The 57671-nt window shown below is 35.2% G+C and carries 51 protein-coding genes, 1 pseudogene and 2 other annotated features (1 of these 54 running past the window's edge); of the genes and pseudogenes, 18 read left to right on the top strand and 34 right to left on the bottom strand.

The genetic code is table 11. From position 1 onward, the window contains the following. The 14 genes from ACUXEY_RS19920 to ACUXEY_RS19855 form a co-directional block, all read right to left on the bottom strand. Nucleotides 1–959, bottom strand: the 5' portion of a protein-coding gene (locus ACUXEY_RS19920) for a M36 family metallopeptidase (RefSeq protein WP_429601497.1). Its footprint begins 553 nt before the window's first position; only the first 959 of its 1512 coding nucleotides appear in the window; the start codon lies at nt 957–959; its stop codon lies off the left edge, out of view. A gap of 332 nt (nt 960–1291) precedes the next feature. Beyond that, complete coding sequence (ileS, locus tag ACUXEY_RS19915) at nt 1292–4393, bottom strand: isoleucine--tRNA ligase (RefSeq protein ID WP_461301418.1); 3102 nt, start codon at nt 4391–4393, stop codon at nt 1292–1294. Nucleotides 4394–4446: 53 nt separating this feature from the next. Further along, nucleotides 4447–4686, bottom strand: a binding site (T-box leader). A 92-nt stretch (nt 4687–4778) separates the two neighbouring features. Further along, nucleotides 4779–8981: a tetratricopeptide repeat protein gene (locus ACUXEY_RS19910; RefSeq protein ID WP_461301417.1), complete on the bottom strand. Its 4203-nt coding sequence runs from the start codon at nt 8979–8981 to the stop codon at nt 4779–4781. A 318-nt stretch (nt 8982–9299) separates the two neighbouring features. Next, nucleotides 9300–10178, bottom strand: coding sequence for a class I SAM-dependent methyltransferase (locus ACUXEY_RS19905; protein WP_461301416.1), 879 nt, complete (start codon nt 10176–10178; stop codon nt 9300–9302). Between the two features lie 173 nt (nt 10179–10351). Continuing rightward, nucleotides 10352–12040 carry an arginine--tRNA ligase gene (gene argS, locus ACUXEY_RS19900; protein ID WP_461301415.1) on the bottom strand — a complete coding sequence of 563 codons (1689 nt, stop codon included), beginning with the start codon at nt 12038–12040 and terminating at the stop codon, nt 10352–10354. A 46-nt stretch (nt 12041–12086) separates the two neighbouring features. Further along, nucleotides 12087–12301, bottom strand: a binding site (T-box leader). A gap of 40 nt (nt 12302–12341) precedes the next feature. Then, nucleotides 12342–13118: a class I SAM-dependent methyltransferase gene (locus ACUXEY_RS19895; RefSeq protein ID WP_461301414.1), complete on the bottom strand. Its 777-nt coding sequence runs from the start codon at nt 13116–13118 to the stop codon at nt 12342–12344. Nucleotides 13119–13167: 49 nt separating this feature from the next. Next, on the bottom strand, nt 13168–13602 hold the full coding sequence (locus tag ACUXEY_RS19890) for a BrxA/BrxB family bacilliredoxin (RefSeq protein WP_000063705.1): 435 nt from the start codon (nt 13600–13602) through the stop codon (nt 13168–13170). Nucleotides 13603–13685: 83 nt separating this feature from the next. Beyond that, a complete protein-coding gene (locus ACUXEY_RS19885) occupies nt 13686–14069 on the bottom strand; it encodes a thiol-disulfide oxidoreductase DCC family protein (RefSeq protein ID WP_461301413.1) in 384 nt (127 codons plus the stop codon). A 3-nt stretch (nt 14070–14072) separates the two neighbouring features. Beyond that, nucleotides 14073–15200: a conserved virulence factor C family protein gene (locus ACUXEY_RS19880; protein WP_000692555.1), complete on the bottom strand. Its 1128-nt coding sequence runs from the start codon at nt 15198–15200 to the stop codon at nt 14073–14075. 132 nt (nt 15201–15332) lie between these two features. Further along, a complete protein-coding gene (locus ACUXEY_RS19875; RefSeq protein WP_243500428.1) occupies nt 15333–15668 on the bottom strand; it encodes a single-stranded DNA-binding protein in 336 nt (111 codons plus the stop codon). A gap of 158 nt (nt 15669–15826) precedes the next feature. After that, nucleotides 15827–16081, bottom strand: coding sequence for a DUF4318 domain-containing protein (locus ACUXEY_RS19870; protein ID WP_078419984.1), 255 nt, complete (start codon nt 16079–16081; stop codon nt 15827–15829). Between the two features lie 104 nt (nt 16082–16185). Beyond that, the gene (locus tag ACUXEY_RS19865; RefSeq protein ID WP_001260655.1) at nt 16186–16917 is read right to left on the bottom strand and encodes a Bax inhibitor-1/YccA family protein; all 732 of its coding nucleotides are present in this window, start codon (nt 16915–16917) and stop codon (nt 16186–16188) included. A gap of 75 nt (nt 16918–16992) precedes the next feature. Next, nucleotides 16993–18888: an ABC-F family ATP-binding cassette domain-containing protein gene (locus tag ACUXEY_RS19860; RefSeq protein WP_461301412.1), complete on the bottom strand. Its 1896-nt coding sequence runs from the start codon at nt 18886–18888 to the stop codon at nt 16993–16995. Continuing rightward, a complete protein-coding gene (locus ACUXEY_RS19855; RefSeq protein WP_166704968.1) occupies nt 18885–19532 on the bottom strand; it encodes an HD domain-containing protein in 648 nt (215 codons plus the stop codon). The genes ACUXEY_RS19860 and ACUXEY_RS19855 overlap by 4 nt, the downstream gene beginning before the upstream one ends. A gap of 109 nt (nt 19533–19641) precedes the next feature. Between ACUXEY_RS19855 and ACUXEY_RS19850 the strand changes: the two genes are divergently transcribed. The 3 genes from ACUXEY_RS19850 to ACUXEY_RS19840 all read left to right on the top strand — a co-directional run bounded on the left by ACUXEY_RS19850 (nt 19642) and on the right by ACUXEY_RS19840 (nt 21574). Continuing rightward, complete coding sequence (locus ACUXEY_RS19850; RefSeq protein WP_461301411.1) at nt 19642–20403, top strand: hypothetical protein; 762 nt, start codon at nt 19642–19644, stop codon at nt 20401–20403. 255 nt (nt 20404–20658) lie between these two features. Beyond that, entirely contained in the window at nt 20659–20916 is a 258-nt protein-coding gene (locus ACUXEY_RS19845; RefSeq protein ID WP_063222818.1) for a hypothetical protein, read from the top strand. A 157-nt stretch (nt 20917–21073) separates the two neighbouring features. Beyond that, nucleotides 21074–21574: a YxiF family protein gene (locus ACUXEY_RS19840; RefSeq protein ID WP_461301410.1), complete on the top strand. Its 501-nt coding sequence runs from the start codon at nt 21074–21076 to the stop codon at nt 21572–21574. A 96-nt stretch (nt 21575–21670) separates the two neighbouring features. On the opposite strand, the gene spoVS is transcribed toward ACUXEY_RS19840, so the two are convergent. Then, nucleotides 21671–21946: a stage V sporulation protein SpoVS gene (spoVS, locus tag ACUXEY_RS19835; RefSeq protein ID WP_016088106.1), complete on the bottom strand. Its 276-nt coding sequence runs from the start codon at nt 21944–21946 to the stop codon at nt 21671–21673. A gap of 481 nt (nt 21947–22427) precedes the next feature. On the opposite strand from spoVS, the gene ACUXEY_RS19830 reads away from it, so the two are divergent. Then, the gene (locus ACUXEY_RS19830) at nt 22428–23012 is read left to right on the top strand and encodes a preprotein translocase (RefSeq protein ID WP_166689468.1); all 585 of its coding nucleotides are present in this window, start codon (nt 22428–22430) and stop codon (nt 23010–23012) included. A gap of 162 nt (nt 23013–23174) precedes the next feature. Here the strand turns inward: ACUXEY_RS19830 and ACUXEY_RS19825 are convergent, their stop codons facing one another. Then, entirely contained in the window at nt 23175–24776 is a 1602-nt protein-coding gene (locus tag ACUXEY_RS19825; RefSeq protein WP_461301409.1) for an esterase/lipase family protein, read from the bottom strand. Nucleotides 24777–25325: 549 nt separating this feature from the next. On the opposite strand from ACUXEY_RS19825, the gene ACUXEY_RS19820 reads away from it, so the two are divergent. Beyond that, a complete protein-coding gene (locus ACUXEY_RS19820; protein ID WP_247998908.1) occupies nt 25326–26165 on the top strand; it encodes an arylamine N-acetyltransferase family protein in 840 nt (279 codons plus the stop codon). A gap of 95 nt (nt 26166–26260) precedes the next feature. Here the strand turns inward: ACUXEY_RS19820 and ACUXEY_RS19815 are convergent, their stop codons facing one another. Together ACUXEY_RS19815 and exsG are read right to left on the bottom strand one after the other, a co-directional pair. Beyond that, complete coding sequence (locus ACUXEY_RS19815) at nt 26261–26470, bottom strand: hypothetical protein (protein ID WP_000830253.1); 210 nt, start codon at nt 26468–26470, stop codon at nt 26261–26263. A gap of 182 nt (nt 26471–26652) precedes the next feature. Beyond that, nucleotides 26653–26805 (bottom strand): exosporium protein ExsG, encoded by a 153-nt coding sequence (exsG, locus tag ACUXEY_RS19810; protein ID WP_000395678.1) that lies wholly within the window; start codon nt 26803–26805, stop codon nt 26653–26655. 206 nt (nt 26806–27011) lie between these two features. Here exsG and ACUXEY_RS19805 point away from each other — a divergent pair, with 206 nt between their 5' ends. Continuing rightward, complete coding sequence (locus ACUXEY_RS19805; protein ID WP_461301408.1) at nt 27012–27872, top strand: excalibur calcium-binding domain-containing protein; 861 nt, start codon at nt 27012–27014, stop codon at nt 27870–27872. A 126-nt stretch (nt 27873–27998) separates the two neighbouring features. On the opposite strand, the gene ACUXEY_RS19800 is transcribed toward ACUXEY_RS19805, so the two are convergent. After that, nucleotides 27999–28568: a group-specific protein gene (locus ACUXEY_RS19800; RefSeq protein WP_461301407.1), complete on the bottom strand. Its 570-nt coding sequence runs from the start codon at nt 28566–28568 to the stop codon at nt 27999–28001. Between the two features lie 277 nt (nt 28569–28845). Between ACUXEY_RS19800 and ric the strand changes: the two genes are divergently transcribed. The 6 genes from ric (at nt 28846) to ACUXEY_RS19770 (ending at nt 35157) form a co-directional block, all read left to right on the top strand. After that, entirely contained in the window at nt 28846–29553 is a 708-nt protein-coding gene (gene ric, locus ACUXEY_RS19795) for an iron-sulfur cluster repair di-iron protein (protein ID WP_461301406.1), read from the top strand. Nucleotides 29554–29761: 208 nt separating this feature from the next. Then, nucleotides 29762–32167: a nitrite reductase large subunit NirB gene (gene nirB, locus ACUXEY_RS19790; RefSeq protein WP_247998904.1), complete on the top strand. Its 2406-nt coding sequence runs from the start codon at nt 29762–29764 to the stop codon at nt 32165–32167. A 15-nt stretch (nt 32168–32182) separates the two neighbouring features. Further along, the gene (nirD, locus tag ACUXEY_RS19785) at nt 32183–32500 is read left to right on the top strand and encodes a nitrite reductase small subunit NirD (RefSeq protein WP_166704456.1); all 318 of its coding nucleotides are present in this window, start codon (nt 32183–32185) and stop codon (nt 32498–32500) included. A gap of 59 nt (nt 32501–32559) precedes the next feature. Continuing rightward, nucleotides 32560–33984: a uroporphyrin-III C-methyltransferase gene (locus ACUXEY_RS19780; RefSeq protein WP_461301405.1), complete on the top strand. Its 1425-nt coding sequence runs from the start codon at nt 32560–32562 to the stop codon at nt 33982–33984. Next, the gene (locus ACUXEY_RS19775) at nt 33981–34691 is read left to right on the top strand and encodes a sirohydrochlorin chelatase (RefSeq protein WP_461301404.1); all 711 of its coding nucleotides are present in this window, start codon (nt 33981–33983) and stop codon (nt 34689–34691) included. Before ACUXEY_RS19780 ends, ACUXEY_RS19775 begins: the two co-directional genes overlap by 4 nt. Then, nucleotides 34684–35157 carry a precorrin-2 dehydrogenase gene (locus ACUXEY_RS19770; protein WP_461301403.1) on the top strand — a complete coding sequence of 158 codons (474 nt, stop codon included), beginning with the start codon at nt 34684–34686 and terminating at the stop codon, nt 35155–35157. The genes ACUXEY_RS19775 and ACUXEY_RS19770 overlap by 8 nt, the downstream gene beginning before the upstream one ends. Nucleotides 35158–35348: 191 nt before the next feature. Here the strand turns inward: ACUXEY_RS19770 and ACUXEY_RS19765 are convergent, their stop codons facing one another. The 10 genes and pseudogenes from ACUXEY_RS19765 to moaA form a co-directional block, all read right to left on the bottom strand. Further along, nucleotides 35349–35771 carry an STAS/SEC14 domain-containing protein gene (locus tag ACUXEY_RS19765; RefSeq protein ID WP_461301448.1) on the bottom strand — a complete coding sequence of 141 codons (423 nt, stop codon included), beginning with the start codon at nt 35769–35771 and terminating at the stop codon, nt 35349–35351. Nucleotides 35772–36074: 303 nt separating this feature from the next. Beyond that, on the bottom strand, nt 36075–36992 hold the full coding sequence (locus tag ACUXEY_RS19760; protein WP_063222698.1) for an AEC family transporter: 918 nt from the start codon (nt 36990–36992) through the stop codon (nt 36075–36077). Between the two features lie 90 nt (nt 36993–37082). Next, a pseudogene (locus ACUXEY_RS19755) lies at nt 37083–37292 on the bottom strand (amidohydrolase family protein); the annotation flags it as partial. 502 nt (nt 37293–37794) lie between these two features. Then, nucleotides 37795–37992 carry a PspC domain-containing protein gene (locus ACUXEY_RS19750; protein WP_097949668.1) on the bottom strand — a complete coding sequence of 66 codons (198 nt, stop codon included), beginning with the start codon at nt 37990–37992 and terminating at the stop codon, nt 37795–37797. Between the two features lie 271 nt (nt 37993–38263). After that, entirely contained in the window at nt 38264–39433 is a 1170-nt protein-coding gene (gene narK, locus ACUXEY_RS19745) for a nitrate transporter NarK (RefSeq protein ID WP_461301402.1), read from the bottom strand. Between the two features lie 80 nt (nt 39434–39513). Beyond that, nucleotides 39514–39747: a molybdopterin converting factor subunit 1 gene (gene moaD, locus ACUXEY_RS19740; protein ID WP_087982652.1), complete on the bottom strand. Its 234-nt coding sequence runs from the start codon at nt 39745–39747 to the stop codon at nt 39514–39516. Then, nucleotides 39744–40214: a molybdenum cofactor biosynthesis protein MoaE gene (locus ACUXEY_RS19735; protein WP_461301401.1), complete on the bottom strand. Its 471-nt coding sequence runs from the start codon at nt 40212–40214 to the stop codon at nt 39744–39746. Before ACUXEY_RS19735 ends, moaD begins: the two co-directional genes overlap by 4 nt. 44 nt (nt 40215–40258) lie before the next feature. Continuing rightward, the gene (locus tag ACUXEY_RS19730; protein WP_461301400.1) at nt 40259–41548 is read right to left on the bottom strand and encodes a molybdopterin molybdotransferase MoeA; all 1290 of its coding nucleotides are present in this window, start codon (nt 41546–41548) and stop codon (nt 40259–40261) included. 42 nt (nt 41549–41590) lie between these two features. After that, nucleotides 41591–42604 carry a molybdopterin-synthase adenylyltransferase MoeB gene (locus ACUXEY_RS19725; RefSeq protein WP_461301399.1) on the bottom strand — a complete coding sequence of 338 codons (1014 nt, stop codon included), beginning with the start codon at nt 42602–42604 and terminating at the stop codon, nt 41591–41593. A 17-nt stretch (nt 42605–42621) separates the two neighbouring features. Beyond that, complete coding sequence (gene moaA / locus ACUXEY_RS19720; RefSeq protein WP_461301398.1) at nt 42622–43635, bottom strand: GTP 3',8-cyclase MoaA; 1014 nt, start codon at nt 43633–43635, stop codon at nt 42622–42624. Nucleotides 43636–43913: 278 nt separating this feature from the next. On the opposite strand from moaA, the gene ACUXEY_RS19715 reads away from it, so the two are divergent. After that, nucleotides 43914–44606, top strand: coding sequence for a Crp/Fnr family transcriptional regulator (locus ACUXEY_RS19715; RefSeq protein WP_097841415.1), 693 nt, complete (start codon nt 43914–43916; stop codon nt 44604–44606). Between the two features lie 78 nt (nt 44607–44684). Here ACUXEY_RS19715 and narI read toward each other — a convergent pair whose 3' ends face one another. Genes narI through ACUXEY_RS19695 form a run of 4 tightly spaced genes read right to left on the bottom strand, consistent with a single transcriptional unit; the run spans nt 44685 to nt 51090 of the window. Beyond that, complete coding sequence (narI, locus tag ACUXEY_RS19710; protein ID WP_461301397.1) at nt 44685–45374, bottom strand: respiratory nitrate reductase subunit gamma; 690 nt, start codon at nt 45372–45374, stop codon at nt 44685–44687. Between the two features lie 17 nt (nt 45375–45391). Beyond that, on the bottom strand, nt 45392–45922 hold the full coding sequence (gene narJ / locus ACUXEY_RS19705) for a nitrate reductase molybdenum cofactor assembly chaperone (protein WP_429601529.1): 531 nt from the start codon (nt 45920–45922) through the stop codon (nt 45392–45394). A 19-nt stretch (nt 45923–45941) separates the two neighbouring features. Then, a complete protein-coding gene (gene narH, locus ACUXEY_RS19700) occupies nt 45942–47417 on the bottom strand; it encodes a nitrate reductase subunit beta (RefSeq protein ID WP_258125935.1) in 1476 nt (491 codons plus the stop codon). Beyond that, nucleotides 47407–51090 (bottom strand): nitrate reductase subunit alpha, encoded by a 3684-nt coding sequence (locus ACUXEY_RS19695; RefSeq protein ID WP_461301396.1) that lies wholly within the window; start codon nt 51088–51090, stop codon nt 47407–47409. Before ACUXEY_RS19695 ends, narH begins: the two co-directional genes overlap by 11 nt. A 477-nt stretch (nt 51091–51567) precedes the next feature. Here ACUXEY_RS19695 and ACUXEY_RS19690 point away from each other — a divergent pair, with 477 nt between their 5' ends. The 5 genes from ACUXEY_RS19690 to ACUXEY_RS19670 all read left to right on the top strand — a co-directional run bounded on the left by ACUXEY_RS19690 (nt 51568) and on the right by ACUXEY_RS19670 (nt 57331). Next, nucleotides 51568–52068, top strand: a complete 501-nt coding sequence (locus tag ACUXEY_RS19690; protein WP_044797210.1) for a hypothetical protein — start codon at nt 51568–51570, stop codon at nt 52066–52068. 116 nt (nt 52069–52184) lie between these two features. Further along, nucleotides 52185–52526 (top strand): hypothetical protein, encoded by a 342-nt coding sequence (locus ACUXEY_RS19685; protein ID WP_000877041.1) that lies wholly within the window; start codon nt 52185–52187, stop codon nt 52524–52526. Nucleotides 52527–52929: 403 nt separating this feature from the next. Continuing rightward, the gene (locus ACUXEY_RS19680) at nt 52930–53892 is read left to right on the top strand and encodes an AAA family ATPase (RefSeq protein WP_461301395.1); all 963 of its coding nucleotides are present in this window, start codon (nt 52930–52932) and stop codon (nt 53890–53892) included. Beyond that, a complete protein-coding gene (locus ACUXEY_RS19675) occupies nt 53892–55106 on the top strand; it encodes a DUF58 domain-containing protein (protein WP_262787096.1) in 1215 nt (404 codons plus the stop codon). Before ACUXEY_RS19680 ends, ACUXEY_RS19675 begins: the two co-directional genes overlap by 1 nt. Next, nucleotides 55103–57331 (top strand): transglutaminase TgpA family protein, encoded by a 2229-nt coding sequence (locus tag ACUXEY_RS19670; protein ID WP_461301394.1) that lies wholly within the window; start codon nt 55103–55105, stop codon nt 57329–57331. Before ACUXEY_RS19675 ends, ACUXEY_RS19670 begins: the two co-directional genes overlap by 4 nt. A gap of 68 nt (nt 57332–57399) precedes the next feature. Here ACUXEY_RS19670 and ACUXEY_RS19665 read toward each other — a convergent pair. After that, the coding region (locus ACUXEY_RS19665; protein ID WP_461301393.1) for an IS3 family transposase at nt 57400–57671 on the bottom strand (272 nt) is incomplete at its 5' end.

Genomic DNA, 57671 nt, shown 5'->3' with positions numbered 1-57671 from the left:
AATGAGTTATCAGCCGTCGTTCCATTCACATTCACTTTAATAGAGCGATTATTAATATTTTTAAAACCTAACCCTTGAATGTAACGCTGTAATGTATCGATATGATAATAGGACATAACATCTTCAAAGCTATCATTTGCGCGTGTATAGTTAAATTGTAAATTTGCAGATTTCGTTTTTGCTTTTGAAGAAATCGTTACATACTCTCCAATTAAAAATCCTGTCCCATCTAAACCTTTTAGCGTTACAGTCTTCAATTGGTTCGTTAGCGCAGTTGAATCTGCATCGTTATTATCTTTTAATCCTGCTAAACTCCCGCTTGATACGACAGGGTTAGGTAAAAATACTTTTCCTGTTCCTTCTACTTTTCGGTTTATATCAACCTTTTTAATTAACTTTCCATTTTCTGCATCAATAAATGTTTCCCATGCACCAAATGGATTATTAGAATGGACTACAACTTTATATACGGGACGAGCAATTCCCTCTTCCACAATATATCCAAATTCTTTCTCTGTAGGAGCCCATAAGTTTTGCTCACTTGCCTCTCCAACATACGCCATTGATTTTTGTATCGCATCTTTTTCACTAATTTTTGTCGTTACTTCCTTCACACCTTTAACGGATTGATAATCAGAAACAGCAAGTACTCCCTTTCCCTCTCCGTTAAGAGTAACTGTAATTTGTTTTGAAAATACAGGTGCACCATTCACAACTTGCTGGAACCTAACATATGAAGCTACTGACGTTTCTGTTGTAGAAATATATTGTAAGTCTGAAAGGTCTGTTTTTAATCCATACTGCGCAGCATTTTCTTTTAAATATTCAGTTGCTTTTTTCTGCGGCGAATAAGCTTCTAGCTTTACTTGCTGCTGTTTTTCCAATGCCGAAACCGTAGAAATCGTCCCCATTACTAACGGCACAGTCATCGCCATTGCCACCATTTTTTTATTAAACATAGAACCACTCCCCCTAATAAAGTAGCTCAACCTTATCCCATTACCACTAGGCAATCATTCCCCACAAAATGGGGGGATAAAAATTGAATCTACGAGTAATTCTCTATAAACAATTCTATTACCTTTCGATTTAGGGTGAGTGAAATTTTCTCAATATTTATGTATACAATGAGAAAAATACTGTAGAAATATATTTCTACAGTATTTTATTTAGTTTACTATAAAGAAAGACATTTACTAGAGGACCTATCGAACAGATTATGAGGAAATTAGCCGGATAAATTTCCATCATACAAAAAGGAAGTTGGAATGACTCCAGCTTCCTTTTTTCTTTAATGAGCCGCGCTTAATTTAATTCGAACTTTCGCCTCACCTAAAGATAGTTCATCGTCTTCATTCGTTAAATGACCAAATTCAAATCTCTTAACGAGTAAATTTTCTTCCAATAAATCTTTATGGTTCGTTAATGTTCGCTTTAGTTCTTCCTCTGTATCAAGAATAATATCGACTCGTAAATTAACTGGTAAATTTAGTTGTTTACGATATTCTTGAACCGCTCGAATAAATTCACGTGCCACTCCTTCTTGTAACAATTCTTCCGTTACATTTGTATCTAACATAACTGTATATTGTCCGTTAGTCGTATTAGAAAATCCTGATTTTGCAACTTTCTCTACTACTACATCTTCAGCTGTTACCACTACTTCTTCTCCCGATGTAGCTTCGTAAACTGCTCTTTCTGTAGATACAAAGTGTTGTACTTCTTCTTTTGATAATTGTTTTAGCCAGCCATTTACTGCATTCACATTTTTACCAAACTTTGGCCCAGCCGTTTTGAAATTCAGCTTTAATTGATAGGACGTATATTTCGTTTCATCAAGTTCAACATGGAACGCCTTCACATTTAACTCATCCATGACGATATCACGATAAGATTCCCAATCCATATCATTTTCATTATGTGCTAGTAATACAAGTTCTGCTAACGGCTGTTTTACTTTTAAAGAATGCTGATTACGGTTACTTCTTCCAAGTTCAACAACTTGTAAAACAGCATCCATTTCTGCTTCTAATTTCGGCTGAAGTAGTGATTCATTTACAACTGGATAATCCTCTAAATGAACGCTACTTCCAGTTAAATTCAAATGAATATCTTCAGCGACAAACGGTGTAAACGGTGCAATTAATTTACTAATTGTCACAAGCACTTCATAAAGTGTCTCATACGCAGCTGCTTTTTCAGCATTCATACCAGACTCCCAGAAACGATTACGTGATCGTCTTACGTACCAGTTACTTACTTCATCTACAAGCGACGCGATTTCACGAGCTGCATTCGTAAATTGATAATCATCAAGTGCTGTTCTCACTTTTTTCGTTGTGCTATGCAATCTTGATAATACCCATTCATCCAATTTCGTCCGCTTTGCATCATACGTTTCTTTCGGATTGTACTCATCTAAATTTGCATATAAAACGTAGAAGCTATACACATTGACTAACGTATCTACAAATTTAGATTTTGCTTCCAGTACTGTTCTTTCAGAAAAACGCTTCGCATTCCACGGAGCACTATCAACGAGTAGCGCCCATCTTAAAGCATCTGCACCAAACTGATTTACTAAATCAACTGGATCTAGTGCATTCCCTTTACTTTTAGACATTTTCTGTCCTTCTTCGTCTAGAACATGCCCTAGTGATAACACTCGTTTATAAGGTACTTTCCCTGTGTATAGTGCTGATACTGCTAATAAACTATAAAACCATCCGCGTGTTTGATCAATGCCTTCTGCAATAACATCCGCTGGAAACTGTTCTTCAAATAACTCTTTATTTTCAAACGGATAATGATATTGCGCAAATGGCATGGAACCACTATCAAACCAAACATCAATTACTTCAGGAGTACGATTCATTGTGCCACCGCATTTTTCGCAGCTAACTTGCACTTCATCTACATACGGCTTATGCAATTCTAAATCTTCAGGTGTTTCTTTCGTACTATGCTTTCTTAAATCAGCAATGCTTTTCGGTGCGAATTGATGATCGCAGCTTTCACATTCCCATACGTTTAATGGTGTTCCCCAATATCTATTTCGACTAATATTCCAGTCCACCATATTTTCTAAAAACTTACCAAAACGTCCATGTTTCATATGGTCTGGATACCAAGTAACAGAATCGTTATTCTGTAAAAATGTATCTTTAATTGCAGTTGTTCGGATTAACCAACTCTCTCCTGCATAATAAAGAAGTGGTGAATCACAGCGCCAGCAATGCGGGTAACTATGTTCATACTTTTCTTTATGGTATAGTAAGCCTTCCTTCGCTAAATAACGAACGATATCCACGTCACAACCTTTTACAAATTTACCTTTCAAAAATGGAACTGCTTCTGTATACTCGCCTTTCTCGTCTACAACATGCAAGAATGACAATCCTTCACTTTGAACGACTCTATAATCGTCCTCCCCGTATGCTGGAGCGATATGAACGAGTCCTGTACCACTATCTGCCGTGACAAAATCGGCTGCGATAACTCGGTAACCATTTGTAACTTCCTTCATTGGAAATGGCGGCATATAAGATGTATTTACTAATTCTTCACCTTTATGAACAGATAATACTTCATAGTCTTCTTTTAATACATCTTGTACACGTTCTTTCGCAACAATGTATACATAACCTTCTTGTTTCGCTTTCACGTATTCCATATTTGAATGTACAGCGAGCGCAACATTTGCTGGAAGTGTCCAAGGTGTCGTTGTCCAACCTAGGAAATACTCATTTTCACTATCTTTCACTTTAAACTTAACTGTTGCACTTAAATCTTTTACTGTTTTATACCCTTGTGCAACCTCATGTGAACTTAGTGAAGTTTGACAACTTGGGCAATATGGTGAAACTCTATGCCCTTTATACAATAATCCTTTTTCATGAATCGTCCCTAAAATATGCCATACACTTTCGATATATGGATTCTTTAACGTAACGTATGGATCATCCATATCTACCCAATAACCGATACTTTCAGTGAATTCACGCCACTGCTTCTCGTATGTGAATACACTCTCTTTACACTTCTTAATAAATGGCTCAATTCCATACTCTTCGATTTCATGTTTACCAGAAATACCGAGTTGCTTCTCAACACCTAATTCTACAGGCAAACCGTGTGTATCCCATCCCGCTTTTCTTAATACTTTATAACCAGCCATCGTTTTATATCTTGCTACTACATCTTTAATTGTTCGTCCAAGTGCATGACCTACATGCGGTAGTCCGTTCGCCGTTGGTGGTCCTTCATAAAACACAAAAGATTGTGCGCCTTCTCGATTCTGAATTGATTGCTCGAAAATGCTTTGCTCGTTCCACTGTTTACGAATACGTGTTTCTCTCCCTACAGCTGACTCTTTTACATCTACTTTCTTCATCTACAATCACTCCTTTGAATATTTTAAAGCACACAAAAAACCCGTCCCTATGAAGTAGGGACGGGTTTACCCGCGATACCACCCTAATTCTATTAGCTCTTCACTAATAGCACTTAGCAACGTACTATCATACGTGTTCTTTGTAACGGTAGACATCCGTCCGGGCTTACTCACTTTCAGCCTCGGCTCCTCGGAGATGATTTTCAAATAACGTCTGCACACCGGCTTTCAGCAACATACCGGCTCTCTGGGGAACAGTACACTATTTTACTCTTTCTCGTCTTCAGATTTGTATACTTTGTTAAAAGCTATTCTATTCCATCGGGCAATAAATTGTCAACTAATTCAAAATATATTTTTACTCTTTTTTCCTATTCGTATACAATTACTTTTCTAATTCTCGCAATGCTGCTAAGTTTTCATCATCCTCGATAAGTTCAGCGAAAAATCCTGACTCATCCTTATGAAGTACAATTTCAAGCTCTTCTTTCGCCTCTTCCATTCTGTTTAACTGTGCTAAATAACAAGCACGATCGTATCTCTCTAACAAATCATTCGCATCAATTTTTAATGCTTCATTTGCTATTTTCTCTGCCTTCAGCGTTTGGCCGGCACCATGATATGAAGATGCTAAAGAAAGAAGAATCACTGTTTCATTTGGATGATGTACAGAAGCATTTTCTAATACATGAATTGCCTCTTCAAACCGTTCTTGACTTTGATATATTTCTCCTAAAGCAAGAAACGCTCTATTTACAAACGGTGTTTGCTCCGTTAATTGTAAGGTAATCTTTTCTGCTTTTCTTTCTTCCCCTGCTTTAAACAATACTTGTGCTTGTAAAAGAAGCGTATCATAATCATCTGGTAATTCTCGAACCATTTGCTTCGTTAATTCTGAAGCATCCCGTAACATATCTTCTTCCTCACACTCTATGAAAAGATTTACAAGCTGCTTCGCTACATCGTAATCCCATTTATTTTCTAACGATGTTTGTAATACATCTATCGCCTCGTTGTTCATCGTCACATTCTCGTAAAATAGTGCAAATCGCTGTGCTGCCATACTATTTTTTTGATTTAACTTTAACGAAATTTCATATAAATCAATGATTGTAGTGATAATCGAAATTTCTTTCGCACGGTTTTTCATACGATAAAAAGCTCTCGTAATTATGGATTTCTTCGGCTGTTCACTTTGTTGACGTTCAATCCATCTTTCTGTAACCGCAGATGCAGCATACATAAATGCCATACTTCTTTCTGCCTTTTTCACTTTTAGTGTATGAAGAAAATCTCGTATGTTAGACCATTTCTTATGTTGTTCTATCGCTTTTACATATACATCAAATATACGTTCATTATTTGCATCTTTTTGTATCACTTTCATTGCAATTTCAATTGCTTTTGCATTTCTATTTTTCACTAGTACTTTTGCATAATGATATAGAACTTCTGTATGCTCACCATCTAATTGTAGCGCGTATTCAATCTGTGCTTGTTCTTTATCTATTTCATCCATCGCCCCATACACATATGCAACCGCGTCTAATCTCCATATTTCAGGTACTTCGTCCGCTAATTGTTCTAGCTCAGTCAGCAATTCTTCCTGTAGATTCATTTCTACTGAAAGCTGTGCCAAATATTCCATATTAATATGCAACGGCTCTTCTTTCATCGCCTGAACCATATGACTTTGTTCTTTAGAACGATTTTCTTCTTTTTCGTATATTTCCGCAAGTTGTAAATGTACACCGACGAAATTCCCATCAAGCTCTAAACATGTTTCATACGCTTGTTTCGCTTCCGTCAATTGCCCTAATAGCATAAGTGTTTCACCAATTCGGTAATACGGTAATGCGGTTTCCTTTTGTTCTATCGCCTTATTATATCTTTTCATCGCTTGGCCGTACTGTCCAATAGATTCATATAAAATACCTGTATAACAGCCGTATTCACTTACTTCATTTCTTTCTTTCTGTAACGTTCTTAAGAATGCTATACCTCGTTGTACAAATACCGTTCCTTTAATTCGATTCACATATTCATCTAACGCACTTGCTACATTATATTCGCTCTGCTTTATACCACTCTCTAACTTAGACAACGCTACTTTAAATCCTTCTTCACTTCCACCAAGTTCAACCTCAGCATCCCATAAAACCATTCCCGCGTTCATAAGGAAATCTTGGCTCTTTTCAATTTGTTTTTCAATACTGAGAATATATTCTTTTGCTTCCTTATATTGTTCTCTTGCCATATAAACTTGCGTAAGTCCGAAGTGAGAGTATACATCATCATGATTTTCTTCCAAAGCACGAGTATACAATGTTTCTGCTTCTTCCAGACTATCATTTTGGAAATGGTAATCACCGAGTTTTACGTATAGAGGTGCCTTATCGTCACAATTCTCAATACCTTTTAATAAAACTTCTTTCGTACTTTCTTCATCCTTCAAATCAGATTCGTATATTTCCGCAAGTTTCGTATAAATGTATGGTGCATTACTATCCAAATGAATTGCTATTTTAAGCCCTTTTATCGCTAAATATAATTTCCCTAAATAATGCGCACATCTCGCTCGCTCATACCATACATGTGCTTCATTTTTATATTCCTTTAACAAATCATTAAAGATTTCATACGCTTCTTCATATTTTTCTAAATCTATTAATATTAACCCGTGATTCGTTAAAGTGAATCGTTCTGGACTACGCTCTAAAGCTACTTGAGAAAACTGCAACGCCTTTTCAGATTGATCGATATACATATATGATAAAGCGAGAAAACTCCATGCAATTGGCTGATCCGCGTCTAATTGTAACGAGGAACGAAAACTTGAAATCGCTTCTATATAACTTTCCTGCTCAAAAGCATACCTTCCGTTTATTAAATGATATAAAGCACGATTATTTTTCTTCTCAACACCCGCAAGCATTTGCCCAGCTTTTTCTAGTTCTTCAAGGCGAATAAAGCACTGTGCACCATGCAATTTAACAAAATCTGATTTCGGAAACTTCTCCATTAACTTTTCAATACAACATATAATAAACTCGTTATCTACTTCAACATCTAAGTGCTTAACCGTATACAACCACGTATTCGGATTATCACTCGTCTCTTTTAAAAATTGTACTAACTTATGAATCCCCTCTTTATCTTGTTCATCTAAATGATCCGTTAAAGAAAAAATGGATTTAAAATAATGATGTTCTTCCTCATCTAAAAATGATAATTGTCCCTTCTTTTCTTTCGGAACAAACGTAATCGCTAAACACCCTGTATAACGATATTTTTCTTGTAACTTACTATACTCCACAATGACTGGTTCGATAAAGTTTGGATCTTGAACATAAAAAGCTTGTAACGTATCATCATACCCAGCTAGCACTTGCACATGTGAAGCATGCTCAATATCAATACTTAATAAAACGGGAATTCCTTCGCCGAGTAATTTCTTATAAGTTTCCACATTTCCTTTAAAATAACGATATTCATAACCTAATTCTTCCAAATAAGAAACAGTATCTGAAAACTTCGAGCCCGTCATATCAAAAATGAACTCTGCTATTTCATCTTGTGTACGTTTTTCTCCCCATAACTGCAACATCATTTCTAAACTTGTCGGCACACAATAATTATCCTTTTGTACAATGGGAACTATCGGTAAGTGAACCTTTTGGCCATCTGGATTTTTTTCTAAATTATGATATAAAGACTCTTTTAAACTTTTTTCTTCTTTTAATAACTTTTGTAAATCTACAAGTTTATTCATTTTGTAAAGAGCTTCTGCACGTAAATGTACGAAGTAAGTTTTATACGCATGATAAGGAAGCTGATTATTTATGTTATCTATTACGTCTAACACTTCTTCATACTTCCCTAAATCTAATAAATATTTCACCTTTTCAAAATGAAAATATGGTACTTGCGGGAACTTTACAATTGCATCATCAATTAGCTGTAATGCACGTTTTTGTTCCCCTTTATTTGCATATAACTGTGCTAATAAATAAGTAGATAACTCTTCACAATCTTTATGCTGCATGCCGGCTATAAATTGTTCTTCTGCTTTCTCCCATTCACCTGTATGCATATAGACGTAACCCCATTTATCAAATACGGCACGTGCACTATACTCCTCTGCCTTTTGCATATAAAAAAGCGCTTCTTCATTTCGTTTCATTTCTAACAAACATCGTACTAACGTAAAATATGTTTTCGCTAAAAGATCCACTTCTATTTCTTCTTTATTTACCTCTTCTAATGAATCTTTTAACAACTGTTCTACTTCAAGTATTTTCCGCTCATCAATTAACTCATCACAATATAAAGAGAGCGTTCTCATATTTGGGAATTTTTTATAAGCGTAGCGAATGAGGAATGAACTGTATTGGTGCATAAGCCCTTCATCAGTAAGACGTATTAATATATCAAACTCCTTATGTGAAGGAATATTAGCAAGCCAACTCTTCAAATAAGATAAAGTATTCTTTTCTTTTATATATGAAATTTCATTATTTATTTCCTGTAATCCATCTATAAATCTCTTGTCTTTCAAACAAGCATCTAACTGCTTAAAATCTAGCATGTATTCACCTCGAATAATTTTTTGCACTGCTACTTGCTTAGATTTTACACATCATATTGTAGGTATTCAACTAAAATATCCTATAATGGATAGTATTATTTAATATTATTCTAATTTATAACAAAATATAGTAAAAATGATTGTTTTTCTCTGTATTTTGTTTAATTAAATAGAGTAACGTTACATGCGGGTCTTATCTTTTTGAAGCCAAATTCAGTACATAAAATTATATCGGCGATAATTTAAATATATCAGCGATTATACGGTGGATATCAACTTATCAACAAAAAAATCCATACTTCGACACACAGCTATCTTTCAACATTCTACGTCACCAAATGTAATTTTCATATTCGGAGCATATACTAAAGAGGAATGTAGATGAAACGCTCTAAAAAATTTGAGTTCAGCTTCATATTGGGCTAGCCCATCATCATATGTTAATCCTCTAGCCATTAAACGTTCTATAAATTGCTGTTTATCACCTGGATCTCCTGCAATCCCCTCTTCTTTTAATGAGTGATACAATATTTGTTTATCATTATGATGCATATTAGAATCTAATAAGTTCACTTTATCACTTACTCGACATTGAATATTTTTTACTCCTAGTTCACTTAAAAACATCGGTATTTTCATACCAATATTTCCATCTTTTCCGCTTCTCTGCATGTCATTTTCAAATAACTTTTGCAAAGCTCCTAACCTAATAATTTCCGATTGATTCTCTTCATTTAAAAAGTATGAAGACATATTTGATATCCAATGTGGTTCAAAACAGATTATTTTTCCGCCCTTTTTAATTGAATGTATCATTTTTTGTAGCATCGTTTTTGGCGAACTCATATGTAATAAAAAAGCATGACAAATTGCTATATCATATGTATCGTTCAATTCAATCTCTGTAGCATCTCCCTCAAGAAATTCTGTCTCATATGGAAGTAAACGAAACAACTCTCTCGCTTCAGATAATAATGTTTCTCCACTATCAATCCCGGTATACTTTGTTCCTTCTGGAAGTAAAGGCATTAATACTAAGCCTAAATAACCATATCCACAACCGTAATCAACGATATGTGCTGGCTTAGTAATCTTCCAAACTGTATTTACTAAAAATCTTACATAATCGTCATTGTAATATAAATCTCTCGTGTTTTTTAAGTATGTTAGTTTACTGTTCCAATCGTATGTTTCCAAGTTTAACGCCTCCTTTATATATGACATTACAATTCTCCATTTAATGCGGACATTCCTACACTTGAATCCAATGTAAAAAAGTTTAGATTTAATAAAATTAAACTTCTGCTTTCACATTTTCTATAAAAACAAATAGGCATACATATCTACCATGATACGTATACCTATTTGTTTTACATCTCCTCAGGAGCATCCATCCCAAGTAAACGTAATCCCTCTTTTAATACAACTGTCACTGCAAACACTAATGCCAGTCTGCTTTCTTTCTCTTCGCTCTCTTCCAATATACGAACATTTCCGTAATATTTATTGAACGATTGTGCTACATTTAATACGTATTTTGAAATGATTGATGGCTCATTTTTGTTGAAGGCTGCTTCAATTACTTGTGGGAATTTATTCAGTAATTTTACGACGCTCCAGCTATGATCATCTTTTAATGCAAATGTACACGTTTCAAATTCTACACTTTCTTTTCTTAAAATAGAGCACGCACGTGCATGTGTGTACTGTACATACGGTCCTGTTTCACCTTCAAATTTCAGCATGTTTTCTAATGAGAATTCGATATTATGCATACGCTCGTTTTTTAAATCGTGGAAGATAACTGCGCCAACACCGACTTGCTTCGCTACTTCTTCTTTCTGTTTTAAGTTTGGATTTTTCTCTTCAATATTTTGTTTTGCAAGGTCAATTGCTTCTTCAAGTACTTCTTCAAGTAAAATAACTCTTCCTTTACGTGTCGACATTTTCTTACCATCTTTTAAAATGAATCCAAATGGTACATGTTCCATGCCGTCAACCCAATTGTAGCCAAGCTTTTTTAATACCGTGAAAAATTGATTGAAGTGTAGACTTTGTTCCGGTCCAACTACATATAACGCTTTATCAAACGCATATGTGTTTTGACGATATAACGCTGCCGTTAAGTCACGCGTTGCGTAAATCGTCGCACCATCTGATTTTCTAATTAAGCAAGGCGGCATTCCCTCTTCTTCTAAATTAACGACTAACGCACCTTCTGACTCTTCAAGCAAATCATGCCCCTCTAAAATCCCAATAAAATCTTCCATCAAATTATTATAAAAAGCTTCTCCTTGAAAATTAGTAAATTCAACACCGAGAAGTTCATAAATACGAGAAAATTCTTTTAAAGATTCGTGACGGAACCAATTCCAAAGCTCAACAGCTTCTTCATCACTTTCTTCTAATTTCTTAAACCAAGCGCGTCCATCCTCTTCTAGTTCTTCGTCGCCTTTTACCTCTTCATGGAATTGAACATATAACTTAAATAGTTCGCGTATTGGATCCTCTTTAACTACTTCTTCATTTCCCCACTTTTTATAGGCGGTAATTAACTTTCCAAACTGTGTTCCCCAGTCTCCAATATAATTAATTCCTACAACTTCATAACCACATTTTTCAGCGATATGTTTCAGTGAATTTCCAATCATTGTAGAACGTAAATGCCCCATTGAAAAAGGTTTCGCGATATTAGGAGAGGAATAATCGATAACTACAGTTTTTTCACAACCAAAGTGATTTTGGCCGTACTCTTCTTTCTCCGTTAAAATCGTTTTTAATACATCATCACTTACAATTTCACGATTGAAAAATGCATTTACATAAGGACCAACAGCCTCTACCTTCGTAAAAAATGGATCACTTAACTTCTCCGCAACTTCCTTTGCGATAATAGCTGGTGATTTTTTATATTGCTTCGCAAGTGAAAAACATGGAAATGCTGCATCACCGAATTCATCTTGTTTCGGTGTTTCAATTAAATCTAAAATTTGATTTTGCGTTAATTCATTCGTAAAAATATCGGATAAACTTTCCGCAAACTGCGTTTTATAATCCATACTATATAACCTCCTTATTTTTTAAAACACAAAAAACTCGTCTCTAAAAAGAGACGAGTTTAAACCCGTGGTACCACCCTTGTTGTTCATTACGAACCACTTTCCCGTTTATAACGAGGACAGGGGGCCTCGGCTTACTCTACTATTCGTTCAAGAAGCATCTCCGAAGTGCGCTTCATCTTTTTCTTCCGCACTAGGCTCACACCATCCCCAGCTCGCTTTCCTTCTAAAAAAGACTACTCTCTTCATCACAGACATTATATTTAATTAATTATTGCTTATTATACATCTTTTCAAACAATTAGAAAGGATCAATTACACCAAAGTGAAACTTAGCACTTTTTCTTTTATATACGTGAAAATTATGTTTTTCAAATCTAGAACTACGGAAATGATCTTTCAGAACGACACGCTCTCTCGCCACACGCTTCGCTTCTGCAATTGTTTCGTCAGTAATATCATGATACAAAGCGAAGTGTTTTAATCCTTTTATTCCATCTGATTCTATAACAGTTTCTTCAAACATTGGATCAAGGTACACAACATCAAAACTATTGTCTTCACATTGTTTTAAAAACGCGTAATGTTCCGTTTGCTTCACATCAATTCGTTGCATTGCCTCATCAATTTCAGAAACAGATGAAGACCATGTTTTCAAACCATTCTCCATAATATAAGCCATATACTCATTGCCTTCAAGTCCTGTTACTTTTCCGCTCTCACCAACAATATAACTAGCTACAATACTATCTGATGCCATACCGAGCGTACAATCTAACACTGTCATTCCGCTCTCTAATTGCGTGGCTTGTACAAACGGGTCGTGTTCTCCGCGCATTAATCTTTTCACACGAAACATCGCTGAGTTTGGATGAAAGAAAAATGACTCTTCCGTACCTTTCGGATAAATAGCTAATCGGTTCTTCCCTACAACAAGTACATCTTGTCCATATTGCTCATGCAGTTTATGTACTGGTATATCGTTACGTTTAACGAAAGAACCATTTAATTCTGCCGCTACCTTGTTTGCATAATCTGTCATTTCATTATTTGTTCTTCCTGCTGTTGTTACTATCATTGTTTCACCTCTATATAAAGAAAAGAGGGAGATTTACTCTCCCCCTTCTTTAGCAATTCTTTTCGAAAGCTTGTTCTAAGTTCGTAATAATTTCGTCCATAGTTGCACCTTCAATTTCATGACGGTGAATGAAGTGAACAACTTCTTTTCCTTTTAATAATGCCATAGATGGTGAAGATGGAGGAATTTCTCCGAAGTATTCACGCATTTTTGCAGTAGCATCTTTATCTTGACCTGCGAATACAGTTACAAGATGATCAGGTTGTTTTTCAGCACGAACAACTGCTTGACCTGCTGATGGACGTGCTAAACCAGCTGCACAACCACAAACAGAGTTTACAACTACTAAAGTTGTACCTGCCGTGTTTTCCATAAATTCTGTTACAGCTTCTTCTGTAGTTAACTCTTCAAATCCAGAACGCACTAATTCTTGACGCATTGGAATTACCATTTGGCGCATGTATTCTTCATAAGCATTTGACATCTTGTAATCTCTCCTTCAACTTTCATTCCAAATTCATCATATCACGCTCTATTACTAGGTGCAAAAGAAAGATTACGATGATTTCATTTTTTTGTAGGGATTTCACATACCCCTTCACGGCAATGTCCAACTGGGACAAGTTTTCTATTGTTAGCGATATAATCGTATACTTTACTTCCAAATCCAAGTATGATAGATAACTTTATAAAAGGCACGGCAAACCAATAAGATGGAACAGCCTTTGCTAATACATGTATGCTATGAATGCCTTCATACCACTTATTATTTTTAAAAATATACAATCTTTGTTCCATCTTACTTTGTAGTTCTTGAGAAAGTTCATACTTCTCAACTACCTCTTTATCTCGAAATGAAACAAATTTCACCTTACCCTTTTTATCTAATTTTTTCGTACGATCTGCAACCGCCGTACACATCGGACACCAACTATCATAGAAAACAATCATACATTATTCCCCTTTACGAGACTCCGTCATTTGTTTCCATACAGAACCTTTTGCTTCTTCTCCGCCTTCAATACGCTCTAATGCTAGACGTGCTTGCATCGCTACTTCAAACTCTGGATCATCTTGCGCTGCTTTTAATGCTGGAATCGCACTTTCATCTCCAAGTTCAAATAAGAACATCGCTGCACGCCAGCGTACTAATTTACTTGAATCTTTCAGAGATTTAATCATAACGAACATCGCTGCCGGATCCCCTACATCTGATAAGCAATCGCCCGCTGTACGGCGAACACTTACTGAACGATCTAATAGCGCTTTATATAATAACGGCAATACTCCATCACCTTTTACCATACCTAAATACGCTGTTGCTAAACGGCGAATTGAAACTTTTTCATCATCTAACGCCATCTTCAATACTGGAATATCTTCTTCCGTAGGGTCCATTTGTTCTAATGCTGCAAAGCGATTTTTCCAGTCAGCATCTTTCATCATCTCTTCTGTTACTTTATATGGCTCACGCTTTTGAATCGTTACTTCAACAGCACCTGCCTGATTTAATAATTCTTTAACCGTTTCATTTACACGTTCTTCTGAATAAGCAGCAACAATCTCTTCTACTACTTCTTTTCCAATTTCTTCAAAATTACCGTAACGTGTACTTTGTTCCACCCATTTACGTTCTTTTACAACGTTTGGTGCAGACATTTGAACTTTCATAATTGATTCTTTAAAACGATCGGGTAAACCAACACGTTCTTCCGTAGTTCCATCTGTTAATTTCACTTGCATTGGAATTGTAAAGAACATTTGAACAAACACTTTCACTTCCCCAAAATGAGCAAGTTGTTGTTCTTCACTTTCTTCCACTACTTCTTCACCGAAAACAGCACGAACTTGTTGTAATAAAACTTTCCAATCAAACTTTGCATTTCGCTCTACTGCTAAAAAGTCGGCTACATGATATACACCTTTAATGCCTTCAATTTTCAAAATTTCTTGCACTTGCATTGGTGCTTGTTCTTTATTTTCATTTGTATAATTATTACGCGCTCCTGATGGTAATACTTCATTCAAAATAACTTTCATTGTATTTGGACTTGGCGTCGGTTCAATTGCTTTAATCTTCACGTAAAAAACTCTCCTTTATTGCATGTTCTTAGCTGTATTGTAACATGTTACCACTCTATACTCCTACTCGGATGCTTTATTTTGCTGATTTCTTTCCACCATCATACTTTAATTTCCTCAAGTCCTTTCTTATTATGATGCACCCTCCCGCCTTTTCTCCAAAAATGTAATACTCTCAATCACAACTTCCGTTACATATATTCTCTTTCCTTGATCATCCTCGTAATTCCTCGTATGAATACGTCCAGTAATTCCAACAAGTGAACCTTTCGTACAATATTCCGTTACATTCTCAGCTGACCTTCTCCATACGACGCAATTAATAAAATCTACTTGCTGCTCACCTAAACTATTTCGAAAACCTCTATTCACCGCAACACATATTCGTGCATACGCGACGCCTTGCTTTGTGTAGTATAATTCTGGCTCCTTTGTCAATCTACCGATTAATACAACTCGATTCATCATAAGTTATACCACCTCACATATTTTTCTTCATTGTAAGTAAAAATCTATGAAGGGTAAAAAGCGTAAAATAATATATTTTAAAGTAAAAAATATTATTTTATATGTTATAAAAGAAAAAAAGAAACCTTACATATTTTAAACATGTAAGGTTTCAAATTTTATACTTCACTGCATGAAATGTAATATCCACCGCGAGCCATCTTTACCTCAACGCGGTACATTACATTTTCTAAGTAAAAAGTAATCGGTTTAACTTTACTTTCAAAATTTAGTCTTTCATTGCATTCAGCCGCATATCCCTCTATTGCTGTAGTAATAACTTCTGATGATGGATACGTTAAAGCATCATCTAGTTCTATGAAAAAACTTTTAGAAAATAATTTTTTCATAATCCCTTTCTTCTCTTTCATCATATTCCATCCCCCTTTAGCTCAAGTTATCAACATCCATATTATACCATATAATCAATTTATCTTTAAAAATAAAAAATCCTGCATTTTTCATGCAGGATTTTTTATTAGTCATTTTTCGTAAAGTAAGAAACGAAACGAAGAATTTCTAAGTATAACCAAACTAATGTAAGCATTAGTCCCATCGCAGTGTACCACTCCATATATTTCGGAGCTTGACTACGTACACCATTTTCGATTAAATCGAAATCTAGTAATAAGTTTAATGCAGCAACTACGATAACAACTGCACTAATAATAATACCGATTGTACCGCCTTGGTGAATGTACGGAACCGTTACACCAAACATGTTTAGTAGAAATACGACTAAGTACATAACCATAATTCCAAGTGTTGCTGCCATCACGCCTGTACGGAATTTATCCGTTACTTTTACTACGCGTGTTGCATATAACACTAACATTGCAAATAGAATTGAGATTGTTAGTAATACAGCATTTAAAACGATAGAATCGCCAAACTTCATTGTATAAACAGCTGAAATACTACCTAATACAACCCCTTCTACCGCCGCATAGATTGGCGCACCAAAAGGTGAAATACGCGGGAAGAACATAGATGCAAATGCGATGATTGCCGCAACGATTAAAGCACCAATTAATACTGGCATCTTCATCGTCCCCTGCATCATCTGTATGTATGAATAGACAGACGTTGCAAGTAGCAAGATAAGCATAATAAACGTTTTGCCTACTGTTCCGCCAATAGTCATCGCAGAAGCACTTGCTCCCTCTTTACGGAATGCCTCTTTTTTCAACATTGGATTAGATGTTCTCATTTTTTCCCTCCTAAAATAGGTTCTACCAATAGTGTAAAGTTTTTCTCTTTACTTTTCAATATATGCAGCTTGTTTTTATTTTAATCCTTCAACAATATCGGATAGTTCACTCCATCTTTCCATCGTTTTTTCTAGCTCTTCTTCTGTTTTTTGCTGTGCTTCAGATAATTCTTGTGCTTTTGTGAAATCAGAACCAACATTCGCAAGTTCTTCTCCAATTGATTCTAGTTTTTCTTCAAGTTCCGCAATTGTATCTTCAATAGTTTCCCATTCGCGCTGCTCGTTATATGAAAGCTTACGCTTACGTTGTTGTTTCGGTGCTTCTTCTACTACTTTTTTCTCTTTTTGTACTTCCGCTTTCTCTATAAGTTCTCTCGTTTTTTCCATTTCTAAGTAATCCGTATAACTACCTAGAAATTCGCGTACTTCTCCTTCTCCCGTAAAGATGAACAATTCATCAACTACTTTATCCAAGAAGTAACGGTCATGCGATACAGTTAAAACAACACCTGGGAAATCTTCTAAATAATCTTCTAACACTGTTAATGTTTGTGTATCTAGATCATTCGTAGGCTCATCCAATAATAGTACGTTCGGTTCTCCCATTAATATACGTAATAAGTATAAACGTCTTCTCTCGCCACCAGATAGTTTACCTATCGGTGTACCGTGTGAATGTGGTGGGAATAAGAAACGTTCTAACATTTGAGATGCGCCAATTACTTTTCCGTCTGTCGTATGAATGACTTCTGCGATTTCTTTAATATATTCAATCATACGTTGATTTAAATTCATTTCTTCATTTTCTTGCGTATAGTAAGCGATTTTTACTGTTTGCCCAACTTCAATTTCACCACTATCAGGAGATATTTTACCTGCAAGCATATTTAATAGAGAAGATTTCCCGCTTCCATTCGCTCCAATAACCCCGATACGATCGCCTGGTTTCACAATATGATTAAAATTGTTCAGTACAGTTTTATCACCGAATTTTTTCGTTACATCTTTTAACTCAAGTACTTTTTTCCCAAGGCGGCTACCGCTAAGTGCAATATCAACAGATTGTTTTGCAGCTGGTCCTTCTTGACCTTTTAGCTCATCAAAACGTTGAATACGTGCCTTTTGCTTAGTCGAACGAGCTTTTGCACCACGGCGAATCCAAGCTAGTTCGCGGCGATATAAGTTTTGACGTTTTGATTCCTGTGCAAGCTCTTGTTCTTCACGAAGTGCTTTCGCTTCTAAAAACGTACTGTAATTCCCTTCATAACTATACAGTTTTCCATTATCTAATTCGAAAATACGATTCGTCACACGATCTAAGAAATAACGATCGTGGGTTATAAGTAATACTGCACCTGTATATCGTGCTAAATATTCCTCTAACCATTCAACTGTCTCATGGTCAAGATGGTTCGTAGGCTCATCTAAAATTAATAGATCCGGTGTTTCAATAAAGCACTGCGCCATCGCAATACGTTTTTTCTGTCCACCAGATAAATTTCCAACAGTTGCTGTGAAATCAGTAATTCCTAATTTCGTTAATAACGATTTTGCATTCGCATTTGCTTCCCACGCACCCATCGCATCCATACGTTGTTGCACTGCAAATAATTGTTCCTGTACCTTTTCATTACTTGGATCTTTTTCGATATGTAATAGCGCCTTTTCATAGTCACGCAGAAGACGAATTAAAGGTGTATCACCATGGAAGACTTGTTCTAATACTGTTAATTGCTCATCAAACTCTGGTTGCTGTGATAAATAACTAATTGTATACCCACGTGAATGAGTCATATCACCTGTATCAGCAATTTCTGCCCCTGCAATAATTTTTAATAACGTTGATTTACCAGTACCGTTTACACCGATAATTCCGGCACGTTGTCCTTCTGCAATACTAAATGATAATCCATCAAATAACGGTTTTTCTCCATATGATTTTGATAAATTTTCCACAGTTAACATTTTCATATTTGTGCATTCCACTCTTTCATAAATTGTTCAATAAACTGTTCCATATAGCGATGGCGAACTTCCGCCTCTTGTTTTGCTGCATTCGTATTCATTAAATCTTTTAGTTTTAAAAGTTTTTCATAAAAATGATTTAAAGATGGATCGTTATTTTTTCTATATTCATCTTTCGTCATCACTTCACGAGGTGGAATAGTTGGATCATACATTAATCTCCCTTTCGCCCCACCATACGCAAATGTGCGAGCTATTCCAATTGCTCCAAGAGCGTCTAAGCGATCTGCATCTTGAACAATCTTCCCTTCAATTGACTCCACTTTCCCGCCATGACCACCTTTATAAGACATATTGGCGATGATATGAAGAACATGTTTACTTTCCTCTTCTTCCACATGTAACTCTTCTAACCAATCAGCAACTTTTTTCATTCCTGCTTCTTCACTTTCATTTAACTTCTCATCTGCCACATCGTGAAGTAATGCTGCCATTTCAATTATAAAACGATTTCCTCCTTCTTGCTCGGATAAAGAAATCGCCAGTTTATGTACGCGCTCAATATGATACCAATCATGCCCACTCGCATCTTTTTCTAAAATATGTTTTACAAACGTAATTGTTTTTTCTATCTTTTCTTGTTTTGTCATTTTATCTTCACCCAGTTACTTATTGTAACACGCCCGCATTTTTTCATCACATATTTTCTTGTCCGCCCATACACTAGGTGGTAGGCATCATCATGAAGGAGGAATAAATATGTTCTATAATAATCAACCGCCTTACCCAAGGCAACCATTTTACCCTCAGCAACAAGAACAAAGATATACAGAACAATATGAAGAACAAGAGTTACAACAGCAAGAGCAACAATATGAACAAAATCCATACGCAACACCGCAATATCAAGAAGCTGATTATCCACAAAATCCATATACAGCGCCGCAAACTCAAGAACAACAATTTCAACAAAACTCATACGACACACGTCCAAATTATGAATATCCTCAAAATCCATATGTAGCACCACAAACTCAAGAACAACAATTTCAACAAAAGCCATATGTAGCACCACAAACTCAAGAGCAACAATTTCAACAAAACCCGTACCCAACTCAGCCACAACAAACTCAATACCAACAACAAATGTATCAACCAAACTACGACGCACGTGTCTCACCACCTAAACCGCCAACATTAGATATTACACAACCACAAATTTTACCACCTGGACCAACATTAGATATTACACAGCCACAAATCTTACCACCTGGACCAATTACAGAACCAACGCAACAACAAATTCAACAAGTTGTCGGTACACAGTTTTTACCTTTAAAAAAACCTGTACTAGATTTCGTAAAACCTTGGGTAGATTACGGTTTAAATGAAGCAAAACATACATCACATAAACACGCTTTAACAGAAGTTGCTGCAATTATGTTTTTAGTTGGTAAAGGCTTTAATCCGACGATTGCGCATTATATTGTAGAATCTTGGGAGAAGAATGAGCAGTTTTAGGGTTGTTTATTTTTTATTAAATAAAACTATAAAAGTGTCACAAATGTCTGTTATACACGCATTTGTGACACTTTTTATTTGTTATATGTTTTAAAACAGTAGTTTCATATTAATTGAGTGGAAAATATGAGCAAATAATCGCCTTTTAATTTAACTGTATTTGATAAATTTTCATTTTATAAACCATTCATTATTTCTCTGTTTATTTTTTCCTATTATCTTATAATTTAAATTAGGAAAGGGAGGAAAATATATATGTCTAAAAATGAAACTGTACTATTAAATCAAATTGAGATAGTAATTGAAATTTTAAAAAATATACAAAAAGAAGATCCCTTCTATAAAGATTTATTAAAACGATTAAACCGTTTAGCCACTTATCAGCAAAGTAAATCTCGTGGAATTAAAGGGGCAGTGAGAGCCTATACTGAAACTGGTCTCGTAAAAAGATTTGACGATTCTCTACTTATTGAATTAGATAAATTAGAGACTATGCTAAATGAAAATAAATAATATTAAACCGACTTCGAAAAATGACTCAGATATGTAGAAGAACAAACTGATAGAATCTTAAAGGAAACTTGCATGTATCCCCTTTTTAGAAAAACAAGTAAAACTTTAGTCAGTGGGGTTTTATTCACCCACGACGCGAGTAAAGGTGTGAAAAATTTTGAGTAATATGAATAAAAGCCGAATTGAAATTCTAAAAATGAAAGCAAAAAGAAATGGTAGTAGAAAAGAACTGATAGACGAACTTTCTAATATTGTTACAGTTTCTATGGACTCATTTATAGATCCAGAATCTAATGATTTATTTTGTAAAGACTTATTTAATACGCTAGCACAAACTTCAAACATAAAAAATTTTGGTAGCACTAATTATGAAGAAAACAGAAGACTATCAATAGCATTGTTAAAAGAAATAGCTAAAACTATTAAATTTACAGTTAATGAAGGGAGACTCTTTTTCTCTAAGGGTGGTAAATTTGAAGCAGTTAAACTGAACATTACTGAAGTATTTGAGAATTTAGAAGCGTTATCAACCATATCAAGATTTCTAACTGGATATGCAGATTTTGTATTAGTTGGGGACGATTTAGAATTCGGGATTGTTATTGAGCGCACTGAATACCACTACGAATTCAGTATGTGGGGCGTATCCACAATATGAAATAAGAAAATACAAAAGACCACTTCAAAAATGAGAGTGGTCTTTTTATTACTTTATCTATCAACCTTTTCAAATTATTCATATCAAAACTTTCTTTTAAGATCTTCTCTTCCTAGGACCTATAATTAATTTAATCGCCGTTCTTTCTTGATCATTAATAGTAACTTCTTGAAATGCTGGAACAAAGGCCAAATCAATACCACTTGGAGCAACAAACCCTCTTGCGATTGCAATTGCTTTAATCGCTTGATTTAAAGAACCAGCCCCAATCGCTTGAATTTCTACATTTCCACTTGTTCTTAGTACACCTGCAATTGCACCTGCCACTGAATTTGGTTTTGATTTTGAAGATACCTTTAATATATTTTCCATGTAAGTTGCTCCCTCTATAATTTAATTACTCCTTCGTTACGGTATAAAATATTTCAACGTATCTTTAACTTCTATTCACATCAAAAGTAAACAATGCTACATATGTACATTCATTCGATACTTTTCTTCTTCTTCCTGCCTTACTACGTAAATAAAGAAGGATAACTAAAAATCTAACATAAAAACATTCAAATAAAAAGATATCACTTTAACGATCATATCATTGCAACTGAGGATACTGGTTTTACTGTTTCAGATATAATTAATATAAGCATTCACCCCACGCTTCAATTTCCCAAGAAATCCCTCTAATATTTTCACCATATCATTAACCTTTTCTTTTTCAAAAATGGTTACAGCTTCTATTCTATTACTATATTTCATCGTATTAGCACTTTATTTTCTATATCTATCACCTTTTATATAGGACAAGCATAAAATACTATGAGTATACACTTCATTCATAATAGGAGGTAATATATTGGGTTCATACTATCATTCTTCAAGTTCCAATAAAAAATGTTCCTGCAACTCTTCTTCCAGTTCATATAAAAAATGCTCTTGCAATTCCTCTTCTAGTTCATATAAAAAATGTTCCTGCGACCATTCACATAAAAAAAGTTGTCCGGCATACGGCACTTTTTGGCAAACAGAGTTTATAACTGTTCCTTTTGGAGATCCTTTTCCATTTAATCACGTTGGCCCTATAGCAGGAGGCGTTTCCTTACTAAATCCTACTACTATACAAATTAGTCAAGCTGGTGATTATAGAGTTTCTTTCATTTCAACGATTAACACTACTGTAAATCCTGTGTTTCCACATATTCCAGTCATGACTATATTTTTAAATAATAATCCACTTACTAATAACCAAGGTGATTTCGCTTTCCAAATGAATACTTCATCAAATAACGAATGCCTTCAACTTGCAGGCGAAACGATTGTTACAGTTCCAGCTAACTCAACTCTTCAACTGAAAAATAATAGTGGTTTTAATCGTCAAAGTATTGCAACTTGTGATAATGGTATTAATTCAGTTGAATTAACAGTTATAAAACTAAGTTAATAATCACCTTCTCATTCAGATGCTATTTCAGCATCTTTTTTATTGAATACTGTTCTTTTGATTCCCATCATACTTTTCTGTTAACCTAATAAACATGAAAAAAGTACCGAACTCTTCTACAAAAGTTCGGTACCTTTTATATTAAAAGCTTCTCATTCTTTCCTACTTCTCCACATAAACAGACTTAACAAGTGTTCGATTATACGATTGTCCTTCTTTATTCATCCCCTTTATATCCATTGTAACGTTGTATACTCCTGGTTGCTTTATGTCCTTCAAAGCACCCGTAAATGTATTGTTATTAACATTTTGTAATTCAGTATATTCAGAGACTAGTTTTCCTTCTTTATTCACGACTCTTACTGTTATAGAAAGATCTCCTTTTATTTCAGGTGCCATAGGTGATTTTTTCAGTTTATACTCAGATTTATTCGCTTTAACTTTTGTAGGCATTTGAAGAACAAATGGTGCGTCACTCTTGTAATCGCTTACAACTAAATATGCATCTTTCGACTGCTTCGCCATCATTTTAACTTTCCATTCTCCTACATCCATTTTATCAAATTTAAATGTTTTAATTGTCGCACCACCAAAGAAAGATTCACCTTCACCAGTAGTTATAAAGCTATCTTTATTTGTATACATTTTTCCTTTTGGAGATATCATTTGTACTTCTACATCAGAAGACGCTGTTAAGATAGAAACTATTCCTTCAGCTTTTTTATCAACTGCAACGGTTTGCTCTATCCACTGATTTTGTGGCAATTCTCCTCCTAATATATTTTGATTTGAAGTTGTATTCAATTGTTCTATATTTTCATTTGAACTAGTGCTGGATGCTACTAAAGCTGGTACGGCTACATTTGATGTACGTAAATATGGTTCAATTCGCGCGAAAACAGCAGACCCTTTTCGTATATTATCATGATCAAATTTGGAATCTGTAAATAAATGCGTTCCATACGGTAACTTAGCACTCCACTCATTTACTAATCCATCATTTGAACCGTATGATGACAAATATAACCCGCCCATAGATAAAGCAGAAAATACTGGTCCCCAGCTAGTCCCAGTAGCCGTATAGTAACGATTTAATTTAGCTGCTGGATTATTATCAATCGTTGAACGAAATTTTGCCATTTCACCCATTTGTAATGAGTACGTACCATCATCTTTTTGACCTAATATAGAAGCAAGCCATCCTGCCCACCAACTGTATGATAAATCCGCTAAGTTTGATCCGTGATGTGGCGTCGCAAGTGTAATAACATTTCCGACAAATCGATTTGCACCATATCCTACTAATGCAGCCTGTGTATCAATACCGCCTTTACTATGTGCTACAATATTAACTTTTTTACCGAAATGATTATATATTTCTTCTAATTTTTGTGCTAACAATTTTCCGTTATCCCACTGACTAGCTGATCCTTTCCCAGCAGCATCATATAATTGTATAAATACTGTTTGATAGCCTGCTTTCAAAGCATAATCATACATATCATTTATATCGTGATACACTGTCTTTCCATACCAACTATCAGCATTCCCATTCCTTCCTTGCACAAAGAGAATTGGAGGCTTACTTTCATCATAATTAGCAGGTTTTTGACCTAAAAACCATTCTCCAGGTGTAAAGACTTCTTGATCTGGAAAGCCTGTTTTAAGCTCTTTTGCAACTTCTGCTCGCACATTTGTGCTAATCATTGGAACCATGATAAAAAATACAATTAGTAAGGCAACACATCTTCTCATCAATCGCATGTTACTCCCCCCACTTTTTTTGAAAGAAGGTGCTCGTTGTAATATTTTTTATCTTCTCTCTTAATACTAGATAATCTTTGTACTTAAACAAGATCCTGTCCCTATTCTTAAGAGATTACTAGCCCCCCTTCTTCCTTAACACACGTTATTCTCTTTGTTTCTATCTCTTCCTTTTGAGTGAATGCTACAAAAAAGTTTCTCAACAATTGTTAACTTTACTGAATCCAAATCTCCTTAAATTATTATTGTTTATATAGAGTATACAAATCTTGAAAAAACTTTAGTAAAAAAACACTTTATTACCAGCTAGTTATAAAAAAAGTTAATGAAGATATGTACTTTTATTTAATTAAATACAAACTAAATGAATAGAAGCTTATATTATAAGACTTTCCTACCATTAAATATTAAACTGAAATTTCTGAATAGAAAATAATATTTCCAGAAACATATATTATGATAATTTACGCAGACTTGAATTAAACTTTTAGAAGTACTAACCTATCGGTGAGCAGAAGATAATTCTGTAAAAAGAAAGGAGAATGCTTTATGATGACCAATTTACAAAAGGAGTTTTTTAAACGACTAAAAATTCCTGCAAAAGAAATAACATTTGATGATTTAGATGAAATTCTCTTAAAAATGGGAATGATTCTCCCCTATGAAAATCTTGATATTATGGCTGGCACTATTAAAAACATCTCAAAAAATAACTTAGTAGAAAAGTTACTTATTCAAAAACGAGGCGGTCTTTGTTATGAATTAAACTCCTTATTATATTACTTTTTAATGGATTGTGGATTTCAAGTATATAAAGTAGCCGGTACTGTTTATGACCTTTACGATAATAAATGGAAACCTGATGATGGTCATGTCATTATCATATTACATCATAATAAAAAAGATTATGTTATAGATGCCGGTTTTGCCTCTCATCTACCTTTACATCCAGTCCCTTTTAGCGGAGAAGTCATCTCTTCTCAAACGGGTGAATATCGAATTCGCAAACGAACTACTCGAAAAGGTACACACATTTTAGAAATGAGAAAAGGAGCTAACGGGGAATCTACAAATTTCTTGCAATCTGAACCTTCAGATGAATGGAAAATAGGCTATGCCTTCACTTTAGATCCAATAGATGAGAAAAAGGTGAATAACATTCAGAAAGTCATTGTAGAACATAAAGAATCTCCTTTTAATAAAGGAGCTATCACTTGTAAATTAACTAATTATGGTCACATTTCATTAACAAATAAAAATTATACAGAAACCTTTCAAGGCACCAAAAATAAACGTCCAATAGAATCAAAAGATTATGCTCGCATTCTTCGTGAATCTTTTGGAATAACGCAAGTGAAATATGTAGGAAAAACACTAGAAAGAGGTTAGTTGACTAAAAGTATTTCATAATAAAGCAGATTCCATATTTAGAATCTGCTTTATTTTATATTTTGTTATAAAGAAATTTGTTTTGCTCTTACCCTTTAATTTTCAATGATATACTCATCATCATATTTATCGTATTGAAGCCCTGATCCTATTTTTGATTCCGTAACTTGATCTCTTAAAAACGGTGCAGCTTCCATTTTGCTAGTTGCAATTTCAATTCCATATTTTTTCGTTAAATGTGCTAATTCTATTAAAAACCACTCTCTTCGCAATGTAACTGGAATATCAAATGTTCTTCTTTTCATATATAATAGCACCTCTTTAATTTTCATAGCTTAAAAACATCACTAACTTTCAATGAAACATTATAGTATATGCATGTCCATTTTAAACGTGCTATTACAAAAAGAATACTTTAGTTTACATAAAATAATTATGTATTAGTAGAAAGAGGCTTGTCCTCCTCTTTCTACTCTAGAGATTTAAATTAAGAACATCTTGGTACACCTAAAGCTAAAAATAAACCAGCTACTCCTGCTGTAATCGGTACTTTCAACGTAATTACATCGTCTACTTTCGTTACTAAAAAGAACGCATTACCTTCTTGTAATATACAAGTTACCAATAATTGAAATTCCATTCAAATCTCCCCCTTTCAATCGATATACTATACTTTATGAATTCTCTTTAAAAACGTAATAGTAAATATATCTATTTTTCTGTATATAACAATAAATGTTTGTTAGTCTATTAAAATACTAATTTTCTAAATTTATATAAATCGTGTACTATCCAATAAGTTCCTATATAATCAATAGTGAAAATCTTACAAATGGAGGTATGAAAATGACGATTTTGAGTAATATTGGTGCAGCTTTATTTTTAATTGCTTTTATTCTTTTAATTCTATGTATCATTTCATTCTTTAAGAAAAATGGAAAAGCAAAACAGTATGGTCGTCCTGCCGTTATTCTTTTTATGATTTCAATTGTATTAATAATAACTAGTGCTGAGACCTCTAATAACCCAATTGTTGAATTCTTTTCTATTTTAAGTTTTGTTTTATTTGTTTTCTTCCTTGTTCTGGCAATTTTATCTGTAATTAAAAAGACAGGTGTAGCAAAAAAACAATTTATTATCACTGCTATTTTATTTGTTATTTTTGGTGCGTTATCAAGTATTTCAAACCCTACTTCTGAAAAAACGACAGCACCTAGTAAAAAAGTTGCTTCTAACACTACAGAACACAAAGATAGCGACAAAAAAGAACTAGAAAAGAAAGAAGCGGACGAAAAAACTCAAAAGCAAGAAGATGAGAAACGTCAAGCCGAGGAACAAGCTCGTAAGCAAGAGGATGAAAAACGCCAAGCCGAAGAGCAAGCTCGTAAGCAAGAAGATGAAAAACGCCAAACCGAAGAACAAGCTCGTAAACAACAAGAAGAGCAAAAACGTCAAGCCGAGGAACAAGCTCGTAAACAACAAGAAGAGCAAAAACGTCTAGCTGATGATCAAGCTCGTAAACAACAAGAGGAACAGAAAAAAGCACAGCAAACTCAAACACAACCTGCTGCTGGAAATACTAGTAATGCATATTACAAAAACTGTGATGCAGTTAGAGCTGCTGGGAAAGCTCCTTTATATAAAGACCAACCAGGGTATAGCCGTAAACTAGACAAAGATGGCGATGGAGTCGCATGTGAAAAATAGCAATGAAAAAGAAGCTTCTAGTAAGCTTCTTTTTTACTGTTACGTATAAGATCTAATTACTCTTCCATTCTTTTAAGCCATATATCAATTCAAAATGGCATCTTATTTTTTTAAATACCTGTACTATTAACCATTAACTGGAGCAATACTCCAATTAATGATTTCAATATTTTTCACCTCCACTTTCCCTTTGACAAGAACATGTGGAATCAGGTGAAACATTCCGAATTTTCTACCCTTTTCGTTTTCATCTCTGTAATATTCTTTTGTGCAGGTATTTAATTGCTTCAATTCTATATATTCATTCAAGTTGATGAGTTCTATTTCACATTCTTTTAATTCTCTATTTGGTCCACCCCAATTATGCTTTGAGTACTTGTATATTGCTATACACTGACCATTCAGTGCGCTAATAGGAATTTTATAAAATAGCTTATTTGTATGAATGTTTACTCCTATTTCCAATAATACTTTATAAATCTCATAAGGATGCAGTGGCAAAAAATGCACAACATCATTCCATAAACATTCTAGTTTTGGTATTTTACGTGTTAATAAGTGTTCTCTTTGAGTATGATCTTTATATTTTTGTATATACTCACCATATAAATTTGGATATACCCTTTTCAATTCATTTAATGGGATTAAATATTCTCCTTTTAGTTCTTCTGGTACCATATGATAAACATATTCCATAAAAACCTCCTATAAAAGATATACTTCCAACTACCAAAAAGCGAACTTAGATTGATAGAATATAAATTTGTATACTATCTAAATCATAATAATGCCCTGTGGATAATTTCCTACTCAAAAAATTCTTCGCCATCCGCTCTATAATGTCCTCTGTAAAATACCACTCCTATTATTCTCAAAACTGACACATTATAAGTGATTTCAATCACCACATTGTTTTTCATTTATCGCTATTCTTAATTTAGATATTACATTTAAAATTTATGGAGGCATTCATATGGAACATACATTTACTGAAACTTCAATTGTTGGTGAGATTGTTACAAAATTTCCGAAAGCTAGTGATCTTTTCAAATCATATAGAATAGATTTTTGTTGTGGTGGTAATAAGCCACTTATTGATGCAATTCATGAAAGAAATTTATCAGCAACAGAAGTACTTACAGAGTTAAATACGCTTTATCATAATACGAAACGATTAAATGAATCTGAAATTGATTGGAAAAATGCTTCTTGTCGTGAGTTGATTGATTATGTGATTAATAAGCATCATCGCTATTTAAATGAAGAGTTACCACAGTTAAGCCCTTATGTAACGAAAGTATTACGTGTTCATGGTGCAAAACAGCCCCATTTAGCTCAAATTCATAAGCTATTTCATGAACTTAAAATGGAATTAGAGCAGCATTTAATTAAAGAAGAAACGGAAGATTTCCCATTAATTTTAGCATTCGAACAAAATCCAACTGATGAAAACTATACAAAATTACGTAAGGTAGTAGATGAGTTGGAAAAAGAACATAACCATGCAGGTAATATTATTAAAGAACTTCGTAAAGTGACAAATGACTTTACTCCTCCAGAAGGAGCTTGCGGCACTTATCGACTTGTTTATCAACGTCTTGAAGCGTTAGAGTCTGATTTATTTGAGCACATTCATTTAGAGAATAATATTTTATTTCCACGTGCAATTACGAGAGCATAAACAAAGTGCAGGATATGAGTATACATACTTATGTCCTGCTTTTTCATTTTGCGAAAAATATCCACATCCCCCTCACACAAATCCGAATTTTAACAATTTGTGAATCATTATATAAGTGTGATAAATATCACATCTCCCGCTTTTTTGATTTTCTATAATAGAAATATAATCCTTTGTTCAATATTTCACATAAAAAGGGGAAACGAAAATGAAAAAACGTTTAGTTATGATCGGAAATGGTATGGCTGGCATACGCTGTATGGAAGAAATATTAAAACATGATAGTGATTCATATGAGATTACTATTTTTGGAGATGAATCGCATCCAAATTACAATCGTATTATGCTCTCTCATGTTTTACAAGGAAAAACAAATATGCAAGATATCATTATGAATGAATATAGTTGGTACGAAGAAAATGAAATAACTTTGTATACAAATGAAAGAGTTCAAAGTATTAACCGAGAAGAAAAAATTATTACTACAGAAAAAAATCGTACTGTTACATATGACAAGCTCATTATTGCAACAGGTTCTAGTGCTTTTATTTTACCTGTTGAAGGTTCCACTCTTCCTGGTGTTACAGGATTTCGAACTATTGAAGATACACAATTTATGATGGATACCGCTAAAGAAAAGAAAAGGGCCGTTGTCATTGGTGGTGGATTACTTGGTTTAGAAGCCGCAAGAGGTCTTATTGACTTAGGAATGGACGTACATGTTGTTCATTTAATGCCTAGCTTAATGGAGCAGCAACTAGATACGAAAGCCGCTTCTCTATTGCGTGAAGATTTAGAAGCGCAAGGCATGAAGTTTCTAATGGAAAAGAAAACTGTAAAGATTCTTGGTACAGACTATGTTGAGGGCATTCAATTTGAAGATGGTGAAGTTGTAGATTGTGATTTAATCGTAATGGCTGTCGGCATACGACCAAATACGAAAATAGCAAAAGATGCTGGTCTAATTGTCAATCGCGGCATTGTAGTCAATGACTATATGCTAACAAATGATGAATCTATTTATGCAGTTGGCGAATGCGCAGAACATGATGGTATCGCATATGGACTTGTTGCCCCTCTTTATGAACAAGGCGCAATATTAGCGAAACATATAACGAATTTACAAACGAATGGATATACAGGCAGTATCGTCGGTACGCAATTAAAAGTTTCTGGTTGTGATTTATTCTCTGCTGGCCAAATTTATGAAGATGATCAGACGAAAGCAATTTCAATCTTTGATGAATGTAAACGTTCCTATAAAAAAGTATTAATTCGTGATAATAAAGTCGTCGGTATCGTTTTATATGGTGACACAGCTGACGGTACACGCCTCTTTAGCATGTTAAAGAAAGAAGAAGATATTCAAGAATATACAGCCGCTTCCCTTCTTCACAAAGCTGGTGAAGAAAGTGAACTTGACGTTGCTACAATGAGTGCGGATGACACGATTTGTGGATGTAATGGTGTTACGAAAGGTACAATCGTCCATGCCATTTTAGAACAAGAGTTAACTACTTTTGAAGAAGTAAAAGGCTGCACGAAAGCCGCAGGATCTTGTGGTAAATGTCGTCCACTTGTAGAACAAGTTTTATCTCATACACTCGGAGATGCTTTTGATGCTTCTATGCAGTCTACTGGTATGTGCGGATGTACAACTTTATCACGTGATGAAGTCGTAGCTGCCATTCACGAGAAAGGTTTAAAATCGCCAAAAGAAGTACGAAATGTTCTTGGTTTTGTACATGAAGACGGCTGTTCGAAATGTCGTCCTGCTTTAAATTACTATTTACGTATGGCGATTCCAGAAGAATATGAAGATGATAAAGCGTCCCGTTTCGTTAATGAAAGAATGAATGGTAACATCCAGCACGATGGTACATTCTCTGTTATTCCACGTATGTACGGTGGTGTTACAACAGCAGATGATTTAATGAAAATTGCTGAAGTTGCGAAAAAATATGATGTTCCACTTGTGAAAATTACAGGTGCGAGCCGAATCGGCTTATATGGTGTTAAAAAACAAGATTTACCTAACGTATGGGCTGACTTACATATGACTTCTGGATATGCATATTCAAAATCGCTTCGTAATGTAAAATCATGTGTTGGTTCTCGCTTCTGCCGTTTCGGTACGAAAGATTCATTAGGACTTGGTATGTTACTTGAACAATCATTAGAAATGGTAGATACACCACATAAAATGAAGATGGGTGTAACTGGCTGTCCACGTAACTGTGCGGAAGTACTAACGAAAGATTTTGGCGTTGTTTGTGTAGAAAATGGATACCAACTTTATATTGGCGGAAATGGTGGTACGGAAGTACGTGAAGCTGATTTTGTAATGATCGTCCCTACTGAAGATGATGTCCTTCGCATCGCTACAGCTTACATGCAATATTATCGTGAAACTGGTATTTACGGAGAGCGTACTGCCTACTGGACAGAGCGTTTAGGCTTCGATCACATAAAAGAAATACTGCAAGATGCAAATATGGTCACTACGCTAAATGAACGCTTCCAAACAGCTCGTGGCACATATAAAGAAGCTTGGGGACAAGCAATAGAAACGAAGTCGTTAAAAGCGATGTATGAAGTAGAAACTGTGAAATAAGGAGCTGTGATTTATATGATACAAACGAAAGATAAAATAAAAGTTATGCGTGCAGAAGACCTTCCTATTCAAATCGGTAAAGAGGTGCAAATGAAAGGTATATCTATCGCCCTATTCCGCCTTTCAAATGGCGATGTTCGAGCTGTAGAAAATCGTTGTCCTCATAAAAACGGACCGTTTGCAGAAGGAATTGTGTCTGGCGAATTCGTCTTTTGTCCACTACATGATTGGAAAATTTCATTACTAACAGGTGAAGTTCAAAAACCTGATGACGGTTGTATTCAAACGTATGAAGTAGAAGTTATTGACGGGGATATTTATATATACATGTAATTTACGAAAGGAAGCCTCCCCCTGGCTTCCTTTTACATAAAAATAGATGAGGTGCGATTATGAATGGATATGTATATTTAGTTGGTGCAGGACCAGGTGATGAAGGGCTTATTACAAAGAAAGCGATAGATTGTTTAAATCGGGCAGATATCGTTTTATATGACCGTTTATTAAACCCTTTCTTTCTTAGTTATACAAAAGAAACATGTGAACTTATTTATTGCGGAAAAATGCCAAAGAATCATACTATGCGACAAGAAATGATTAACGCCCACCTCCTTCAATTTGCGAAAGAAGGAAAAATCGTAGTCCGCTTAAAGGGCGGAGATCCATCTATTTTTGGCCGTGTTGGTGAAGAAGCAGAAACTTTAGCATCTGCGAACATTCCATATGAAATTGTACCAGGCATTACATCTAGCATCGCCGCTAGTAGCTATGCTGGCATCCCCCTCACCCACCGCAACTATAGTAATAGCGTCACTTTATTAACTGGGCATGCGAAAGGTCCTTTAACCGATCGTGGAAAATATAATTCATCCCACAATAGCGACACAATCGCCTACTACATGGGTATAAAAAACTTACCTACAATTTGCGAAAATTTACTACAAGCAGGCAAAAAAGAAGATACACCAATAGCAGTCATCGAATGGGGTACGACAGGGAAACAGCGCGTTGTCACAGGAACACTTTCAACTATTGTTCCTATCGTCAAAAACGAGAATATTTCTAATCCTTCTATGACAATTGTTGGTGATGTCGTTTCCTTACGTAATCAAATCGCTTGGAAAGAATGTAAACCATTGCATGGCAAGAAGGTCTTAGTTACATCTGCAACAAATAAAACAAGTGTAATGAAGCAAAAGTTACAGGAAGCCGGTGCAGAAATATATCAAATACCTACTTTCAAAAAGAAAGAATACACATTAACCTCTGAACAAATCGATGAGATTTTTAACGTTGATCGCCTAGTATTTTGTTCAGCTGAAAGTGTAGAAATCTTAATGCGATCATGTGGTAAATACCAGAAAGATATTCGTTCCTTACAGGCAGAACTGCAGCACATGAACAATGCCACTCAAGAAAAACTTATGCAATATGGGCTACTAAGTAAACAAGCAGCGTTCTCTTCCGATACAACTGTTTATTTAGGAAGAAATATTAATCGAATTGCTTTTATTCAAGAGAAAATTGGTGTCGGGTCATACATGATGACCCATGAGTATACAATTGACCATCGTTTCGATGAAGTGCATTCTCGAATGCTTTCTGAATTCTCATGGGATAGTATTGTGTTTGAAGGGCGTGCCTCAATTGATGCATTTTTATCAGAAATAAAACGACTTGGCTTTATCGATATTCTTACTCTCCCCTTCTCGTATACCGACGCTTCAACTTTACACTATGCGAATAAAGTCGGTTTTCATAATGTAGATGAGCAATTACAAGACCTTATTATGAAGAAAGATTTGGTGCTGCGATGAAAGGAATTGTATATGTTGGACACGGGAGTCGCTTGCAAGAAGGTAATGAACAATTCATTCACTTTATTCAATCTGTTATGAAAGAACGTAACGAAAGAACTCAAAAAATAGCTTTTCTAGAACTAACAACACCTACCATTTCAGATGCAGTTACAGAAACGATACTAGAGGGCGCAACTGAAATAATGATTGTACCTGTTTTATTATTTGCAGCAGCTCACTATAAACGTGATATTCCTTTTGAAATAGAGCAACTACAAAAGAAATTTCCACAAATAACATTTTCAGTTGTACCTCCTTTTAGTACGCATCCACATATGGTGGAACTTGTAGTGAAAAGAATACGTGAAGCTACGCCAATGCAAGGTAGTAGTATTTTACTCGTAGGACGAGGTAGTAGTGATCCACAGCCGATACATGAGTTACAACAAATCGGAGCAGCTGTCGAACGAAAACTTGGTATGCCAGTATCGTGCTCCTTTTTAACGAAAGGAACGCCCTCTTTTACTGCTGAGCTCAAGAAGATAGCATCGTCTGCGCCTCACGTATACGTCATGCCATATCTTCTCTTTACCGGGTTGTTGCTTCAAAAAATTAAGTTGCATACGAAAAAATATGATCACATTACGACTTGTAACTGTCTTCAGTTTGATACATATATGAAATTAACATTATTAGAACGAATGGAGGAATGTGTGTATGTATAACATGTACCCTCTTATGCTTAATTTAAATAAAAAAGTGGTCGTTATTATTGGTGGAGGTAAAATCGCATATCGAAAAGCGTCTGGATTAAAAGATACAGGAGCTTTTGTCACCGTTATCAGCCCAGAAATTTGCGCGGAAATGAAGGAACTCCCTTATATTACTTGGAAGCAAAAAACTTTTAGTAATGATGATATTAAAGATGCTCACCTTATTTATGCAGCTACAAATCAACATGCTGTAAATCTGATGGTTAAACAGGCCGCCCACGATTTCCAGTGGATTAACGTTGTAAGTGATGGTACAGAATCATCTTTTCACACACCTGGCGTCATCCGACATGATGAATATGTTGTCACTATTTCAACTTCAGGTAAAGATCCATCGTTTACGAAGCGTTTGAAGCAGGAACTAACATCTATATTTCCTAAACTTATAAAAAAGCTTTCTCGTACTCACAAATTATAATCTATTTCTTAGCTAAAATAGTAATTGCCTTTGGACAAACGTTTTTTAGAAGCGTTTGTTCTTTTTGTTTTGGTTCCGTTTTTTGAAATTCCATAGGCAATCTGCGAAGAAAATGAATGGTGTTGGCAAATTGTAAACAAGTAAATTTTATGACAAGTGCAACATTCCGAGCAACTCTTTCAATTCAGTTTTTATATTGGGTATTCATTCAACCAAATTAGCGCTTGTTCATAATCATCAAAAAATCTCACAGATTCTTTTGTATTGGATTGTTGCAAATAATTCAGTATCTCCCCTTCTTCAAGAAGAAATGCAATTACCTTACTATGATTCAAAATAGTTTCATTGAAGAACTTATCTTTCCATACTTTTTGAACAGAAAAATGATTTGGCGTGTATCCTTTTCTATCTACCAATAATTTGTATTTCCGCCCCTCGGAAATAAATTGCTGACAAACCTGCTCAAAGCTATCAAACCATTCATATACATCGTCTGTTTTAATCTGGCCAATTAGATGGGTAACAATCAAATCTCCCGAAACCGTTGTGCTAATATTCTGTTTACTCAACTTAGAATCATTCCCCTTAGTTACAATTATGCGGAAAAACCGCATAAAATCAATAAAGATAAAATTCTTACTTGACACACCCACCCCATCGCTATCAACCTAAGCTCATGTAACGTCAATTATAAGCGAGATTGTGTCTTTTTTCACAAGTCTATATGTAGATGCTTTAAAGATTTGCATACGAAATAATCCCTAATGAGTTTCCTTTTTTGAATTAAGTCGCTTGATTATCAGACATCGTACAATTGGAAACGAAACCCAATATATTAAAGACTGTTTTCTTCTCATATCGATGGGATTTCCATCCATCATTTACCGCCTCAAATCTATTCGTTTTTGCACGTATATTCAAAACAAAATATATGACAAATAAATAACGACAGTTACTGTAATAATGCTGAAAAGTGTTGAAAATAAAACGATTTGTGCATGTAATTCAGGCTCTATTTGATACTCCATAGCAATGGTTGATGTATTTCTTGAAGTAGGAAAAGAACTTGCAATAAATAATGATTGTGCAACAATACCATCAATGTTTAGTAGGTAGATCATGGCAAGTGCTAATAATGGTCCCATCAGTAACCTTCCAATTAAAGCCCATGTTATGACTCGATGGAAAAAATTAAGCTTAATGTTGGATAATTGCGCTCCTAGTAATATGAGTGCTATTGCAACAAAACTATTCGCAAGCTGATTAAGAGGTAGAAAGATAGAATTAGGTATTTGAATTGTAAAAGATTGAAAGAGAACCCCTAATACGAGCGCATGAAATACAGGCAGTCTTAGAAATGATTGAATAATACTTCCGATTGTTTTTGTTGCTGATAGTAAGTTATATATCCCATATGAATAAGTTAGAAGATTCTGGAAGATCACAATAAAAATCTGAATGGAAACCCCCACTGGATTGTGACTGAAAATCAATTGACTTACTGGTAATCCATAATTACCGGAATTCATTAACGAAATGCTATTTTTTAGAGCTGCACTTTCTCCTTTTTCTAACTTTAATATTTTTGAAATGAAATGACTTACTATGATCAGACTCAGACTATAAAGCATTAAATAGTATATTATTTGGAGCAACAGATCTATTTCTATACGAATATCATATATATTCACAAATACAGCCGCTGGCATCAAGCAATAAGTAATAAGTGTAGATAGCTGCTTTAAGTTAAATTGAAACTTTCTTTGTAAGATTGCACCAATTAGCATCAATATTAATATTGGTAATATCACGTCTAATATAATAAAAACAAACATGTAAAACCTCATTCCAAATATATTATAGTTGGATTAAACTCTTTACTAAATATGGAATGGACAAATTTAATTCAAATGTAGCCCCTGACGCTACCTAAAATACCATTTGAAAGCATTCGTACACAGAATGTTTTCAGTAGCTTGTTCATCAAATAGCTGTTGAATTAATTTGACATCTCCATACTCAAAAGGTATTTTTGCTCTTGTAGATGGTAAATCTGTTCCAAACATAAGTGCATCTGGGTTCACTTCATAAATCAACTTTAAAGCATTCTCAACATCTAATTCGCCACGACCAAATCAATAGCTTTCACAATTTCCCTCCCCTCTCTTTTCTTTAACATATCAAATATGACTCATAAAGAAAATTATGAATTATTTATACAAATTCATAATTTTATCTTATCGACCTAAACTGTATTCTTTATTTTAAGTGTACTTTTTCACAATATCCATTAGCCTTACCCAAAAATCTGGCCCTAAAAATATGAAGTTTTTCTTGTTATAAATACAGTCATATGTTGTTAAAACTTTGTAATATTAATATATATTATATTTTTATATAGATTAATAGATAACCTTTAGAAAGGAGCGACTATTTATCGATTCGTTAGTGATCAATAGTCATCGTTTAATTCAAAAGTTAATATTTTCGTTCTCGATATATTCCGAATGTTTTATGAGGATTTTTCGTTTGTTCATTTCAGTCTTATAACAATCGTACTGTTGCTTTTACTTTGGAAACTTTCAATAAACAAAAAACTGAGTTCTCGATTGTAGAATTAGATTTAAGTTCATACATTTATCTCTTAATTTCTTTATCTGTAGGCAAAACAATTGCAGCTATTATATAAATTAACACTGTTAATCCACTAGTAAAAAAGGCTGATAATGCAGTTACTATACGAAGGATACTTACATCAATTCCATACTTGTCGCTTAAGCCACCTAATACACCTGATACTTGTTTATCTTTAGTGGACTTATATAGTTTTTTCATCTAAACACCCCCGATCCAATTAAATGTTTATATTCTAAAAATTAGTTCGATCTTTGGAAGAATTTTAAGATTCCTTTAACTAACCAGCCCTTTAATTGAATAACTTCTGACATCTATATTTTAACATAAAATCCCATAAGCCTTCTGTTTTTCATTTTAAAACCACATTCTTATAGAAAACAAGCGTTTGTTGAGATAGCAATAAAAACATGTTGAAACCTATTACTAAAAGAACCATCCCAAAATACTTTGGGACGGCTCTTTTTCTTTATTAATGATTCTTTAATATCACTAACAGTTTCTCTTGGCTATACATCCATACTGTAATGATTAAACAAGCAAGTGCGACTTCTGATAATGCCATAAATCCAATTGCATAATGACCTGTTAGTTGGAATAATAATGTTAAAATTAGCGGCGGGAAGAACCCTCCTAGTCCGCCTAAAGCTGAAACGAGTCCATTTACAATACCAGCTTGTTCTGAGAAGTACATTGGAACGAGTTTGAAGATTGTACCATTACCAATACCTGCACAAAATGCGACTAGTAAGCAACCAAAAGTATATACGTTCATACTAGGCATGAATGACAAAATAATACCTGAAAGTGTTAAACCGATAAATACGAAGATTAATATTTTAAATGGGTTAAATTTATCACCAAGCCAACCGCCAATTGGCCGCATAATTGTTGCAAGTACAATGAATCCTGCTGTCCGCATACCTGCATCCACTTTTTCTAATCCGAAGTGAGATACTAAAAAGTTTGGTAAGTATACAGTAAATGCGACGAAAGATCCGAATGTTAAAAAGTAAAAGATACATAAAAACCAAAGTTTTTCATTTTTATATACACCTTTTATTTGTTCCATTAATGGTGTATTCACCTTTTTCTCCTTACGATCGCCTAATAAAAAGTTCATAAGTGCAAATGCTGCGAGTAAAACTAAATAACACTGTACTGTCGTTCTCCAGCCAACTGAAGTTGCGATAACTGGTGCTAAGAACGAAGTAATTGCTGTTCCTGCGTTACCGACACCGTATATACCATTTACAAAACCGTGACTCTCTTTCGGAAAGTATTTCGGTAAAGATGTTACGCCTACAGAGAATACAGCACCACCGATTCCGACAAATAAACCACCAATAATTAAATCCATCATTGAATTGGCAACACTAATATAAAAGACAGGAAATAATAATAGAATAAAACTAATGAAGAATAATTTTCTTGCTCCGAAACGATTTGTCCAATAACCAATTGGAATGCGAAGAACAGAACCTAATATAACCGGTACTGCCGTTACCATAGAAATTTGTCCCGCAGTTAATGGAATATCCGCTTTAATATAAGGCATTAATGATGATAAAATGACCCATACCATAAAACCGATAACTAGATTAGAAGTTTGTAAACTTAATTGAAAATTAGGACTTTTCATCCTGTTCCCTCCTATGTATGCATAGTTATATTCATTCCCTCCAGCCTAATCACGTCCTAACATGATTAGGCTGAAAAGAATCAACCACCACTCACTGGCGGAATCATTGCTATAACATCGCCAGTTTGAATGATGTCATCCTCATTTGCATACTCTTCATTTATAGCAACCATAATCTCACTTGAAATCGCTACGTCGTATTTCTTAATGAGCACTTCCTTAAGTTTAGCAACCGTAATATTTTCACAATCTATGTGTAATGCTGGCTTACTTACTTCTTCTTGTAAATGTGCAAATAATAGTACTTCAATCATATTCTCATCCCCTTTCCAGGCTCATCATTCTCATATGCTACCTTTTCTAACTGATCACCTATCCATGATTCACCATCTTCCCAAAATTCTTTCTTCCAAATTGGAGCGATTTGTTTTATACGCTCCATAATATATTCGTTCGCCTCATAGGCTGCTTTCCGGTGTGGTGTAGAAACAGAGACGACAACAGCAAGATCAGAAATTTGTAATGTACCAATGCGATGTGTAATAGCGACATATGTCCCAGGCCACTTCTCTCCTACTTCGGTACCAATTTTCTCAAGCTGTTTTTCTGCCATTGTTTTATATGCTACATACTCTAAATAAAGCGTACGACGGTCTTTCGTAAATTCTCTAACAGTACCAATGAAAGTAGTAACTGCGCCGCACTCACGACGAATTACTTTGTTTGTAACTTCCTCAATTGAAATAGGTGTATCAATTACTTCATAATACGTATGTGTCATCTTGCACCTCTTATCTTTGTATAAGTTAGCAATCTATTTTTCTATTATTTATATGATCGAAGTGGTTCTTCCCACGGCCACTCACTTTCAGCGTTTGATTCTAATAACAGTACCGAAACAGTTATTCCTGCTTCAAATCCTCTCGTTCCTCCCGGCAGGACGATAAATGCATTCGCCTCTGCAAGTGAAGAAATTGCACTAGATTTATCTAAACCAACTGGTGTAGCTTGCAATGTTCCATCTACAATTTCCACTTTCCCTCTTACAAAACGAGTAAATGGGTTTGCTTTCGGAAAGTCTTTTTGTAATATTGCCTCTGCACGAAATACGTGCGGATCTTGTCTATGCAAGAATGTTCGAATAACTGGCCGAACAAATAATTCACAACCGACATAACAAGCAGAAGGATTACCAGATAAACCAAATAGTAGTTTTCCTTCTACCTCAGCTACAGTTGTCACACTTCCTGGTCGCATCGCTATTTTGTTAAAAAGTACATTAGCTTGTAATCTCTCATAAATAGCAGGTAAATAATCATAGTCTCCTACCGAAACGCCACCAGTTGTAATTAAAATATCGACTTCTTTCATCGCTTTTTTTACAGTGTTATAACACGTATCTAAATCATCAGCGAATTGCCCATAATATTGTACAACTCCGCCCGCTCGTTCAATTTGAGCAGCGATCATATAGGAATTACTATTTCGAATCTTTCCTGGTTTTAATTGTTCATGTACTTCAAGCAGTTCGCTCCCTGTCGTCACAATTCCAATAACCGGCTGTTTTACAACATGTACGGAACAATAACCAAACGTAGCAAGAAGTGCTGCCACTCCAGGATTAATAACAGTCCCCCTTCTCACAAGAATGCTATTTTGTTTTACATCCTCTCCTTTAAAAGAAATGTTATCCCCAGCAGCAAAGGAGCGTTTCAATTTCATATAAGTCTTTTCATTTTCTTCAAATCCTTCTGTTAGCTCTAACATAACAACTGCATTACACCCGGTTGGAATTGCCGCACCTGTCATAATACGGATAGCTTGAAATGCTTTCACTTCTTCTGTAAAAACAAAACCTGCTCCAATTTCGCCAATTACTTCAAACTGAATGGGGTTACTACTACTCGCTTCTTTTGTATCTTCCGCTCGAATCGCAAACCCGTCGTACGGAGAGCGATCAAAATGCGGAACATCATGATCTGCAATAATATCTTCTCCAAGCGTTCTACCGTAGCTTTCTATAAGAGAAATCTTTTCTATTTCACCTTGGTAGACATATTCCATTACACCCGCAACTGCTTCTGCCACTGGAATTGGTATACGTTTTTCTAGCATTCTTTTTCACCTCTTTCCAATAAGGTGCCACTCGCTTTCCGTTCACCCTATATATTTTGCGTATAATCGTTTTGCTATTTTCACATCATTTGTGCCATGAATAAATGCCCTACCGTCTGTAAATAAAACGAAACGATATTCATCAATTAGAAATGATAGTAAGTACGGCGTTCTTTTTACATGTACACTTTTTTGTAATCGTTTTTGAATTTCGGTTAAATTAAGATTTCTCTTTATTCCTGAACGGATTTGAACTGTATTCCGTCCGCATAACACTTCCGTTTTCATTTGTGCTTCAAATGTTAAACTTGTATACGTTCGTAATTTCCCACAAGATGGACATGTACTTTTTTTCTGTCTATTTACTTTTAATGAGAGATATTGATTGTTCCAAATATCAAATGATAACATCGTCCCTCTTAACGACCCATAATCATCCACCAATATTTTCATCGCCTCTGTTACTTGGTGAGCAACGACCATTTGTACAGCTGGCTGAATGATTCCGGCTGTATCGCATGTTGCACCGCTCATAGGGTGGTCCATCAGACAGCGAAAACATGGTGTTTTCCCAGGAAGAATTGTATACGTTACACCGTAACTTCCTATGCATCCGCCGTATATCCAAGGTATATTCTCTTTTTGTGAAATGTCATTTATAAGTAGGCGCGTATCGAAATTGTCAGTCGCATCTATGATGAGACCCACATCTTTTGTTAACTCTTCTATATCTTGCATTGTGACATCTGTTACAACTGGTACAATTACCACTTGAGAATTAATCTTTCTTAAATGTTCCGCCGCTGCAATTGCTTTCGGTTTACACTGCTGCGCATCTTCTTCTGTATATAACTGTTGCCGCTGTAAATTACTCCACTCGACGTAGTCACGATCGGCAATTGTCAATTTCCCAATTCCCATCCTAACGAGCGCTTCCGCATTTGCAGCTCCTAGTGCACCCGCACCGATTAGGAGCACATGCTTTTCTCTTATTTTTCTTTGACCCATTTCACCAATTCCTGAAAACAATACTTGCCTTGAATATCGCTCTTGCATAGGGAAGCCTCCTTTCACTATCCGCCAATGTAAGACATTTCAACTTTTGGACGTGTATTTGTACTTTCCGCCGTTCTTTCATCTGAATATCGATCTGTTCTATATCGCCACGTATGTTTTAAAATTTTTAATAATGATGCATCAGAACTATTTTCTCGAAGAAGCGTTCGCAAATCCGTTCCTTTCGTTCCAAATAAACACGTGAAAAACTTGCCGTCTGCCGAAATACGAGCTCTCGTACAAGAAGAACAAAATGACTCTGATACTGAAGTAATAAATCCAACTTCTGCATCGCTCCCTACATATCGATACAATTTCGCAACTTCTCCAAAGTAACGAGGTGGAACAGGCTCAACTGGATATACGCGATTAATCTTCTCTATTAATTGTTCCTTCGTAATCACTTGTTCAAAATTCCATCCGTTTGTACTACCTACATCCATAAACTCAATGAAACGGAGCTGAATTTCTTGTTCTTTAAAATAACGAGCCATATGAAGGATTTGACTGTCATTCATCCCTTTTTTTACAACCATATTTACCTTTACTTCTAATCCAGCAGCCTTTGCTGCTTCAATCCCTTTCAGTACAGGTTTTGTATTTACATTTCTTCCGTTAATTTTTTGGAAGACGTTATCCTCTATCGCATCTAAACTAATATTTACACGCTTTAATCCTGCGTCTTTTAACGCCTTAGCTTGTTTTGCTAAATGAATTCCGTTTGTTGTGAGCCCAATATCTTTTAAACCTTCTAGCTTTGTAAGCCTTGCAATTAACCACGGTAAGTCTTTACGCAATAACGGCTCACCGCCAGTAAGCCTAATTTTATTGACTCCCATACTTATAAATAATCTTGCTAATCTTTCTATTTCATCGAACGTTAATAAAAACTCTTCCTGTAAAAAAGCGTAATCAGGTCCGAACACTTCAGCAGGCATACAGTACGTGCACCTGAAATTACAACGATCAATAACTGAAATACGTAAATCTTGAAGTGGCCGTTCTAATAAATCTTTCATTTTCTCGTGCATCTATATCCCTTCTTTTCTGCTGCAATCCTTAGTAAGCTTTCAATTTTTTATTTGCCTTTATTATAAAAAATAAGCTACAAATTCAATGTGACTTTTCTCACATCACTTTCCCCATTCAAAAATTCTTCACAAATCTGTTCGCATTTTGTTCACATCTTCAGTCTCTCCTCCTTACGGTCATTGAAATTTCACTATGTTTTTAAAATAGCTCTTGCATTTTCAGCATATTTACACTCAAAATAGGAAATGTATTGCTTATAAGAAGAAAGGTGATTGCTGTGACAAACAGTATGACATTATCTCAAGATTTAAAGGAATTACTTGCATCTGTTGAATATAAAATGCAGATTAAAAAGGGGAGTTTTATTTTTCAAGAAGGTATGGAAGCAACAGAACTCTATATCATCCACTCAGGAAAAGTACAAATTAGTAAACTAAGTGCTGACGGGCAAGAATTAACACTCCGTATTTGTTCGGCATACGACATTATTGGAGAATTAACATTATTCACGGACAATGCGAAGTATTTATTGAATTCAAAATGCCTTGAAGATGTTGAAGTAGGAGTAATAAAGCGTGAAACCTTAGAAAAAGCATTACTCCAAAAACCCGCACTTGTATTTGAATTTATGAAATGGATTAGTGAACATTTAAGAAGAATGCAAACGAAGTTCCGAGACTTAGTATTACATGGCAAAAAAGGTGCCCTGTATTCTACTCTCATTCGAATGACAAATAGTTATGGTGTGTTAAAAGAAAACGGGATTCTTATCGATTTACCTTTAACGAATCAAGAACTTGCTAATTTCTGTGCAACTTCACGTGAAAGCGTAAATCGGATGTTAAATGAATTAAAAAAGCAAGGTACAATTTCTATTCATAAAGGAAAGATTACCATTCACGATTTACAATTTTTAAAATGTGAAATTGCTTGTGAAGATTGCTCTGCTTCTGTTTGTAGCATTGATTAACTTATACTTATAAGGAAAGCCGAGGTCTCCAATTAGATCTCGGCTTTCCTTATAAGTTACTAAACATATAAAACAAAATTATTTTTTCAATTCATTTGGAATTCGTCTTCTGTAAATTACATAACTACGGCTTACGTATTTAATCGGAGCGCTAAATACATGTACTAGTCTAGTAAATGGCCACACTGCGAATAGTCCCATACCTGCAATTATATGGATTTTAAACCATACTGGCACTTCCGTCATATACTCAACTTTCGGTTGGAAAATAAAGAGACTTCGGAACCAAGGACCGATCGTTGTGCGATAATCAAACCCTTTTGAGTCGATGTTTAAAAAAGTTGAAGAAAGTCCTGCTAGCATTACGATAAGTAATAAAGTAAGCGCAATATAATCTCCCTTTGTACTCGTTGCAATGATACGTTTTACTGTTACGCGGCGGTACGTTAATATAATTAAACCGATGATAGAAGCAATACCTGCCGGAAGTCCGAAACTAATTGCCACTGTGTGATACATATGCTCTGAAATACCTATTGAACGATATACAGCTTCTGGAATTAAAATCCCCATAACATGACCGCCAATTACGAACATAATCCCAAAGTGGAATAATAGACTTCCGATTCGGAGCATTTTCTTTTCTAATAGTTCACTAGATTTTGATGTCCATCCAAATTGATCATAGTTGTATCTGAAAATATGTCCACCGATAAAGATTGCAAAAATGATATAGGGAAACAACACCCATAGAAATTGATCCATCATTTTGACAACTCTCCTTTCTAATTTGTCTGTACACCCCATGTATCGATAGCGAGTAGAACAGCCGCAAGAATTGGTTCATACATACTACCCGCTTCTTTTAACTGAACGTGTAATGCTTGTATGTTCTCTTTGTATTTACTCATAATTGGTTCACTGTCTTGATCATTTGCATTTGCAAAAAACTCTAGTAATAGCGGTAAATAATCAGGTAGCTCTTTATCTGTTACTTTAAAACCAGATTTTTTATAATGCTGCTTTAACTCTAGTAATTCAATACCTCTTTCTCTTTGTTCACCGGTGTTCATATACGTTAAATACATATTAGTCTTTTTGCCAAAATCAAATGTATATACGTAACCATCAATTAATTGATCGTTCGTTTTATTTAATGCTTGTTCTATAAATACTGTAAGTGAAGCTTTAACATCGTCCTGCTCAATTGCTTCTATCTCTTCTTGTAATTCGGTTAAAGCTTCTCTCCACCCGATTTCTGGGTAGGAGAGAAGGAATGAAGAACATGAAAAAGCAGTTTGTAAACTTTGTTTCATATGTTTCCGCCTCCATTATTTAAGAAATTGTCATACAAGAGCCTGGGCCACCTGCGAAGGATAAACCACAGCTTCCTTGTTCGTTATACAAATCTGCAACTTGTTCGCGGTGAGTGGCCGGAATGACGAAGCGATCTTTATATTTCGCGATAGCAAGAAGACGATACATATCTTCTACATCCTGTTTCGTTAAACCGAGTTCTTTTAATACAGCTTCATTTGGTTCTTTATTAATTTGAAGTGCCCTCATATGCGTTCGCATAACAGCCATTTTTTTCAATGTAAGACGAATATGTGATTCATCTCCTGCAGTGAGTAAATTCGCTAAATATTGAATTGGAATACGCATATTATCAATGGCAGGGAAAATCTCTTCTGCTTGCCAGTTACTCCCCTTCCCTTCCACCATGTTCATTATTGGGCTAAGCGGCGGAATATACCAAACCATTGGCATAGTGCGATACTCTGGGTGAAGAGGTAGAGCGATTTTCCAATCGATAATCATTTTATAGATTGGCGACTGTTGTGCCGCTTTTATCCATTCTTCAGGAATTCCTTGTTTTTTCGCTTCTGCTGCCACTTCTGGATCATTTGGATCTAGGAAAACAGTAAGCTGAGATTCATATAAATCTTTTTCATCTTCAACAGAAGCCGCTTCTTTTACTTTATCAGCGTCATATAGCATTACTCCAATATATCGAATACGTCCTACACATGTTTCCGAACAAATTGTTGGCATACCTGCTTCAATACGAGGGAAACACATTGTGCATTTTTCAGCTTTATTCGTTTGCCAGTTAAAATACACTTTTTTATATGGACAAGAAGATACACAAAATCTCCAAGCACGACATGCATTTTGATCGACAAGAACAATCCCATCTTCTTCACGTTTATACATCGCACCAGATGGACAAGAAGATACACAAGATGGATTCATACAGTGTTCGCATATGCGTGGTAAATACATCATAAAGACATTTTCAAAATCCGTTTTAATTTCTTCTTCCATTTTCTTTACGTTCGGATCTTGTAATCCTGTTATATGTCCACCAGCTAAATCATCTTCCCAGTTCGGACCCCATTCAATTTTATCGATAAATTCACCTGTAATTGCTGATTTCGGACGAGCAACTGGCTGATGCTTACGCTGCGGACTATTTGTTAACGTTTCATAGTCATAGTTCCAAGGTTCAAAGTAATCATCAATTGTTGGTTGATCTGGATTGTGGAAAATATTCATAAGGCGCTTCATTTTCGAACCGGATTTCAGCTGAATTTCACCATTTTTCAATTCCCAGCCGCCTTTATATTTCTCCTGATCTTCCCATTGCTTCGGATACCCGATACCAGGTTTCGTTTCTACGTTATTGAAGTACATATATTCAGCACCTGGACGATTTGTCCAGGTGTTTTTGCACGTTACGCTACAAGTATGGCAGCCGATGCATTTATCTAGATTCATTACCATTCCGACTTGTGCTTTAATCTTCAAGCCAATCTACCTCCTTCAGTTTGCGAATTACAACGTTTAAATCACGCTGGTTCCCAGTTGGACCATAATAGTTAAATCCATAACTTAATTGACCATATCCACCAATCATATGTGTCGGTTTCACGTGAATTCGAGTTGGACTATTGTGCGTTCCCCCGCGGTTACTTGTTAATTTCGTACCAGGTACGTTAATGTGACGATCTTGCGCATGGTGCATAAATGCCATTCCTCTCGGTATACGGTGCGTTACAACGGCACGCGCTACAACAACACCGTTACGGTTAAAGCACTCGATCCAATCATTATCTGCAACACCAGCTTCAGCAGCGTCCTCTTTATTCATCCAAACAGTTGGACCACCTCTAAACAGCGTTAACATCGGTAATGAATCGAAATACATACTATGAATCGACCACTTATTATGCGGTGTTAAATAGTTTAGTGTAATCTCTTTTCCTTCCACTTCAGGCCGTGATTTACGGAACGGTTTATGTTGCAGAATTGGCTTAAATGTTGCCATCGTTTCACCAAATTCTTTCATCATGTCATGATCTAAGTAGAAAGATTGTCGACCCGTTATCGTTCTCCAAGGGATAAGACGTTCCACGTTTGTTGTAAACGGTGAGTAACGGCGTCCACCTTTTTCTGAACCTGTAAAGGCTGGAGAAGTAATTACTGTTTTTGGCTGCGCTGTAATTTGTTCAAATGTGAAGCATTCTTCTTCACGTTCTTCTGCTAAATCACGTAGTTTTAAATCCGTTTGTTTTTCAAGTGCTTCCCATGCTTTTACAGCCATATGACCGTTTGTTGTAGAAGAAAGTGTTAATACCGCTTCAGCAGCATTGATTGCTTCTTTTATGTCTGGACAACCTTTCGCAATAGAATCCGTTCGAACAACTCCTAATCGGCTCTTTAATTGTTCATATTCTTTTTCTGCAGACCAAGAAATCCCTTTCGTACCAATCGGTTGTTTTCCGGTATTTGGTCCTAGCGCGGTCATTTTGTCATAAATCGTTTTATAATCCCTTTCAACAACATGAATTTGTGGCATCGTTTTACCTGGGATTGGTTCACACTCACCTTTGCTCCAGTCTTTAATTTTGCCAAGTGGTTGCGCTAATTCTTGCGGTGTATCGTGAAGAAGCGGTGTTGCAACAACTTCTTTCATTGGTTCAAGATCGATTTTCTTCGCTAAATCTGACACAGCTTTAGAAAGAGAAGTGAAAATATCCCAATCAGAGCGCGCTTCCCACGGTGAACCGATTGCTGGATTAAATGGATGTACAAATGGATGCATATCTGTACTACTTAAATCATGCTTTTCATACCAAGTTGAAGCTGGTAAGACGATATCAGAATAAAGTGCTGTTCCAGCCATACGGAAATCTAAATTAATGAGTAAATCAAGCTTCCCTTCTGGCGCTTCTTCATGCCACTTAATTTCTTCTGGTCGTAATGAATCGCTATCGTCATTCATTAATCCGTTCGTTGTACCTAATAAATGTTTTAAGAAATATTCGTGACCTTTACCAGAACTTGAAATTAAATTTGCACGCCATACGAATAAGTTACGCGGGAAGTTATTTTTATTATCAGGATCTTCAATCGCAAATTTCAGTTCTTTATTTTTTAGTTTTTGCGCAACGTATTTTCCGATTTCTTCTTGCGTTGTTGCACCAGAGGCAACAGCTTCTTTATATAATTCAATCCCATTTTTCTCGAATGTCGGATACGAAGGTAACCAGCCAAGTCGTGCTGCTAATACGTTGTAATCACCGTGATGTTGATAACGAGAGTTGCCTTCCACTGGTGATGCTAAATGTCCAACTGGTGTATCTTCATAGCGCCATTGATCTGTTACGAAATAGAAGAAAGATGTACCGTTTTGTAATTTTGGTGGCCCTTGCCAATCTTTTGCCATCGCGATTGTTTGCCATCCTTCTGCTGGACGTAATTTCTCTTGACCAACGTAATGCGCCCAACCACCGCCGTTTACACCTTGTGCCCCAACGAGAAGAACAAGATTTAAAACGGCGCGATAAATCGTATCAGAGTTAAACCAATGGTTAATACCAGCTCCGACAATAATCATTGAGCGACCATTTGTATCAACAGCATTTTGTGCGAACTCACGAGCGATTTGAGTAATAAGCTCTCGTTTCACTCCTGTCATTTTCTCTTGCCATGCAGGAGTAAACGGTACATCATCATTGAAGTCTTTCGGCTCTTGTCCGCCAAGCCCTCGGTTCACACCGTAATTTGCTAACGTTAAGTCGTATACAGTTGTAACGAACACTTCGCCTTCTTCTGTCATAACCTTTTTCACTGGAATTGTACGTTCTAATATTGTATTTCCGTCATCAGAGAAGTATGGAATTTGCACCGTTTCAACACTATCTTCCATTCCAAGTAAAGATAGACGTGGTTCAATCTTTTCACCTGTTTCTTCATCTTCTAAACGTAAGTTCCATTTCTTTTCGTTATCCCAACGTGACCCCATTGTGCCGTGAGGTGTTGCAAAATCATTCGTGTTCTCGTTCCAAAGTACAGGTTTCCATTCTCCTAACTTCGTTTCGCGTCCAATATCAGAAGCGTTTAAGAAACGATCTGCAACGAATTGATTCCCTTTTTGTTTCAATGTGACGAAGAAAGGAAAATCAGTATATTGCTTCGCATACTTTATGAAGTATTCCACTTGATTATCTACGTAAAATTCTTGTAAGATTACGTGCCCCATTGCCATCGCCAGTGCACCGTCTGTACCTTGTTTCACACTAATCCAATCATCCGCAAACTTTGTAGACTCAGCGAAATCAGGACTTACAGAAACAACTTTCGTTCCTTTATATCGAACCTCTGCTAAAAAGTGAGCATCTGGTGTTCTCGTCATCGGTACATTTGAACCCCATGTCATAATGTAACCAGAGTTATACCAATCGCTACTTTCTGGTACATCTGTTTGATCACCCCAAATTTGCGGAGAAGCTGGTGGTAAATCTGCGTACCAATCATAGAAGCTAAGCATCGGTCCCCCCATAAGTTGCATAAAGCGACTACCAGCTGCATGACTTAACATCGACATAGCTGGAATTGGTGAGAAACCAACATTTCGATCTGGACCGTATTTCATTACTGTGTATAGTAAAGAAGCTGAAACGAGTTGTAATACTTCATCCCAATTCGCACGAATGAATCCCCCTTTACCACGCGCCTGCTTATACGTACGTGCCTTTTCAGGGTTTTCCACAATGCTTTTCCAAGCGTCTAATGGTGACTCGTTATTTTGCAGTTCTTCTTGCCACATATTCCAAAGAACACCACGTACATATGGATATTTCACACGAAGCGGGCTATAAATGTACCAAGAAAAACTTGCTCCACGTGGACATCCTCGCGGTTCAAAATCAGGCATATCAGGACCTGTAGTCGGATAGTTAAGCTCTTGTCCTTCCCAAGTTACAATTCCATCTTTCACATATATATTCCAGCTACATGAACCAGTACAGTTCACGCCGTGTGTAGAACGAATTACTTTATCGTGCTGCCAACGCTTTCTGTACACATTCTCCCATTCGCGATCTTCATATGTTTCTTGTGTATGATTATCGTTATAACGATCTATTGGTGAAAAATATTTTAAACGTCTCATTAGTGCTGAAGGTTTCTTCTTCATACTGTTCACTCCTTTAATACGTCTCTCTTACATACCCTTACTATAAGAGAGGTTGTAAAATTCAGATGTGACATTTCGCACAGTTCAAGAGATTGTCAAAAATTCCGGAAAAAATATAAAAAAGTGAAAATCTAATCATTGTGGAGGGCTCACATCCTTCACTGACTGTTAAATTACTTCCTTGCTTCTAGCAAAGTTTAAGATGAAGTACAGATAATAATGAGCTTGCAAAAAATTTCTTATATAATAGAGGAAGTAATTTGGGAGTAGTTAAATTTGGTATACCTAAATCGTTAGATGAGTTAATAAATAAAAATACAATACTTTAAATCCACCATATCAAGGGCAACTATCCTGAAAATAGTTGAACAAAAAACGCAAGGAAATCCATATGAATTGTCAGCAACTTGGATTGAATCAATAGAAGAATAAACCAAGAATGGCAGGATTTTAAGATAATAATACAAGGAGTATATTATGAAATTAGAACCGCTTTATGCAGAAAACATTATAGTAGCCGTCATATATAAAAATGAGTTTAGATGGTATGTAACAGATAAAGAACTATGGTTTTTAGATTATAATAAATTAGATAATGCATATAAAAATTTAGGTATAAGCATTGAAGATAATGACGAAACGGAAGAAAGAAATGGAATAAAAGTATTAGATCATGAAAATGTAGAAGTATTTTTAGTAAGGATTAATCAATATAAAACAACTAAAGAAGAATTAAATTATTTACTACTTGAAAATATTAAAAGGAAAAATGCAGGAGAAGATCTATTAGATTTTAGTCCAATCTTATTAATTAACTTTGATAATAAAATACTATATTCAATGTTTCCAGAACCGGCATCATACGAAAACTATGTACCAAAAGATTGGAGTGGTACATATGAAGATTTCACTGAATTCATACCTACATCAGAGAAATATTGGATAGATAAGTTTAATAATAATCTACTTTTACTATAATTTAAGTAGGAAAATAGTGATGATAGTATAAGAATTTATTACCTTAATAGAGCTTATGAGATTAATAGAGAAGTAAATAGAGTCACTAAAGCCAGAAATAAAGGAGTAAAATAGTCATGAAATATCCATATAGTTTTGAAGTGCTTAACAGTAGTGATTTAGTTATGAGACTTCCTCAAGAAATTAAACTTGTTGAAACTTTTTTAGGAATTGAAGTTACATCTTTTGGAGATTGGATTTTAGAAGAAATACATAATGTTTTAAACGGAGAAAAAAATTATGTAGTAGTAAATGGCAACATTTGCAGTTTAGAAATTCGGAACGACACAACTACTGTGTTAGACAATTTAGCCGAAGATGGTAAAGGAGAATATTGTGAGATTGAAACAATGGAATTGGTAGAATTAATTCATATTTGGTTAAATAAACGAAAAGAATATAAGAAAGATAAAAAATAAAGGAGTGTAATAATTTAAATAGCTGGCCTCTTCATGAGAAGTCGACTTTATTTTTTATTCATATACATTTTATTCACAAGGCGTATTAATATATGTTCCAAACTTTACGCGTAGGGTTTCCTACGCTATTTATTTTGCTCATTGAGGTCAATCTTTCCTTCTCCTCTTCTACTTTTACCGACGATACTATTCTATATCAAGACATATTTCACATAAAAAGAGAAATCATTATTTACCATATTGCCCTTAGTTACTGAAACAATTATACTAGATGTAACCAGAATAAATAATCTGAATATTCTTAGAATTAAAGGTAATAGTTTTATACTCGCACATAGAGAGGTACGTTCTATTTTTCACCAAATAGATTAGAAAACGATAATAACACATTAGGAGGATTACGATGCACCAGCTTGATTCATTATATCCCATTATAGAAAAAATAATCAACAATATTGAAAAATTAATGGTTGGAAAACGAAAAGAAACGATCTTAGCTTTGACAGCTCTCTTAGCTGAAGGTCATGTACTATTAGAAGATGTTCCTGGCGTTGGGAAAACAATGTTAGTACGTGCTCTTTCTAAATCTATTGATGCTGATTACAAGCGTATTCAATTCACACCTGATTTACTTCCATCAGATGTAACAGGTGTCTCTATTTATAATCCAAAAGAGCTCCAATTTGAGTTCAAGCCTGGACCAATCATGGGGAATTTTATACTGGCTGATGAAATTAATCGTACATCTCCAAAAACACAATCTGCCTTACTTGAAAGTATGGAAGAAGGCAATATTACAATAGATGGCATGACAAGACCGTTACCAAAACCGTTCTTTGTAATGGCTACACAAAATCCGGTCGAATATGAGGGAACATATCCTTTACCAGAAGCACAGCTCGATCGTTTCTTATTGAAACTAAAAATGGGATATCCTACACCAGAAGAAGAATTTGAAATTTTAAACCGGATGGAAAAAACGAATCCCCTCTCCCATTTACAAGCTATTACTACAATAGAAGAATTACTTTATTTACAACAAAGCGTACGGGAAGTAAGTATGGACAAGGCAATCAAGCATTACATTGTAAAGCTTGTTAGTCAGACTCGTTCTTATAGTTCTATACAACTTGGTGCAAGCCCGCGTGGCTCGATTGCTTTAATGAAAGCTTCACAAGCTTATGCTTTTATCCATGGTAGAAATTATGTTATTCCAGACGATGTTAAATTTTTAGCTCCTTACATATTGGCTCACAGACTCATTCTAAAAATGGAAGCAAAATTTGAAGGAATTACAGGAGAACAAGTTATCGCAAAAATCGTTGCACGAACTACCGTACCGACTCAAAGGAAGATGAACCTTTGATGAAACGAATACTACGATCACTCTATCATTTTACTAAGTTATCACTCATTCCGTTATGTCTAGTCTTAACATTTGTATACGCTATGCTTCAAGGAGGATTTGTAAGTTGGTTTTTGTTTTACAGTATGATTCCTATCGGCCTTTATTCACTATTACTCCCCTTCTATGCTTTACGAAACGCCGAGGTAAAACGAATAACAAATCAAGACGAATATATAGCAGGAGAATCATTTTTAAGCACCATTACAATAAAAAGAAAATTTCCTTTTCCCTTGCTTTATTTAATTATAGAAGATGTGCTACCATCACAATTCACAAATTGTAAACAAACGAAGATGAATAAAGTAATACTCTTTCCAGGATTGAAACGAAATATTTCATTTCAATATGCAATTGACACAATCCCTAGAGGAGAGCACTCTTTTTCAAGCGTACGTGTCAAAACTGGCGATCTATTCGGTATGATGGAGAAAGAAATAACTTTTTCAGTTCCAGATACATTTTTAGTCTATCCTCAGTATGTAGATATAACGTATCGACAAATGGAAAATCATTTCGAACAAGGAGCACTTTCAGCAAATATCAACTTAGTAAAAGATTCTACCATTTCTGTCGGTGTGAGAGACTATAAACCTGGTGACCGCTTTTCATGGATTGATTGGAAAGCAACTGCACGAACAAACAACATTATGACGAAAGAGTTTGAACAACAGCGCAGCCATAATATTATGATATTCATGGACAGAACCTCATCCTCTCTATTCGAATCAGTCGTCACATTTACTGCCTCTATTGTCAGGGCTGTCTTGAAGCAAAATTCACCAGCGTCATTCGTGTCTTTCGGAAAAGAGCGAACTTTTTTCCCTTTAGACAATGGAGATAGTCAGTTGCATCAAATCTTTTGTCATTTAGCGAAAGTACAAGCGGACAGTGTATTCCCGCTCTCCCGGAGTGTTGAAATGGAATTAAGAAAAATTTATGAGCCTGTAACGATTATACTCGTGACAAGCGATCTTTCTCCCGATATTCAAAAAACAGCTGACTTTGCTGCTATAAAAAATAGAAAATTAATGGTTTTTGTCGTGAAAGAAAAAGCAAATCAACTATCACATCGAGAACTCAGTATTCTAGAAACTCTGCAAAAAAGAAAAATATTTGTAAATGTGGTTTATGGAAACCAGTATACAAACGTGTTTTTTGAGGTGAGCAAATGATAACATTACAGGCAAAAAAACAATTGGATATGACTAGATTTTTCATGCATGCATGCGCATTTCTACTTTTACTAGAATGGCTAAGGCCACTTATAGGTATTACAAACGTAGGTAGATTAGATATTTTTGTAATATTTATAGGGATTTGCTTCACTCTCTCTTTTTTTCAAACAAGATGGCAGATTCCTATAAAGATTGTCACAATTTTATTCGTCATTCATTTCCTGTATTATAAAAATGCTTTTATAAACCCTTCTTGGTTAACGAAATTTTTTACTGATATTTCTCGTAATTCCTCCTTGTTATTTCAAGGGAATTTGCTAGATATTTCTCCAGTTTTTCCAACACTTTTATTTTTTTTATCATTTTGGTTTTTGAGTGCTTGCATCTCTTTTTGGATGATTCATAAAAAACGTGGGTTGTTATTTCTTATATTGACTATTATTTATATAACTGTTTTTCATAACCTGCATTTATATAATGCTAACTACGCTATTATTCGTACTGTTGTTATCGGATTTTTTATGCTTAGTCTTCTTCGCATAGAACGAATAAAAGAGATGGAACACTTACAAAATTATGCTAGAGAAATCTCAAAATTACTTAGACCTCTTATAGTATTTATTGTATTGTCAGCAACCATCGCATACTTCGCTCCAAAATTTGGCCCTCAATGGCCAAACCCAATGGATTTTTTAAAATTCAACACATCCGAAGCAAGTAAAAAGCAAGAAGTTTCTAAAATTGGGTATGGTTTAGATGACTCGAGATTAGGTGGTCCTTTTAAGGCAGATCCTACAATTGTATTCACAGCACAAACACAAAACAAACAATATTGGAGAGTCGAAACGAAAGATTTTTATACAGGAAAAGGCTGGGAGGTTTCTGAAAATCAAAAAAAGGTTTCTTTTAAAAATAAAAATGACGTCGTGAGCTGGTACGAACAAAATACAAAAACAGAGGCAACTGAGGCGACAATTACCATGCAAAAAAGTTATCCTCACCTTACCTATCCAGCAGGGTTAGTATCAGTTGAAGCTTCTTCTAATGTATCATACAGTGTTGACCCATTTTCAGAAAAAATCTATACGATGGACGGAGATTCTTCTACTACTTTACATTCATATAAAGTAACATATGAGGTCCCGGAGTTTTCCATAGAAAACTTAAAAGCTATAAAAATGAATGAAGGTCAAGAAACAAATCCTTATTTCATGACAAAGTACACGCAACTTCCCGAATCATTACCGCAGCGAGTAAGAGACTTAGCTGTTAATCTAACAAACGATAAAGACAACCGATATGATAAAGTATTGGCTATTGAAAACTACTTCACCGACCATTCTTTCGTATATGAAACAATGAATGTGTTGTTCCCTGCCAAAAACCAAGATTATGTTGATCAATTTCTTTTCGATACAAAAAGCGGCTACTGTAATAATTTCTCAACGTCTATGATCGTGTTACTTCGTTCTGCTGGGATTCCCGCTCGCTGGGTAAAAGGTTATACAGAAGGAACTCTTGATAATACGCTTGTGGGTGCTGAAGGTCAGGATGTTTATAAAATCGCGAACGATAACGCACACTCTTGGGTCGAAGTATATTTCCCCGGATACGGATGGATTCCATTCGAACCAACAAAAGGATTTACGAATCCCTATAATTTCACAAATAATACGCCTTCTCCTACTATACAAAATAGCGAAGAAACTAATACTCAAAACGCGCAAATGCACCAAAGAAACAATGAAGCAAAGCTTAAAAGTTTAATAGAAGATACAGAAGAAACCCCTACTAAAAAGATTACAAATTCTAAAAATAAATTTTCTTGGTGGTACGTATTGCTTTCTACTATACCAATTAGTATCATCGGATATACTCTCTTCGCTACTAGAATGAAATGGATTACATTTTTTATCATTCTTTTCTATAAATATCGAAAAGATGATACTGTTTATAATAAAGCTTACAGTGCACTTTTGAAACAATTTGCGAGAACTGGTATACCACGAGAGGAAAGTCAAACATTCCGAGAATATGCTCTCCATATCGATACACTTTACAACTCAAATGATATGCAACAGCTTACTTTCAGTTATGAAAACGCTATGTATCAAAAGGGAAAGGCCGCAGCAGAATGGGAAAAATCCGTACAGTTATGGGAAATCCTTATGAAAAAAGCAGCTTCTCCGCCTAAATCAAATGATTTTTATTCTGCGATTTAATCTTGAAAAAGCCTCAAAGAACTACATTGTTTGAACTGACCCACGAATTTGGTACATGAAAAAAACACCTATGCTACCTGTTTCTTGTATTCTATAGGAGACAGGTAGTTTAACTTTTCTTGAATACGTTCCGTATTATAATACTCAATGTAATCGTGAATGAGTTGTTTGAGAGTAGAAGTTGAATGTATTTGTTTTTCTTGGGAATAAAACAATTCAGATTTCAATGAGGAATGAAAAGATTCTATTACGGCATTATCATGACAATTTCCTTTACGGGACATACTTGTGGTAATGCCATTTTTTTTAGATAACGTTTGGAAAGCGTAGGAGGTATACA

This window comes from Bacillus sp. F9_6S_D1_P_5 (assembly GCF_054823925.1).
This window is presented reverse-complemented; position numbering and strand designations above follow the sequence as displayed.

Bases quoted from the DNA above. Each gene is read 5' to 3' on its own strand.
- ACUXEY_RS19805 (WP_461301408.1), top strand. From the start codon at position 27,012: ATGACGATTTTGAGTAATATTGGTGCAGCTTTATTTTTAATTGCTTTT.
- ACUXEY_RS19725 (WP_461301399.1), bottom strand. From the start codon at position 42,604: ATGCAAGAGCGATATTCAAGGCAAGTATTGTTTTCAGGAATTGGTGAA.
- ACUXEY_RS19910 (WP_461301417.1), bottom strand. From the start codon at position 8,981: ATGCTAGATTTTAAGCAGTTAGATGCTTGTTTGAAAGACAAGAGATTT.
- ileS (WP_461301418.1), bottom strand. From the start codon at position 4,393: ATGAAGAAAGTAGATGTAAAAGAGTCAGCTGTAGGGAGAGAAACACGT.
- ric (WP_461301406.1), top strand. From the start codon at position 28,846: ATGGAACATACATTTACTGAAACTTCAATTGTTGGTGAGATTGTTACA.
- ACUXEY_RS19770 (WP_461301403.1), top strand. From the start codon at position 34,684: ATGTATAACATGTACCCTCTTATGCTTAATTTAAATAAAAAAGTGGTC.
- ACUXEY_RS19675 (WP_262787096.1), top strand. From the start codon at position 53,892: ATGAAACGAATACTACGATCACTCTATCATTTTACTAAGTTATCACTC.
- narK (WP_461301402.1), bottom strand. From the start codon at position 39,433: ATGAAAAGTCCTAATTTTCAATTAAGTTTACAAACTTCTAATCTAGTT.
- narI (WP_461301397.1), bottom strand. From the start codon at position 45,374: ATGATGGATCAATTTCTATGGGTGTTGTTTCCCTATATCATTTTTGCA.
- nirD (WP_166704456.1), top strand. From the start codon at position 32,183: ATGATACAAACGAAAGATAAAATAAAAGTTATGCGTGCAGAAGACCTT.
- ACUXEY_RS19890 (WP_000063705.1), bottom strand. From the start codon at position 13,602: ATGTCAAATGCTTATGAAGAATACATGCGCCAAATGGTAATTCCAATG.
- spoVS (WP_016088106.1), bottom strand. From the start codon at position 21,946: ATGGAAAATATATTAAAGGTATCTTCAAAATCAAAACCAAATTCAGTG.
- moaA (WP_461301398.1), bottom strand. From the start codon at position 43,635: ATGCACGAGAAAATGAAAGATTTATTAGAACGGCCACTTCAAGATTTA.
- ACUXEY_RS19680 (WP_461301395.1), top strand. From the start codon at position 52,930: ATGCACCAGCTTGATTCATTATATCCCATTATAGAAAAAATAATCAAC.
- ACUXEY_RS19885 (WP_461301413.1), bottom strand. From the start codon at position 14,069: ATGATTGTTTTCTATGATAGTTGGTGTCCGATGTGTACGGCGGTTGCA.
- ACUXEY_RS19760 (WP_063222698.1), bottom strand. From the start codon at position 36,992: ATGTTTGTTTTTATTATATTAGACGTGATATTACCAATATTAATATTG.
- ACUXEY_RS19825 (WP_461301409.1), bottom strand. From the start codon at position 24,776: ATGCGATTGATGAGAAGATGTGTTGCCTTACTAATTGTATTTTTTATC.
- ACUXEY_RS19800 (WP_461301407.1), bottom strand. From the start codon at position 28,568: ATGGAATATGTTTATCATATGGTACCAGAAGAACTAAAAGGAGAATAT.
- ACUXEY_RS19735 (WP_461301401.1), bottom strand. From the start codon at position 40,214: ATGACACATACGTATTATGAAGTAATTGATACACCTATTTCAATTGAG.
- narJ (WP_429601529.1), bottom strand. From the start codon at position 45,922: ATGAAACAAAGTTTACAAACTGCTTTTTCATGTTCTTCATTCCTTCTC.
- ACUXEY_RS19765 (WP_461301448.1), bottom strand. From the start codon at position 35,771: ATGCGGTTTTTCCGCATAATTGTAACTAAGGGGAATGATTCTAAGTTG.
- ACUXEY_RS19750 (WP_097949668.1), bottom strand. From the start codon at position 37,992: ATGAAAAAACTATATAAGTCCACTAAAGATAAACAAGTATCAGGTGTA.
- ACUXEY_RS19895 (WP_461301414.1), bottom strand. From the start codon at position 13,118: ATGATAGTAACAACAGCAGGAAGAACAAATAATGAAATGACAGATTAT.
- ACUXEY_RS19670 (WP_461301394.1), top strand. From the start codon at position 55,103: ATGATAACATTACAGGCAAAAAAACAATTGGATATGACTAGATTTTTC.
- ACUXEY_RS19850 (WP_461301411.1), top strand. From the start codon at position 19,642: ATGTTCTATAATAATCAACCGCCTTACCCAAGGCAACCATTTTACCCT.
- ACUXEY_RS19870 (WP_078419984.1), bottom strand. From the start codon at position 16,081: ATGATGAAAGAGAAGAAAGGGATTATGAAAAAATTATTTTCTAAAAGT.
- argS (WP_461301415.1), bottom strand. From the start codon at position 12,040: ATGGATTATAAAACGCAGTTTGCGGAAAGTTTATCCGATATTTTTACG.
- ACUXEY_RS19695 (WP_461301396.1), bottom strand. From the start codon at position 51,090: ATGAAGAAGAAACCTTCAGCACTAATGAGACGTTTAAAATATTTTTCA.
- ACUXEY_RS19845 (WP_063222818.1), top strand. From the start codon at position 20,659: ATGTCTAAAAATGAAACTGTACTATTAAATCAAATTGAGATAGTAATT.
- ACUXEY_RS19775 (WP_461301404.1), top strand. From the start codon at position 33,981: ATGAAAGGAATTGTATATGTTGGACACGGGAGTCGCTTGCAAGAAGGT.
- ACUXEY_RS19780 (WP_461301405.1), top strand. From the start codon at position 32,560: ATGAATGGATATGTATATTTAGTTGGTGCAGGACCAGGTGATGAAGGG.
- ACUXEY_RS19815 (WP_000830253.1), bottom strand. From the start codon at position 26,470: ATGAAAAGAAGAACATTTGATATTCCAGTTACATTGCGAAGAGAGTGG.
- ACUXEY_RS19730 (WP_461301400.1), bottom strand. From the start codon at position 41,548: ATGCTAGAAAAACGTATACCAATTCCAGTGGCAGAAGCAGTTGCGGGT.
- ACUXEY_RS19865 (WP_001260655.1), bottom strand. From the start codon at position 16,917: ATGAGAACATCTAATCCAATGTTGAAAAAAGAGGCATTCCGTAAAGAG.
- ACUXEY_RS19820 (WP_247998908.1), top strand. From the start codon at position 25,326: ATGATGACCAATTTACAAAAGGAGTTTTTTAAACGACTAAAAATTCCT.
- ACUXEY_RS19855 (WP_166704968.1), bottom strand. From the start codon at position 19,532: ATGACAAAACAAGAAAAGATAGAAAAAACAATTACGTTTGTAAAACAT.
- ACUXEY_RS19685 (WP_000877041.1), top strand. From the start codon at position 52,185: ATGAAATATCCATATAGTTTTGAAGTGCTTAACAGTAGTGATTTAGTT.
- exsG (WP_000395678.1), bottom strand. From the start codon at position 26,805: ATGGAATTTCAATTATTGGTAACTTGTATATTACAAGAAGGTAATGCG.
- moaD (WP_087982652.1), bottom strand. From the start codon at position 39,747: ATGATTGAAGTACTATTATTTGCACATTTACAAGAAGAAGTAAGTAAG.
- nirB (WP_247998904.1), top strand. From the start codon at position 29,762: ATGAAAAAACGTTTAGTTATGATCGGAAATGGTATGGCTGGCATACGC.
- ACUXEY_RS19875 (WP_243500428.1), bottom strand. From the start codon at position 15,668: ATGATGAATCGAGTTGTATTAATCGGTAGATTGACAAAGGAGCCAGAA.
- ACUXEY_RS19690 (WP_044797210.1), top strand. From the start codon at position 51,568: ATGAAATTAGAACCGCTTTATGCAGAAAACATTATAGTAGCCGTCATA.
- ACUXEY_RS19860 (WP_461301412.1), bottom strand. From the start codon at position 18,888: ATGAAAATGTTAACTGTGGAAAATTTATCAAAATCATATGGAGAAAAA.